47 protein-coding genes and 2 tRNA genes (1 of these 49 running past the window's edge) are annotated in these 57,671 nt (G+C 65.6%); 35 read left to right on the forward strand and 14 right to left on the reverse strand.

Annotated features, from left to right (window positions below):
• Nucleotides 1-220 precede the first annotated feature (220 nt).
• Nucleotides 221-1,360, forward strand: a complete 1,140-nt coding sequence (locus RhoFasB10_RS21390) for an XdhC/CoxI family protein (RefSeq protein WP_068423815.1) — start codon at nucleotides 221-223, stop codon at nucleotides 1,358-1,360.
• Nucleotides 1,361-1,431: 71 nt separating this feature from the next.
• Nucleotides 1,432-3,462: a cytochrome c oxidase assembly protein gene (locus RhoFasB10_RS21395; protein ID WP_167678472.1), complete on the forward strand. Its 2,031-nt coding sequence runs from the start codon at nucleotides 1,432-1,434 to the stop codon at nucleotides 3,460-3,462.
• A 1-nt stretch (nucleotide 3,463) separates the two neighbouring features.
• On the opposite strand, the gene RhoFasB10_RS21400 is transcribed toward RhoFasB10_RS21395, so the two are convergent.
• Nucleotides 3,464-3,889 carry a MarR family transcriptional regulator gene (locus tag RhoFasB10_RS21400; RefSeq protein ID WP_114331514.1) on the reverse strand — a complete coding sequence of 142 codons (426 nt, stop codon included), beginning with the start codon at nucleotides 3,887-3,889 and terminating at the stop codon, nucleotides 3,464-3,466.
• An 84-nt stretch (nucleotides 3,890-3,973) separates the two neighbouring features.
• Here RhoFasB10_RS21400 and RhoFasB10_RS21405 point away from each other — a divergent pair, with 84 nt between their 5' ends.
• From RhoFasB10_RS21405 to RhoFasB10_RS26500, 8 genes are all read left to right on the forward strand, one after another.
• Nucleotides 3,974-5,803 carry an ABC transporter ATP-binding protein gene (locus tag RhoFasB10_RS21405; RefSeq protein WP_167678474.1) on the forward strand — a complete coding sequence of 610 codons (1,830 nt, stop codon included), beginning with the start codon at nucleotides 3,974-3,976 and terminating at the stop codon, nucleotides 5,801-5,803.
• A gap of 37 nt (nucleotides 5,804-5,840) precedes the next feature.
• On the forward strand, nucleotides 5,841-6,461 hold the full coding sequence (locus tag RhoFasB10_RS21410) for a YigZ family protein (protein WP_346764454.1): 621 nt from the start codon (nucleotides 5,841-5,843) through the stop codon (nucleotides 6,459-6,461).
• Nucleotides 6,462-6,655: 194 nt separating this feature from the next.
• Nucleotides 6,656-7,162, forward strand: coding sequence for a single-stranded DNA-binding protein (locus RhoFasB10_RS21415; protein ID WP_167678478.1), 507 nt, complete (start codon nucleotides 6,656-6,658; stop codon nucleotides 7,160-7,162).
• A gap of 124 nt (nucleotides 7,163-7,286) precedes the next feature.
• Nucleotides 7,287-8,966, forward strand: a complete 1,680-nt coding sequence (gene ettA / locus RhoFasB10_RS21420; protein WP_068423855.1) for an energy-dependent translational throttle protein EttA — start codon at nucleotides 7,287-7,289, stop codon at nucleotides 8,964-8,966.
• Nucleotides 8,967-8,971: 5 nt separating this feature from the next.
• Entirely contained in the window at nucleotides 8,972-9,397 is a 426-nt protein-coding gene (locus RhoFasB10_RS21425) for a thioesterase family protein (RefSeq protein ID WP_084423646.1), read from the forward strand.
• Between the two features lie 97 nt (nucleotides 9,398-9,494).
• Nucleotides 9,495-14,324: an NAD-glutamate dehydrogenase gene (locus RhoFasB10_RS21430; protein WP_068423808.1), complete on the forward strand. Its 4,830-nt coding sequence runs from the start codon at nucleotides 9,495-9,497 to the stop codon at nucleotides 14,322-14,324.
• 40 nt (nucleotides 14,325-14,364) lie between these two features.
• Nucleotides 14,365-14,829: a thioesterase family protein gene (locus RhoFasB10_RS21435; protein WP_068423806.1), complete on the forward strand. Its 465-nt coding sequence runs from the start codon at nucleotides 14,365-14,367 to the stop codon at nucleotides 14,827-14,829.
• Nucleotides 14,822-15,508: a hypothetical protein gene (locus tag RhoFasB10_RS26500; protein WP_068423801.1), complete on the forward strand. Its 687-nt coding sequence runs from the start codon at nucleotides 14,822-14,824 to the stop codon at nucleotides 15,506-15,508. Before RhoFasB10_RS21435 ends, RhoFasB10_RS26500 begins: the two co-directional genes overlap by 8 nt.
• Here RhoFasB10_RS26500 and RhoFasB10_RS21450 read toward each other — a convergent pair.
• The 4 genes from RhoFasB10_RS21450 to RhoFasB10_RS21465 all read right to left on the reverse strand — a co-directional run bounded on the left by RhoFasB10_RS21450 (nucleotide 15,481) and on the right by RhoFasB10_RS21465 (nucleotide 19,427).
• Nucleotides 15,481-16,407, reverse strand: a complete 927-nt coding sequence (locus RhoFasB10_RS21450; protein ID WP_068423797.1) for an EamA family transporter — start codon at nucleotides 16,405-16,407, stop codon at nucleotides 15,481-15,483. The genes RhoFasB10_RS26500 and RhoFasB10_RS21450 overlap by 28 nt on opposite strands.
• Nucleotides 16,395-17,981, reverse strand: a complete 1,587-nt coding sequence (locus tag RhoFasB10_RS21455; RefSeq protein WP_068423793.1) for a glycoside hydrolase family 13 protein — start codon at nucleotides 17,979-17,981, stop codon at nucleotides 16,395-16,397. The genes RhoFasB10_RS21450 and RhoFasB10_RS21455 overlap by 13 nt, the downstream gene beginning before the upstream one ends.
• A gap of 66 nt (nucleotides 17,982-18,047) precedes the next feature.
• Nucleotides 18,048-18,443, reverse strand: a complete 396-nt coding sequence (locus tag RhoFasB10_RS21460; RefSeq protein ID WP_068423791.1) for a globin — start codon at nucleotides 18,441-18,443, stop codon at nucleotides 18,048-18,050.
• Between the two features lie 51 nt (nucleotides 18,444-18,494).
• Nucleotides 18,495-19,427 carry a mechanosensitive ion channel family protein gene (locus RhoFasB10_RS21465; protein ID WP_157105267.1) on the reverse strand — a complete coding sequence of 311 codons (933 nt, stop codon included), beginning with the start codon at nucleotides 19,425-19,427 and terminating at the stop codon, nucleotides 18,495-18,497.
• A 234-nt stretch (nucleotides 19,428-19,661) separates the two neighbouring features.
• Here RhoFasB10_RS21465 and RhoFasB10_RS21470 point away from each other — a divergent pair, with 234 nt between their 5' ends.
• From RhoFasB10_RS21470 to RhoFasB10_RS21480, 3 genes are read left to right on the forward strand one after another with little or no spacing between them, the layout of a single operon-like run.
• Nucleotides 19,662-20,333, forward strand: coding sequence for an HNH endonuclease (locus RhoFasB10_RS21470; RefSeq protein WP_174551382.1), 672 nt, complete (start codon nucleotides 19,662-19,664; stop codon nucleotides 20,331-20,333).
• A gap of 50 nt (nucleotides 20,334-20,383) precedes the next feature.
• Complete coding sequence (locus RhoFasB10_RS21475) at nucleotides 20,384-20,635, forward strand: hypothetical protein (RefSeq protein WP_068423786.1); 252 nt, start codon at nucleotides 20,384-20,386, stop codon at nucleotides 20,633-20,635.
• Nucleotides 20,622-21,098, forward strand: a complete 477-nt coding sequence (locus tag RhoFasB10_RS21480) for a DUF5130 domain-containing protein (protein ID WP_068423784.1) — start codon at nucleotides 20,622-20,624, stop codon at nucleotides 21,096-21,098. The genes RhoFasB10_RS21475 and RhoFasB10_RS21480 overlap by 14 nt, the downstream gene beginning before the upstream one ends.
• 72 nt (nucleotides 21,099-21,170) lie before the next feature.
• On the opposite strand, the gene pepN is transcribed toward RhoFasB10_RS21480, so the two are convergent.
• The gene (gene pepN, locus RhoFasB10_RS21485) at nucleotides 21,171-23,744 is read right to left on the reverse strand and encodes an aminopeptidase N (protein ID WP_157105260.1); all 2,574 of its coding nucleotides are present in this window, start codon (nucleotides 23,742-23,744) and stop codon (nucleotides 21,171-21,173) included.
• A 155-nt stretch (nucleotides 23,745-23,899) separates the two neighbouring features.
• Here pepN and RhoFasB10_RS21490 point away from each other — a divergent pair, with 155 nt between their 5' ends.
• Nucleotides 23,900-24,523, forward strand: coding sequence for a DsbA family protein (locus tag RhoFasB10_RS21490; RefSeq protein WP_068423780.1), 624 nt, complete (start codon nucleotides 23,900-23,902; stop codon nucleotides 24,521-24,523).
• Nucleotides 24,524-24,586: 63 nt separating this feature from the next.
• Here the strand turns inward: RhoFasB10_RS21490 and RhoFasB10_RS21495 are convergent, their stop codons facing one another.
• Nucleotides 24,587-25,264 (reverse strand): DUF429 domain-containing protein, encoded by a 678-nt coding sequence (locus RhoFasB10_RS21495; RefSeq protein ID WP_254303463.1) that lies wholly within the window; start codon nucleotides 25,262-25,264, stop codon nucleotides 24,587-24,589.
• Nucleotides 25,265-25,280: 16 nt separating this feature from the next.
• On the opposite strand from RhoFasB10_RS21495, the gene RhoFasB10_RS21500 reads away from it, so the two are divergent.
• Nucleotides 25,281-25,784: a ribose-5-phosphate isomerase gene (locus RhoFasB10_RS21500; RefSeq protein WP_068423778.1), complete on the forward strand. Its 504-nt coding sequence runs from the start codon at nucleotides 25,281-25,283 to the stop codon at nucleotides 25,782-25,784.
• A 2-nt stretch (nucleotides 25,785-25,786) separates the two neighbouring features.
• Nucleotides 25,787-26,584: a DNA-formamidopyrimidine glycosylase family protein gene (locus RhoFasB10_RS21505; protein WP_068423776.1), complete on the forward strand. Its 798-nt coding sequence runs from the start codon at nucleotides 25,787-25,789 to the stop codon at nucleotides 26,582-26,584.
• A gap of 35 nt (nucleotides 26,585-26,619) precedes the next feature.
• On the opposite strand, the gene RhoFasB10_RS21510 is transcribed toward RhoFasB10_RS21505, so the two are convergent.
• Nucleotides 26,620-27,348, reverse strand: coding sequence for a hypothetical protein (locus tag RhoFasB10_RS21510; RefSeq protein WP_068423853.1), 729 nt, complete (start codon nucleotides 27,346-27,348; stop codon nucleotides 26,620-26,622).
• Between the two features lie 183 nt (nucleotides 27,349-27,531).
• Here RhoFasB10_RS21510 and RhoFasB10_RS21515 point away from each other — a divergent pair, with 183 nt between their 5' ends.
• Nucleotides 27,532-28,284 (forward strand): maleylpyruvate isomerase N-terminal domain-containing protein, encoded by a 753-nt coding sequence (locus RhoFasB10_RS21515; RefSeq protein WP_068423774.1) that lies wholly within the window; start codon nucleotides 27,532-27,534, stop codon nucleotides 28,282-28,284.
• A 118-nt stretch (nucleotides 28,285-28,402) separates the two neighbouring features.
• Here RhoFasB10_RS21515 and RhoFasB10_RS21520 read toward each other — a convergent pair.
• Nucleotides 28,403-28,473, reverse strand: a tRNA-Gly gene (locus RhoFasB10_RS21520).
• 229 nt (nucleotides 28,474-28,702) lie between these two features.
• Here RhoFasB10_RS21520 and RhoFasB10_RS21525 point away from each other — a divergent pair.
• The 5 genes from RhoFasB10_RS21525 to clpX all read left to right on the forward strand — a co-directional run bounded on the left by RhoFasB10_RS21525 (nucleotide 28,703) and on the right by clpX (nucleotide 33,327).
• Nucleotides 28,703-28,776: transfer RNA gene (locus RhoFasB10_RS21525), tRNA-Pro, on the forward strand.
• A 110-nt stretch (nucleotides 28,777-28,886) separates the two neighbouring features.
• On the forward strand, nucleotides 28,887-30,263 hold the full coding sequence (gene tig, locus RhoFasB10_RS21530; protein WP_167678480.1) for a trigger factor: 1,377 nt from the start codon (nucleotides 28,887-28,889) through the stop codon (nucleotides 30,261-30,263).
• Nucleotides 30,264-30,344: 81 nt separating this feature from the next.
• Complete coding sequence (locus RhoFasB10_RS21535; protein ID WP_084423645.1) at nucleotides 30,345-30,995, forward strand: ATP-dependent Clp protease proteolytic subunit; 651 nt, start codon at nucleotides 30,345-30,347, stop codon at nucleotides 30,993-30,995.
• Between the two features lie 46 nt (nucleotides 30,996-31,041).
• Entirely contained in the window at nucleotides 31,042-31,683 is a 642-nt protein-coding gene (locus RhoFasB10_RS21540; RefSeq protein ID WP_068423770.1) for an ATP-dependent Clp protease proteolytic subunit, read from the forward strand.
• Between the two features lie 366 nt (nucleotides 31,684-32,049).
• The gene (gene clpX / locus RhoFasB10_RS21545) at nucleotides 32,050-33,327 is read left to right on the forward strand and encodes an ATP-dependent Clp protease ATP-binding subunit ClpX (RefSeq protein ID WP_068423769.1); all 1,278 of its coding nucleotides are present in this window, start codon (nucleotides 32,050-32,052) and stop codon (nucleotides 33,325-33,327) included.
• Nucleotides 33,328-33,381: 54 nt separating this feature from the next.
• Here the strand turns inward: clpX and fdhD are convergent, their stop codons facing one another.
• On the reverse strand, nucleotides 33,382-34,206 hold the full coding sequence (gene fdhD, locus RhoFasB10_RS21550; protein ID WP_068423767.1) for a formate dehydrogenase accessory sulfurtransferase FdhD: 825 nt from the start codon (nucleotides 34,204-34,206) through the stop codon (nucleotides 33,382-33,384).
• 58 nt (nucleotides 34,207-34,264) lie between these two features.
• Nucleotides 34,265-36,400 (reverse strand): 4-alpha-glucanotransferase, encoded by a 2,136-nt coding sequence (gene malQ, locus RhoFasB10_RS21555; protein ID WP_167678482.1) that lies wholly within the window; start codon nucleotides 36,398-36,400, stop codon nucleotides 34,265-34,267.
• Nucleotides 36,401-36,754: 354 nt separating this feature from the next.
• On the opposite strand from malQ, the gene RhoFasB10_RS21560 reads away from it, so the two are divergent.
• The 13 genes from RhoFasB10_RS21560 (at nucleotide 36,755) to RhoFasB10_RS21620 (ending at nucleotide 54,453) form a co-directional block, all read left to right on the forward strand.
• The gene (locus RhoFasB10_RS21560) at nucleotides 36,755-37,177 is read left to right on the forward strand and encodes an anti-sigma factor (protein ID WP_068423765.1); all 423 of its coding nucleotides are present in this window, start codon (nucleotides 36,755-36,757) and stop codon (nucleotides 37,175-37,177) included.
• Nucleotides 37,177-37,962, forward strand: a complete 786-nt coding sequence (locus tag RhoFasB10_RS21565; RefSeq protein ID WP_068423763.1) for a SigB/SigF/SigG family RNA polymerase sigma factor — start codon at nucleotides 37,177-37,179, stop codon at nucleotides 37,960-37,962. The genes RhoFasB10_RS21560 and RhoFasB10_RS21565 overlap by 1 nt, the downstream gene beginning before the upstream one ends.
• A 90-nt stretch (nucleotides 37,963-38,052) precedes the next feature.
• Nucleotides 38,053-40,029, forward strand: a complete 1,977-nt coding sequence (locus RhoFasB10_RS21570; protein WP_068423761.1) for an alpha/beta fold hydrolase — start codon at nucleotides 38,053-38,055, stop codon at nucleotides 40,027-40,029.
• A gap of 43 nt (nucleotides 40,030-40,072) precedes the next feature.
• On the forward strand, nucleotides 40,073-42,742 hold the full coding sequence (locus RhoFasB10_RS21575) for a valine--tRNA ligase (protein ID WP_068423759.1): 2,670 nt from the start codon (nucleotides 40,073-40,075) through the stop codon (nucleotides 42,740-42,742).
• A 60-nt stretch (nucleotides 42,743-42,802) separates the two neighbouring features.
• Complete coding sequence (locus RhoFasB10_RS21580; protein ID WP_167678496.1) at nucleotides 42,803-44,182, forward strand: folylpolyglutamate synthase/dihydrofolate synthase family protein; 1,380 nt, start codon at nucleotides 42,803-42,805, stop codon at nucleotides 44,180-44,182.
• On the forward strand, nucleotides 44,179-44,580 hold the full coding sequence (locus tag RhoFasB10_RS21585; protein WP_114332703.1) for a DUF4233 domain-containing protein: 402 nt from the start codon (nucleotides 44,179-44,181) through the stop codon (nucleotides 44,578-44,580). The genes RhoFasB10_RS21580 and RhoFasB10_RS21585 overlap by 4 nt, the downstream gene beginning before the upstream one ends.
• 39 nt (nucleotides 44,581-44,619) lie before the next feature.
• Nucleotides 44,620-45,033 (forward strand): nucleoside-diphosphate kinase, encoded by a 414-nt coding sequence (gene ndk / locus RhoFasB10_RS21590; RefSeq protein WP_167678484.1) that lies wholly within the window; start codon nucleotides 44,620-44,622, stop codon nucleotides 45,031-45,033.
• 520 nt (nucleotides 45,034-45,553) lie between these two features.
• Nucleotides 45,554-48,997 carry a translation initiation factor IF-2 N-terminal domain-containing protein gene (locus tag RhoFasB10_RS21595; RefSeq protein WP_167678486.1) on the forward strand — a complete coding sequence of 1,148 codons (3,444 nt, stop codon included), beginning with the start codon at nucleotides 45,554-45,556 and terminating at the stop codon, nucleotides 48,995-48,997.
• A gap of 235 nt (nucleotides 48,998-49,232) precedes the next feature.
• A complete protein-coding gene (gene rplU, locus RhoFasB10_RS21600; protein ID WP_068423745.1) occupies nucleotides 49,233-49,544 on the forward strand; it encodes a 50S ribosomal protein L21 in 312 nt (103 codons plus the stop codon).
• 73 nt (nucleotides 49,545-49,617) lie between these two features.
• Nucleotides 49,618-49,881: a 50S ribosomal protein L27 gene (gene rpmA / locus RhoFasB10_RS21605; protein WP_068423743.1), complete on the forward strand. Its 264-nt coding sequence runs from the start codon at nucleotides 49,618-49,620 to the stop codon at nucleotides 49,879-49,881.
• Nucleotides 49,882-50,047: 166 nt separating this feature from the next.
• A complete protein-coding gene (obgE, locus tag RhoFasB10_RS21610; RefSeq protein WP_068423849.1) occupies nucleotides 50,048-51,496 on the forward strand; it encodes a GTPase ObgE in 1,449 nt (482 codons plus the stop codon).
• Nucleotides 51,497-51,526: 30 nt separating this feature from the next.
• Nucleotides 51,527-52,633, forward strand: coding sequence for a glutamate 5-kinase (gene proB / locus RhoFasB10_RS21615; protein WP_346764457.1), 1,107 nt, complete (start codon nucleotides 51,527-51,529; stop codon nucleotides 52,631-52,633).
• A 95-nt stretch (nucleotides 52,634-52,728) separates the two neighbouring features.
• Nucleotides 52,729-54,453, forward strand: coding sequence for an MFS transporter (locus RhoFasB10_RS21620; RefSeq protein ID WP_167678490.1), 1,725 nt, complete (start codon nucleotides 52,729-52,731; stop codon nucleotides 54,451-54,453).
• A 6-nt stretch (nucleotides 54,454-54,459) separates the two neighbouring features.
• Here the strand turns inward: RhoFasB10_RS21620 and RhoFasB10_RS21625 are convergent, their stop codons facing one another.
• The 3 genes from RhoFasB10_RS21625 to ectB all read right to left on the reverse strand — a co-directional run.
• Entirely contained in the window at nucleotides 54,460-55,320 is an 861-nt protein-coding gene (locus RhoFasB10_RS21625; protein WP_346764455.1) for a Sir2 family NAD-dependent protein deacetylase, read from the reverse strand.
• Nucleotides 55,321-55,446: 126 nt separating this feature from the next.
• Nucleotides 55,447-55,845 carry an ectoine synthase gene (locus RhoFasB10_RS21630; RefSeq protein ID WP_068423739.1) on the reverse strand — a complete coding sequence of 133 codons (399 nt, stop codon included), beginning with the start codon at nucleotides 55,843-55,845 and terminating at the stop codon, nucleotides 55,447-55,449.
• Nucleotides 55,846-55,891: 46 nt separating this feature from the next.
• A protein-coding gene (ectB, locus tag RhoFasB10_RS21635) for a diaminobutyrate--2-oxoglutarate transaminase (RefSeq protein ID WP_346764456.1) crosses the window boundary here: on the reverse strand, nucleotides 55,892-57,671 show its 3' portion. Its footprint extends 80 nt past the window's final position; the window shows 1,780 of its 1,860 coding nt (coding positions 81-1,860); the start codon falls outside the window, past its right edge; it ends in the stop codon at nucleotides 55,892-55,894.

The following is a 57,671-nucleotide window of genomic DNA, read 5'->3' on the forward strand; positions in this document are numbered from 1 at the left end:
AGCTGGTTCGAAGAGCTGTACTGACCAGCAGAAACAGTGAAAATTGGGGATCTGCTCGGACCTGGCTGGACCCCGTCGAATGGACTTCTAATCCCTTGGTCGCAGGTTCGAATCCTGCCGGGGGCACTTCAACTACACGCATTCTCCGTTTCGACTGCGCTCCGGGTGGGCATCAGTGTCGAGTTCGACAGTGCGACGACGTAGTCCGGAAGGGTGGCCGATGCGGGACGTCCTGGACGACTTGATCGCGATCTGGCGCGGTGGTGGGACCGCGGGGGTCGGCACCGTCGTGCGGACGTTCGAATCCGCTCCGCGTCCGGCGGGCGCCTCGATGGTCGTCGCACCCGACGGTTCCGTTCTGGGATCGGTGTCCGGCGGCTGCGTCGAAGGTGCGGTGTACGAGGTGGCGACGACGGCCACGACCACCGGTTCGCCCTCGTTGGAACGTTACGGGGTCAGCGACGACGATGCTTTCGCCGTCGGTCTCACGTGCGGGGGAGTGCTCGACGTGTTCGTCGAACCGGTCTCGCGCACAACGTTTCCCGAACTCGGTACGGTCGCGAACGCCGTCGCCGCGGATCAGCCGGTCGCTGTCGCCACGATCATCGCGCATCCCGACCCGGACCGAGTAGGCATGCACCTCGTCGTGCGCGAGGCCCACGCGAACGGATCGCTCGGGTCCGAGAGGACGAACAACGCCGTCGTGGACGACGCTCGGGGACTGCTCGCGACGGGTGCCTCGGCCGTGCTGAGTTACGGGCCCGACGGTGAACGCCTCGGCGACGGGATGGACGTCTTCGTGGCGAGTTACGCGCCGCGCCCGCGCATGCTCGTGTTCGGCGCGATCGACTTCGCGGCCGCCGTCGCCGAACAGGGCGCGTTCCTCGGTTACCGCGTCACGGTCTGCGATGCGCGCGCGGTGTTCGCGACGCGCGCACGCTTCCCCTCCGCGGAGGAGGTGGTGGTCGATTGGCCGCATCGCTATCTCGACGCGCAGATCTCGACAGGCGCGGTGGATCGGCGAACCGTCGTGTGCGTGCTGACTCACGACCCGAAGTTCGACATCCCGTTGCTCGCTCGTGCTCTGCGGCACCGAGAGTTCGCCTACGTCGGGGCGATGGGTTCGCGTCGTACCCACGACGACCGCGTGGCGCGACTGAGGGACGAGGGGGTGACGGACGCGCAGCTGGCCGGACTGTCGAGCCCGATCGGACTCGATCTCGGCGCGCGTACCCCGCAGGAAACGGCGGTGTCGATCGCCGCGGAGATCGTCGCACGTCGGTGGGGCGGGTCCGGCGAGCCACTCGCGACGCGGCACGGCCGGATCCACCACGATTCGGCCGTGGCGCACGACACATGAACTACGACAGTGCGTAGCAGATCCGGGCGCTGGCTATCGACGCACTTCAGGGACGTCTTACTCTGGACTGCATGGCAGCACCCGAAGTAGCACCCGCCGAACCGTCGTCGACCCCGAAAGCACAGTCGTCGACGTCCGTGTTCGCGACGGCAGGTGCGATCGCTGCCGTGGTGGCCGCGCTCGTCGTCACGTTGTCGGCGTCCGACGCGTTGGTGTTGCTCGGCATCCCGGATCCGGGTCCTGCCACGATCTACGGACTTCCGGCCGTGCGCGCTGCGGGAGAGATCGCCGCGTCGATCGCGATCGGGTCGTTCCTACTCGCGGCCTTCCTCGTGCCCCCACAGAAGAACGGTGTGCTCGACGTCGGCGGTTACCGGGCCGTGCGTACGGGCTCGATCGCTGCGATCGTGTGGGCGGCATGCGCAGTCGTGCTGGTGCCACTGACGCTGTCGGACACTTCCGGTCAGCCGTTCCTCGTCGCACTGCAACCCGACAATCTGTGGGTTGCGCTCGATCAGGTCGAGATCGCCAGTGCGTGGCGATGGACGGCGATCCTGGCCGTCCTGCTCGCGATCGCGTCGAGGGCGGTACTGCGCTGGTCGTGGACCCCGCTGCTGCTGGTGTTCGCGCTCGGCACGGTGATGCCCATCGCGGTGACGGGTCACTCGTCGTCGGGTGGGTCGCACGACGTCGCCACGAACAGCTTGATTCTGCATCTCGTCGCCGCGACGTTGTGGGCGGGTGGATTGTTCGCGGTACTGGCGCATGCCCGACGCGCGGGTGCACATACCGACGTCGCCGCCCGCAGGTTCTCCGCGGTCGCCACGGTCTGCTTCGTCGTCATGGGCGTCAGCGGTGTCATCAACGCGCTGGTCCGAGTTTCGGTCTCGGACCTGTTCACCACCACGTACGGACTGCTCGTGGTCGGCAAGATCGTCGCGCTGATCGTCCTCGGATTCTTCGGGTGGATTCAGCGTCGACGCTCACTGCCCGCCCTCGTCGCGGACCCGCAGTCGCGCGGCGCACTGGTCCGCTTCGCCGGAGGCGAGGTCCTGATCTTCGCGGCGACGATCGGACTCGCCGTCGGACTTGGTCGGACACCTCCGCCGGCGAACATCGACCCGAATCTGTCGTTGACGGAGGCCGCACTGGGATACGACCTGGACGGGCCCCCGACGTTCGCTCGTCTCGCCCTCGACTGGCGCTTCGATCTGATCTTCGGCACGGCGTCGATCGTGTTGGCCGTCGTCTACCTGCTGGGCGTCCGACGCCTTCGCCGACGCGGCGACACGTGGCCGATGGGCCGCACGGCCGCATTCCTGCTCGGCTGTCTGACGATGCTGATCGGCACGTCGTCGGGCGTCGGTAAGTATTCGCCCGCGGTGTTCAGCGTGCACATGGGCGGACACATGGCGCTGTCGATGTTGGCTCCGGTGTTGCTCGCCCTCGGTGGTGCGTTGACGCTCGCGCTGCGCGCGCTGCCGGCAGCAGGCAAGGACGGTATCCCTGGTCCGCGCGAATGGCTGCTGCAGGCACTGCACAGCCCGGTCTCGCGGTTCCTGACGCATCCCATCGTCGCGGCAGCGCTGTTCGTCGGCGGCTTCTACGCGCTGTACCTCGGCGGAATCTTCGACGCGATTCTGGACAACCACTCGGCGCATCTGCTGATGAACGCCCACTTCATCCTCAGTGGCTATCTCTTCTACTGGGTCGTGATCGGTGTCGATCCGTCGCCGCGCCGCATCGAGCCCATAACCAAGTTGGCCATGGTGTTCGGGTCGCTGCCGTTCCACGCGTTCTTCGGTGTGGCACTCATGAGCATGAACACCGTGCTGGGCGGCTGGTACTACCGAACACTGGGGCTGGACTGGAACGGCGACCTGATCGGCGACCAGCGACTCGGGGGAGGAATCGCCTGGGCCACCGGCGAAATCCCACTCGTCCTCGTCATGCTGGCGTTGCTCATCCAGTGGTCGCGGAGCGACGATCGCAACGCCAAACGCGTCGACCGCGCCGCCGAGCGGGACCACGACGCGGACCTTGCCGCGCACAACGCCATGTTCGCCGAGTTGGCGCGTCGGGACCGCGAAGCAGGACTCTGAGTCACGCAGACGCGGTGACTTTCGCAAGCAACCGCGCGAGTTCGACGCGTTCGGCGGGTTCGAGCCCGTCGAACACCAGGGCCGCGACGTCGCGACGCGCGGCGTCGATCGCCTGAAGGCGCCTGCGTCCGTCGTCGGTGAGCTCGACCAGCACTGCGCGCCGATCCGCGGGGTCGGGCGCACGGACGACGAGTTCGGCCTGTTCCAGCGAGTCGACGATGTCGGTGGCCGACCGCGCGACGATGCGCAACCGGTCGGCGAGTGCGCGCAGCCGGACCGGCTTCTCTTCGCGGGCGAGAACGTGCAGCGCGCGACTCTGCGACGGGTTCAGACCGAACGGCTCCAGCGCGTTCATGTGTGTATGGCGGATGCGCCGGGCAACGGCCATGAACGAGTCCGCGAGATTCGGTGTCTCCTCCGGGTGCATGTCCGACAGCATAGCGAGCGTTGCCTGCAACCTCTTATTGAGGTAACCTCTCCAATATGTTGCTCGATCATCAGGGAGGTCTACTTGGTAAGCCCACAAACACATTCGACGTCCGCCGCCCCTGATCGCGGCTCATCCGACACGGCCCCGGTCGGACGAGTCCTCGGCCTATTCCGCCCCTATCGGTTCCGCATCGCGGTCGTCTCCGCAATCATCGTCTTCAGCGCAGTCGTCGCCCTGGCGTCGCCGCTACTGCTCCGCGAACTGCTCGATCACGCCATTCCCGATCGCGACGTCACACTCGTCACGCTGATCGCAGCAGGCATGATCGCGGTCGCAGTCGTCACCAATGTTCTCGGCGTCGCACAGACCTGGATGTCCAACGGCGTCGGACAGAAACTCATGCACGACCTCCGCGTGGCGGTCTACGGCCATCTGCAGAAGCAGTCCCTCGGGTTCTTCGCGAGAACTCGCACCGGGGAGGTGCAGTCGCGTATCGCCAACGACATCGGCGGCATGCAATCGGTCGTCACCAACACCGCGACGTCGATAGCGCAGAACGCGACGACGGTCGTGGCCACGGTCGTCGCCCTGTTCCTGCTGGATTGGCGCCTCGCGCTGTTCTCGCTCATGATCCTGCCCGTCTTCGTGCGCATCGCCCGGCGCATCGGCAACGAGCGTCGAAAGATCTCGGGAACACGTCAGAAGTTGTTGAGCGAGTTGACAGTGCAGATCGAGGAATCACTGTCGGTCAGCGGGATTCTGCTCGGCAAGACCACCGGCTCCGGCGCAGTGTTGACCGAGCAGTTCGCAGACCGATCCGGCAAGGTCGCCGATATCGAACTCTCGGCGATGATGGCAGGCAAATGGCGGATGGCCAGCATACAGATCAGCTTCGCGGTCATGCCGGCGCTCGTCTACTGGTTCGCCGGACTCACGATCGGGCACGGCAGCACGCTGAGCGTCGGCACGCTCGTCGCATTCACGACGCTGCAGACTCAACTCTTCCGTCCGACCATGCAACTGCTGAGCACCGGCGTCGACGTACAGTCCTCGCTCGCGCTGTTCGGTCGCGTCTTCGAGTACCTCGACCTGCCGATCGACATCGACGAGCCACAGACTCCGAAAGTGCTCGACAAGAACGAGATTCAAGGCGACGTGGCGTTCGACCACGTCCACTTCTCCTACGCCGGTGCGACGCGGCCGACGCTCGTCGACATCGACCTGGACGTCCCGGCCGGCTCCACTCTGGCGCTGGTCGGAGCGACCGGATCCGGGAAGACGACGCTCGGCTATCTGACCGCACGTCTGCACGATCCCGACGCCGGTGCCATCACGATCGACGGCGTCGACCTGCGTGACATGAGCACTGCGACGGTCGCCGAGCTGGTGGGAGTGGTGTCGCAGGAGACGTACCTGTTCCACGCCACGATTCGCGAGAACCTGCGGTTCGCGAAGCCCGATGCGACCGACGACGAGATCGAACAGGCAGCCAGGATCGCGCAGATCCACGAATTCATCGAGGGCCTGGACGACGGGTACGACACGGTCGTCGGCGAACGGGGTTACCGCTTCTCGGGAGGTGAGAAGCAACGACTGTCCATCGCGCGCACGGTTCTTCGCAACCCGCCGATCCTGATTCTCGACGAGGCCACCAGTGCGCTGGACAACTCGACCGAACGTGCGCTGCAAGACGCATTGGAAAGTCTGATGACCGGACGCACCACGATTCTGATCGCCCACCGCCTGTCGACCGTGCGCACGGCCGACCGTATCGCCGTGCTCGATCACGGCCGCGTACTCGAATCCGGAACGCACGCCGAACTCCTCGCCGCGCGCGGGCCCTACTTCGAGCTGGCTCGGACGTCCGATGCCGCGATCGACCGCGAATTCGACGACGAACAGGCCGCGTAGAGTTCTCTGTTCTACAGTGAGAAGGAACGGAGTGGTCGTGGTGCGCACGGTGGCGTCGGCGGTGCGTGCCGAAGTGGAGATCAAGAAGTCGCGGTTCATCGCGATCGTCGCCCGTGCGGCCTCCGAAACGGAAGCGCGCGCGGTGATCGCGTCGAGGCGAAGCGCCGAACCTGCTGCGCGACATCATTGTTCGGCGTTCGTGTACGGAGACGTGCACCGAGTCGAGAGGTCGAGCGACGACGGTGAACCGGGCGGAACCGCGGGCACTCCGATGCTCGACGTTCTGCGCGGACACGACCTGACCAACGTCGTTGCCGTCGTGACGCGGTACTTCGGGGGAACGAAGCTGGGCACCGGTGGCCTGACGCGGGCGTACGGGGGAGCGGTCGCGGAGGCTCTCGGCGGTGCGTCGTTCCTGTACCGACACCGGCGAACGCTGATGCGCATCGAACTGCCGCATACCGATGCGGGGCGCGTCGAATCCGAGCTGAGGCGTCGCGACGTGGATGTCGTGTCCGTCGAGTACGGCGCTTCGGCCCTGCTGACCGTGGCCGTCGCCGATACCGCGGAATTCGACGCGACCCTGGCGGATCTGACGGCGGGGACCGTGACGTCCGAACGGCTCGGAGAAACGTACGTCGAAACGTCCGCTCCGTAGCAGCGGACACCGACACGTTCGTCGCCGGTGAGCCCGAGACGGCCTCGTTCGTCCACAACGCGCGCTTTATCCCCAGGGTTGTTCGTTCGCCCAGCTCGAACCCACGATTCGACGTCACCCGTGCCGCACAGTGTTCCCATCGGCCCGGCGATGCCGACCGAGACCAGCGAATCCGATTCCAAGGGGGACAGTCGATGTACGAAGCACAGTGCGCGGTGGTGGGAACCGTCATCACACATCCGGTCAAGCGACAGACCGCGAGCGGGGAGCAGGTTCTGAGCTTCCGGATGGCGAGCAATGCCAGGCGGCAGAACCGCACCACAGGGGAGTGGACGGACGGGGGCACGTTGTACTTGACGGTCACATGCTGGCGCAGGCTGGTCACGGGCGTCGGTGCGTCGCTGATGAATGGTGACCCGGTGGTCGCCTACGGCCAGCTCCGAACCAACGAGTACACGACGAGAGAAGGCGTCGAACGCGCGGATCTCGAGATGACCGCGAGCGCAGTCGGGCCCGATCTCTCGCGCTGCGTCGTCGAGGTCGATCGGAGGCGAGCCGCGGCGAAACTCGTCGAGCAGGATGGTTCCGAGGACGCCGTCGAGCCGGATCGAGGCGACGAGGACGAGTACGACGAGCAGGATCCGACCGATCCGGGAACGGAGTTCTCCGACACGCACGACGCCGTCACCGCGGCAGTCTGACCGATGCGTCCGGGCATGCGCCTCGGGGCCGTCGCGCAGCGCATGTCCGGTGCGTCGCACCGTTCCCGACGACGGAGAACGGTCGATGGTGTTCGACGGCCGTTCCACCGATAAGCTGGCGCACATGGCGGAATTCATCTACACCATGAAGAAGGTGCGCAAGGCGCACGGCGACAAGGTCATCCTCGACGACGTCACGATGAGTTTCTACCCGGGAGCGAAGATCGGCGTCGTCGGCCCCAACGGCGCCGGTAAGTCAAGCATCCTCAAGATCATGGCCGGTATCGATCAGCCCGGCAACGGCGAGGCGTTCCTCGCGCCCGGCGCTTCGGTCGGCATCCTGATGCAGGAACCGGAACTCGACGACGCCAAGACCGTTCGCGAGAACGTCGAAGACGGCCTCGGCGACACGATGGTGCAGCTCAAGCGGTACAACGAGATCGCCGAGCTGATGGCCACCGACTACTCGGACGAGCTCATGGAAGAGATGGGCGAACTGCAGGAGAAGCTCGACCACGCCGACGCGTGGGAAATCGACTCCCAGCTCGAGCAGGCGATGGACGCGCTGCGCTGCCCGCCGCCGGAGTCTCCCGTCACCAACCTCTCCGGTGGTGAGAAGCGACGTGTCGCGCTGTGCAAGCTGCTACTGAGCAAGCCAGACCTGCTCCTTCTCGACGAACCGACCAACCACCTCGACGCGGAATCCGTTCTGTGGCTCGAGCAGCACCTGGCGGCGTACCAGGGTGCCATTCTCGCCGTCACCCACGACCGGTACTTCCTCGATCACGTCGCACAGTGGATCGCCGAGGTCGACCGTGGACACCTGTACCCGTACGAGGGCAACTACTCGACCTACCTCGAGAAGAAAGCCGAACGTCTCGAGGTCGCGGGCAAGAAGGACCAGAAGCTGCAGAAGCGCCTCAAGGACGAACTCGCATGGGTTCGTTCCGGTGCGAAGGCTCGGCAGGCGAAGAACAAGGCTCGTCTCGACCGATACGACGAGATGGTCGCCGAGGCGGAGAAGACCAGGAAGTTGGACTTCGACGAGATCCAGATCCCCGCGCCTCCGCGCCTGGGTGACGTGGTCGTCGAGGTCTCGCACCTCGACAAGGGCTTCGACGGCCGTGTCCTGATCAAGGACCTGTCGTTCACGCTGCCGCGCAACGGCATCGTCGGCGTCATCGGCCCCAACGGTGTCGGTAAGACCACGCTGTTCAAGACCATCGTCGGGCTCGAGGAGCCGGACGGCGGCGAGGTCAAGGTCGGTCAGACGGTCAAGCTCAGCTACGTCGACCAGAACCGTGCGGGTATCGACCCGAAGAAGACCGTATGGGAGACGGTGTCCGACGGCCTCGACTTCATCACCGTCGGAAACCAGGAGTTCCCGTCGCGCGCCTACATCAGTTCGTTCGGTTTCAAGGGGCACGACCAGCAGAAGCCGTCGGGCGTGCTGTCCGGTGGTGAGCGCAACCGCCTGAACCTGGCGATGACGCTGAAGCAGGGCGGAAACCTGATCCTGCTCGACGAGCCGACCAACGACCTCGACGTCGAGACGCTCGGTTCGCTCGAGAACGCGCTGCAGGAGTTCCCGGGTTGTGCCGTGGTCATCTCCCACGACCGCTGGTTCCTGGACCGGACGTGCACGCACATCCTTGCCTGGGAGGGTGGTTTCGGTGACAACGAGGCAGCCTGGTACTGGTACGAAGGCAACTTCGAGGGCTACGAGGCGAACAAGATCGAGCGCCTCGGACCCGACGCGGCCCGTCCGCACCGCGTCACGCACCGCAAGCTGACCAGGGACTGACGCTCTTGTCGAAGACATTCGAGTATTCACTGCAGGTTCGGTGGAGCGACTCGGATCGACTCGGGCACGTCAACAACACGCGGTTCGTCGAATATCTGCAGGAAGCTCGGGCGCACTTCATCACCGAACTCCTGACGGAGACAGTGGGGAGCAGGGGGACGACGGTCGTGCGCAGGCTGGCCGTCGACTTCCTGCGTCCCCTCTTCGACGACTCGGGGCCGCTGTCGATCGAGGTGACGATTTCGAGTATCGGCACGACGTCCTTCGGCGTCCGGCATCTGGTCCGGGACGCCGAGGGCGCGCTGTGCGCCGAGGCGGAAGCACTCATGGTGATGTTCGACCTGTCGTCGCAGTCGTCTCGGCCGATCACCGACTTGGAAAGAGCCGCGTTCACCGAGTACCTGCTCGACGTCCCGGCCACCTCGACGTAGTCCGCGTACCCCGTGAGAGACGTCGATCCCCGATAGGGTCATGTGAGGCGACGACGCGGTCGCCGGAGATTCCTGTTCGAGGGAGTGGTTGAAACAGATGCCGAACTCGGCTGACACGACGGACACGGACCGACCGACCGGACTACCCGAGAAGTTGGTGACCACACTGCCGGAGGTGGAGGCCGCGTATCTCGCGCACGTCGACACCGACGACTCGACTGGGACGGTCGTCCGGTCGAATCGGCAGATGGTGCTGGCCCACCTTCGATCGGCAGCACACCGATCCTCCGGGATCGCGGTCGTGCAGTTGAATCGGCCCGATGCCGGCGCCGAGGACGGCGGTGGCTTCTATCTGCAGATCGTCACCGACGACATGCCCTTGCTCGTCGAATCGGTCGTGTCGCAGCTCGGTCGGCTCGGTGTCGACGTCCTCGAGGTCGTGCATCCTATTCTGTCGGTGACGCGGGACGACGACGGCAACTTGCTGACGGTCGGTCAAGGCAACGGCACCGCGCCCTCCGGAACTATTCGCGAGTCGTGGATGCACCTGCAGCTGGGCCCGTCTGTCGACGACGAGACGCTCGACAGTCTGGAGTCGGCTGTCGCGGAAGTGCTGTCCGATGTGCGTGAGGTCGTCGAGGACACCGACGACATGCGTCTCGCACAGAGCTCGGTCGCGAGCGCACTCGACGAACTCGCGGACCGGGAGAGCCGGCCCGACGGCGGTCAGCTCCGCGACGCGGCGAATCTGCTTCGATGGCTCGCCGACGGCCACTACACGTTGCTCGGATACCGCCGTTACCGCGCGGGCGAAGCGTCGACGAACGAGCTCGGTCTCGGAGTGCTTCGGTCGGACAACGCGCTCGGATCGGATCTGCCTCCCGAGGCGGGTCGAAACGAGTTGCTGACGCTGACACAGGGGTCGAGACCGGCAACGGTGCATCGCGCGGTATACCCGTACTTCGTGACCGTGTTCGACAGGGCCACACCGGAACTCGGCGAACACCGGTTCGTCGGCGTCTTCACGGTGACGGCATTGCACGAGAACGTCCTCGACATCCCGGTGATCGAACGTCGGGTGCGGTCGGTGATCGACCGTGCCGGATACGATCTCGGCTCGTTCTCCGGCCAAGCCATGCTCGAAGTGATGCAGTCCATGCCGCGTTCGGAGCTGTTCGCGACGAGTGAGGACGTGCTCTTCGACACCGCGTCTGCCGTCATGGCGATCGGCAGGCGTCGTCGCGTCAAGGTGTTTCTGCGTGAGGACTCGGACGGTGCATTCGTGTCCGCGCTCGTCTATCTGCCCCGCGACCGGTACACGACGCGTGTGCGTCTGGCGATCCAGGATTGCCTGCTGCGTGAACTCGGCGGCTCCAGCATCGACTACACCGCTCGTGTCACCGAATCCGCCCTTGCTCTGCTGCACGTGACGGTGCGTCGCGCTTCCGGGGAATCGGTCCACGCCGACCTGTCACCGGACAACATCGCCCACATCGAATCGCTCCTCACCCGAACCATCCGGACGTGGGAAGACGGCCTCGCCGAGGCAGTGACGCGGGACGGTGCCGTGGACCCTGTACTCGCAACGCGGTACGCCGACGCGTTGCCGGAGGCGTACAAGCAGGATTTCGGTCCCGAGCGGGCGGTGTCCGATATTGCTCGCCTCGGTGCGCTCGCCGACGGCGGCATCGACATGCAGCTGTATCGGGATGCCGATTCCGACGTGGGATCGTGGCGTTTCAGCCTGTACATCGGTGGGCGTGGAGTCTCGCTGAGTCAGGTCCTGCCGATTCTGCAGAGTCTCGGCGTCGAGGTCGACGACGAGCGGCCGTACCCGGTCGTTCGCCCGGATGGAATCCAGTGCTGGATATACGATTTCGGTGTGTCGGCGTCGCGCGAGATGCTGTCCGGCGCCATCGATGGCGACCTCGACGCCGAACTGCACACCGCGGGTGATCCCCAGACCGAAAGCCGTGTGCAGATTCGTTTCACCGACGCGTTCAGCGCCGTGTGGCACGGACGAGCCGAAGCGGACCGGTTCAACGAGCTCGTCATGCGGGCGGGACTGACGTGGCGTCAAGCGGTCATACTTCGCGCATACGCGAAGTACCTGCGACAGGCCAACTTCCCGTACAGCCAGTACGCCATCGAGGGCGTTCTGCTCGCACACCCGCGGACGGCGGGACTGTTGGTGGCACTGTTCGAATCGCAGTTCGATCCCGATGTCGCACAACGTCGCTCCGACGAGTTGATCACCGAGCTTCGTTCCCTGATCGACCAGGTCATCAGCCTCGACGCGGACCGAGTTCTTCGGTCGATCTTCGAGTTGATACGTGCCACGCTGCGGACGAATTTCTACGTGCTCGACGACGCGGGCGATGCGCGAGAATTCTTGTCGCTCAAGTTCGATCCGCAGGAGATCGCCGAACTGCCGAAGCCCCGGCCGAAGTTCGAGATCTTCGTCTACTCGCCGCGGGTCGAGGGTGTGCACCTGCGATTCGGCGAGGTGGCGCGAGGAGGGCTGCGGTGGTCCGATCGCCGCGAGGATTTCCGTACCGAGATACTCGGGCTGGCCAAGGCGCAGATGGTCAAGAACGCCGTCATTGTCCCGGTGGGCGCGAAAGGCGGGTTCGTCGTGAAGCGGCCGCCCACGCCGTCGGGTGACGCTGCGGCGGATCGCAAGGCGACCGCCGACGAGGGCCAGGCATGCTATCGCGTGTTCGTCGCGGGACTGCTGGACGTGACCGACAATCTCGACCGCGCCAGCGGCGCGGTCGTGCCACCCGACCGGGTCGTGCGTCGCGACGGCGACGACACCTATCTCGTCGTCGCCGCCGACAAGGGAACCGCGACGTTCTCCGATTTCGCCAACGAGGTTGCGGCCGAATACGATTTCTGGCTCGGCGACGCGTTCGCGTCCGGTGGGTCGGCCGGCTACGACCACAAGGCCATGGGTATCACCGCCAAGGGTGCGTGGGAGAGCGTCAAACGTCATTTCCGTGAGCTCGGGATCGACACGCAGACACAGGATTTCACGGTCGTCGGCGTCGGCGACATGAGTGGCGACGTGTTCGGGAACGGCATGTTGCTCAGCCGACACATCGGACTGCTCGCCGCGTTCGACCACCGCCACATCTTCCTCGACCCGAATCCCGACCGTGCGGCGTCGTTCGCCGAGCGCGAGCGGCTGTTCGCGTTGCCCAGGTCGTCGTGGGCGGACTACGACAAATCGCTGATCTCGGAGGGCGGTGGGGTGTACGAGCGGACGGTCAAATCGATCCCGATCAGTGAGCCCGTCCGCGAGGCGCTCGGGCTCGACGACGATACGACGGCCTTGTCGCCGCCCGATCTGATGCGCGCGATCCTCACCGCGCCTGCGGACCTGCTGTGGAACGGCGGAATCGGCACCTACATCAAGGCGTCGAGCGAGTCGAACGCGGACGTGGGGGACAAGTCGAACGACGCGGTGCGCGTCAACGGTCGCGACCTGCGGGCCACGGTCGTCGGCGAGGGAGGAAACCTCGGCGCCACCGCGCTCGGCCGCATCGAATACGACATGGCGGGTGGGCGAATCAACACCGACGCCGTCGACAACTCGGCCGGTGTGGACTGTTCGGACCACGAGGTCAACATCAAGATCCTGCTCGAATCGGCAATCGCCGACGGCAAGCTTGCGCGCGAGGACCGCGATGAGCTGCTCGCGTCGATGACCGACGAAGTCGGCCGACTCGTGTTGTGGGACAACATCATGCAGAACGAGCTACTCGGTACCTCGCGGGCCGATGCGCCCGCGCTGTTGTCCGTGCACCGACGCGTCATCGAAGATCTGGAGGAGCGACGGGGCCTCGACCGCGAGTTGGAGGCGTTGCCGAGCGAAGCAGACTTCCGTCGTCGGAAGCAGGACGGCCGCGGACTGACGTCTCCCGAGCTCGCGACGCTCATGGCTCACGTCAAGCTCACACTCGAAAGCGATCTGCTCGCAAGCGAACTCGTGGACAGCGACGTCTTCGCATCGAAGCTGCCCGCGTACTTCCCGGCACCGCTGCGCGAGCCGTACGCGAGCGAGATCACCTCGCACCCTCTGCGGCGGCAATTGGTGGCGACCATGTTGACGAACGAGACCGTGGACCGAGGCGGTATCACGTTCGTCTACCGCCTCGCCGAGGATGCCGGTGCGTCCGGCACGGATGCCGTGCGCGCCTATGCCGCGGCCACCGAAATCTTCGATCTCGAGACTCTGTGGCAGGACATTCGCAACGCGCCGATTTCCACCGCGACCGCCGACGAGCTGATGCTCGAGTCGCGGCGGGTGCTCGACCGGGTGGCACGCTGGCTGTTGGCGAACCGCCCGCAACCGCTCGCCGTCGGAGCCGAGATCAGCAGGTACGCAGGCACGGTCGCGCGGCTACGCGATTCGATCGGGCGGTGGATCGACGGCCACCGGGCCGGTGAACTCGCCGGTCGGGTCGAGGAATCGGTGAAGAGCGGCGCACCGAGGGAGTTGGCGGTCCCGGTCTACCGACTCCTCGACATCTACTGCCTGCTGGACATCGCCGACGTAGCCGACATCACCGAGAACGAGCCCGAAGAGGTCGCCGAACTGTACTTCGCGCTCGACGCGCACATCGGCATCAACTGGTTGCTGACGTCGGTGTCCGGTCTGGCGCGAGGCGATCGCTGGCATTCGTTGGCGCGCTTGGCCCTTCGCGACGACTTGTACTCGTCGTTGCGCGCGATCACGAAAGAGGTTCTGCTGGGCGGTGAACCGCACGAGAGCCCTGCCGAGAAGATCGCCGAGTGGGAGGCGACCAATTCGTCGCGTCTGACGAGGGCGCGGACCGCGCTCGGTGAGATCGCCGACTCGGGAACACTCGATCTCGCGACGCTGTCGGTGGCGGCACGACAGGTACGCAGTATGGTGCCGTGACCGGATTCGAGCAGAACTACCAGCAAAGGACGGCCCGAGAGTGAGTGTGCCCGACGCCCATCTGTCCGAGGAGTTGCAGCCGAGCGAACGCATCGGTTTCCACACCACCGTCGAGGTGCGGTGGTCGGACATGGATGTCTACCAACACATCAACCACGCACGCATGGTGACGTTGCTCGAAGAGGCGCGCATTCCGTGGCTGCTGGTGGACGGCAGGCCCACCGCGAATCTTCGGCACGGAGCCGTCATCGCGGACCTGCACGTGAAGTATCGCGGGCAGTTGCGGCACGAGGACGGGCCGCTCGACGTGTTCATGTGGGTCGACAAGGTCAGAGCGGTCGATTTCGTCGTCGGCTACGAGGTCCGCGCGAGGGGCAAGTCCCTCGACACTCCCGCGTCGATCGTCGCGTCGACGCAGATCGCCGCGTTCGACATCGACACGCAACGCCTGCGGCGGCTGACCGGACCCGAGCGTGCCTACCTGGAGAGCTGGCGACGTGTTTGAGCGACGGCTCACGGTGCCGGACGTCGTCGAACGCGAGAACTTGACGGCGTTTCTCGGAAAGGCCGTTCGGCTCGACGAGGCTGCGGTGGTTCGGCTACGGATGCGCGCCGACGGTCGACTGTCGGTCTGGGCGACAACAGGTTTCGACGCGCTGGCGGTTCGGGTCGTCGACGGGACCATCGTGCCGGACGACACGTCGGCCGGTGCCGACGGCCTGCTCACCGCGCTGGCGTCCGCGACGTCGGGAGAAATCGACCCGGGGTTCTCGATGGACTCGGCCTGGCGTGGTGCCCTGCCGCCCGACCACGGTTTCGAGCACGTCGACGACGTGCCCGCGCGCGTGTTGATCGATCTCGCACAGCGCGGCGCCGCGTTGGCGAAACAACACGGCAGCAGCCACGGTCCGCCGGTGTCGCTCCTGGACCAGGACGTGCTGCACGTCGAAGGGCCTACAGGAGACGTGTCGATCGCGATGCGCACCGTGTTCGCGCTCACCGCCATGGGCTTCGTGCCTGCCACCGGGCAAGACCCGATGACCGCCGACATCGATCTGTCCCGGATCGCGTCCGACGAACGCGTGCGGGTGCGCGCGACCGCGGTGTGGCTACGCCTCGACGCGCGGTTCGGGTCGGTGTTCAGCCGACGCGGTAATCAGTTGTCGCTCAGCGTCGAACGCTGAGACTGCCGCCGCACGTCGACGGCCAGCAGGATCAGAGCGGACGCGACCACTGCCATGCCGATCCCGGCGAGTACCGTCGGCGATTCTCCGAGGACGACGATGCCGAGCAACGCGGCGACGACGGGTTCCGCCAACGTGAGTGTGGCCACGGTGGCGGGCGGCAGCGCGCTCAATCCGATGCCGAACAGCAGATAAGCCACGACCGTCGGAATCAGCGCCAGGTACAGCACCACCGCGAGCCCAGGCGCCGAATCCAGCCCGCCGGGCCAGCGCAGGACGAGCACGGGCAGCAGTACGACGGCTCCCACGGCGAACATCTGCGCCATGGCCGCGTCGGGTCGCGTCCCCGAGGCGATGATCCTCGACCCGGCGACCGTGTAGATCGCGTAGCCGACACCCGCGGACAGTGCCGCGAGCGCGCCGAACACCATGTGGGATGCGTCGTCGGGGTCGGAACCGGTGACGAGGAGCATCATCCCGGCCACGGCCAGCGTCGTCGACGCGAACCAGACCGGTCCCGGTCGGGTTCGGTCGACGAGGGACTGCAGGACGCCGGTGAATGCCGGACCCGATCCGAGCGCGATCATGGTGCCCGCGGCGACACCCGCCATCTGTACGCCCGAAAAGAATCCGACCTGATAGACGGCGACCCCGACGCCGCCGATCAGGACGCGTCGCACGCCGGCGGACGACGTTGCTCCGAAGCCGCCGCGCAGCCACGCCAACGGCACCAGCACGAGGCCCGCGAGAGCGATGCGCGCGCTTCCGACCGCGAGAGGATCGAGGTCGACGCCGGCCGAGGAGGAGCCGAGCGCCTGGGCGGTCCCGGTGGTCCCGAACAGGGCAGCCGCGGCGAGGACGGCCGACAGGCCTGCAACGCCTGGCGTCAGACGAGCCACGCCGCCGCGTCGGCTGGGAGCTGACCGTCGACGAGGGGTGCGCTCGACATCAGCAGCTCGCCCGGAGGCAGCGGGATGGGTGCGTTCGTGGCGTTCAACGCGCAGATGAGCCCGCCTCGTCGCCGGAACGCGATGCACCCGGACGGGCTCCCGTACCAGTCCACCTCCGAACCGGTGAATTCGGGACGCAGTCCGCGCAGTTCGATCGCCGCGCGGTAGAGGCTGAGCATCGAGTCGACGTCCTCCAGCTGTGCCTCGACGGTCGACGACGCCCACTCCGGTGGCATCGGAAGCCAGGTCTCGGCGGATGTGCTGAAGCCGAACGGCGGTGCGGTTCCTTCCCAGGGGACCGGAACGCGGCACCCGTCGCGTCCGCGCTCGGCGTGGCCGGATCGCTCCCACACGGGGTCCTGCAGAACCTCGTCGGGGAGATCGACGTTCGGCAATCCGAGCTCTGCGCCGTTGTAGACGAACACGGCTCCAGGCAGTGCGAGCTCGAGAAGGATCATCGCCCGTGCGCGTCTCGTGCCGCGCTCGCCACCGCCGTAGCGAGTGACCTCACGCGCGATGTCGTGGTTGGACAACGCCCAGGTGGGGGTACCGTCGACCCGATCGACCGCGTCGATGGAATTCGTGACCGCGTCGCGAATGTCGGCTGCGTCGAAACGCGCCTCGGCCAGACGGAAATTGAAGCCGAGATGCAGTTCGTCGGGCCGAATGTAGTCGCCGAAGCGGACGTTGTCCTGCACCCAGATCTCGCCGATCGTCGTCGTACCCGGATACTCGTCCATCACCTTGCGAATGCCGCGGTGGATCTCGTGGACCGCGTCGTTGTCGAACCGAGGATCGTCGTCGTCGTTCCGCATCAACGCGTTGCCCTCGAGGTTCATGTCGAGGAGCTCGTCCGGCTTGGCCATTCCGTGCGCGACGTCGATGCGGAATCCGTCGATGCCGCGATCGAGCCAGAACCGCAGTGTCGTGGACAGATCTTCGACGACCTCCGGGTTGTTCCAGTTCAGGTCCGGCTGTTCCTTCGCGAAAATGTGCAGATACCACTGGCCCGGCGAACCGTCGGGATTCTCGACGCGAGTCCACGCGGGCCCGCCGAAGATGGACGGCCAGTTGTTCGGTGGCTGGGAGCCGCCCGGACCCGACCCGTCTCGGAAGATGTACCGCGCCCGCTCGGGACTGCCGGGCGCCGACTCGAGCGCGTTCACGAACCATGGATGCTGCTCACTCGTGTGGTTGGGGACCAGGTCCATCGTGACCTTGATGTCGCGGCTGTGCGCTTCCGCGATCAGCGCATCCATGACGTCCAGGTCGCCGAACAGCGGATCGATCGCGCGAGGGTCGGAGACGTCGTACCCGTGATCTGCCATCGGGGAGCGCATGACCGGGCTGAGCCAGATGGCGTCGACACCCAGCAGCTCGAGGTACCCCAGACGGTCGCGGACGCCGCCGAGATCACCTACACCGTCGCCGTTCGAATCGGAGAACGAACGAGGATAGATCTGATAGAAGATCGCGTTCTTCCACCATGTGGTGTCGGTCGCGTGTTCGTTCGGGTCGGTCACGACTGTCAAGTCTGCCAAATGGGACACGGTCACTCGACTCAGGGACGGCGCGCCGCACGAGTGGTGTCAGATCGGCGAATTCACCATCGAGTTGGCGGCCATGTCCATGTAATCGACGAGCTGAGCGCGGTGTGCGTCGTCCAGCACCGAACGGTCGATGGAGTCGATCGCGACGTACATGCACCGCAGCCACGCGTCGCGCTCCATCGGGCCGATACGGAACGGAGAGTGCCTCATGCGCAGTCGGGGGTGGCCGCGCTCGTCGGAGTACGTGCGCGGCCCGCCCCAATACTGTTCGAGGAACATTCGCATGCGTCGTTCGGCGGGTCCGAGATCTTCTTCCGGGTACAACGGGCGAACGATCTCGTCCTTCGCCACTTCCTCGTAGAACTTGGCGGTCAGCTTGTGAAAGGTGTCCGCACCGCCGACCGCGTCGTAGAACGTCTGCTGCGGTTCGGTCATGTCAGTGCTTCTCTCCGTGTTCGGTGGGACGTGCATTCGGGTCCAGTATCGCTACTTCGACAGGTCGGGGACGAATCCGCCCGCTCGACCTTCCGGATACGGCGCCCGGACGCCCGCGTTCTCGAACGCCTGGAGGATTTCTCGGTGCATTCCGCGCTGCACGGCCCACTGACGTCCCGGACGCGTCTTGACGGTGATGCGAATGGTCACGGTGTCGGCGCTGACGGCGTTGACACCCAGCATCTCGGGTGCGCCGAGCAGGTCTTCTTCGAAGACGTTCGACTCCACGACGTCCAGTGCTGCCTTCTCCGCGACCTCGCACGCCTCGTCGACGTTGGCAGTGTGCGCGACCGGTAGATCGAGAACGGCGACGGCGAAGCCCTGGCTCATGTTGCCGACGCGCAGCACTTCTCCGTTTCGGCAGTACCAGACGGTGCCGTTGACGTCACGAACCGTCGTCACGCGTAGACCGACGCTCTCGACAGTGCCGATCGCTTCGCCGAGGTCGACGACGTCACCCACGCCGTACTGGTCTTCGAGGAGCATGAAGATGCCCGACAGGAAGTCACGAACGAGGTTCTGGGCACCGAAACCGAGGGCGACGCCGACGATGCCCGCGGAGGCGATGAAGGGTGCGACGTTCACTCCGACGACGTCGAGCACCGACAGGACGAACCAGGTGAGGATCACGACGGACACGCCGGACTTCATCACCGACCCGATGGTCGTGGCTCGTTGCCTGCGCCGTTCGGACAGGATGGTTCCCTGCAGCGACGTCGCCGCACGCTCACGCAGCGGGCGAAGCAGCAGTGGCGGCTTGGAGGAGTCGCTCGAGCTCCGACGCGTGAAGCGGTCGATGAGCTTGTGCAATACGAGTCGAAGGACGATCGCGAGAGCTACGTAGCCCGCGATTTGCAAAGGCCTGTCCACCAGCCAGTCCCGACCGGTTTCCGTCAATTCGAATGCTCGCGAGTCCAATGACAAGGCGGTGATGGATGAACGTGGATTCGGATCGATTGGAGACACCTGGAGAGTCTACGGACGGCGCGAGATCTCGCCACCCGCGTCGGCGACGGCTCCTCGTTCGCCCGGAATTCACCGATCCGCAATCGTTCGATCCGCAAAAAGAGGTGTGCGCGCAGGTCGGATTCGTGTTCCACTGTTCCTCGTGTTCCGCGCAAGCCATGCGCGGGCGCCGACTGCTCTGGGAGACCACCCATGAAGAAGAAGCAACACCACCGACAACTTCCGCCCACTGATGCCTACGAGACCGCAGACCAGCGGCTACGGACATCAGGGGCGAATGCTCTACACGTAGTCCCTCCCGACGGTTCCGCCGGGCATTCCCATATGGCGGAGGACGTCGTGCCCGCCTGGGTCAAACGACGGGTTCTGCTTCTCAACGCCACGTTCGAGCCTCTCACCGCGCTTCCGATGCGCCGAGCCGTCGTGCTCCTGGTGTGTGACAAGGCCGACGTCATTCATGACGATCCCGAAGGGCCGTTCATCCGATCCGCGGATTTCTCGGTCCAGGTTCCGTCCGTCATTCGTCTCCGGACGTTCGTCAGGGTTCCGTATCGCGCCCGGGTTCCGATGACCCGAGCCGCGCTCATGCATCGCGATCGCTTCCGGTGTGCGTATTGCGGCGGGAAGGCCGAGACGGTCGATCACGTCGTACCCCGTAGTCGCGGGGGAGGCCATTCGTGGGAGAACTGCGTCGCATGCTGTGCCCCGTGCAATCACCGCAAAGCGGACAAATTGCTCAGTGAGCTGGGATGGACGTTACGCGCACAGCTCGTGCCTCCGAAGGGCCCACACTGGCGGCTGCTCGCCAGCACCAAGGAACTCGATCCCTCGTGGCTTGCTTATCTGGGTGAAGGCGCAGCCTGACGGCCACCCGCCGTCGCTCTGCCGGGAAAAATGGACTAACGTCACACCCCGTGAGCATTCTCGAGACCTTGCTGATATTCGGGGTGATCCCGCTTGCGATCGTCGGGATCATCGGCGCGTTGTCCTACGTTGCAGCCAAGCAGCCGGGCCTGGACATCACGCCCTACCGGTTGACCGACAAGTGGACACGTGGCCCTGTGCTGTGGAGCGCGACCGACGAGGTGACCCCGCACGGCGGTGGCCACGGATCGCACGCGTCCGCAGTCGATTCGATCGGAGGTTCGGCAAGTGGCAAGTGGTGAACTGACACGCACTCATGTCGACGAGAGCGACCTGCCCTACGGCGCAGCGCTGACGTCGAGCGGCCGCATCTCGGCGGTGCACGAATTCGGAAAGCCGAACCCCGAGCACCTGCCGTTCGCGACGCAGGACCTCGTGGCCCTCGACGACGCCCTCACCGAAGCGACGCGTGCAACGCAGATTCGCTTCAACGTCTTCGTCGGAGACCTCGGCGCCAACCCCGCACTCGGAGCGAACGAGGTGTTCCCCGGAACCCCCGACGCCATCCGATCGGTGCTCGTCGCAGTCGACCCCGACAACAAGGCCATCGAGATCCGGACCGGCCGGCGCGTGTCCGACCGCGCGACGGACCGCGTCGCCCAGCTCGGCATCACGGCAGCGATCGGGCCGTTCCGCGACGGCAACCTGATCGACGGGCTCGTCAGCTCGATCCGCGTCATGGCTGCGGCGATCGTCAGCCCGTAACAACCTCTGCTCGCTACGACAGCGCCCCCGGGATATCCCGGGGGCGCTGTCTGCGTCGATGGACCCCGAGGGTCAGCTCGCGTCGAAGCGACGCGCCTTCAGCGACCGCACGATTCCGGCGCGTCCCTCGATGACGAGGCGACGCAACGCAGGCGGCAGATCACCGTCCAGGAATCGGTCCGCGGCCGCCACCGACTCGTCGCTGATCGACCACGACGGGTACAGGCCCACGACGACGGTCTGCGCGACCTCGCTCGACCGACGTGCCCAGACACCCGAGATGGCCTCGAAGTAGCGATCGACGAACGGCTCGAGCAGTGCGGACTGTCCCGGTCCGGCGAACCCGCCGATGATCGAGCGCGCAGTGATGTTCGGAACCGAATCGTCGTCGACGACAGTCGCCCATACCTGGTTCTTGACCTCGGCATCGGGACGAGCCGCGCGAGCGGCCGCAGCCGAACGGGCGCCTGCGGCGGTGTTGTCGCGGGCTGCTTCGGCGTCGATGACGGGTGACGCCGAGCCGCCGGAGTCGATCGCGCCCGCTCCGGCCAGAGCGGTGACGATTCTCCACCGCAGATCGGTGTCGACGTCGAGTCCGGCCAGACCCTGACCGGCGGCGTCGCCGTCGAGCAGGTCCTTCAGCACGTCGACGTGGCGGTCGGCCAGCACCGAACCGGTGAGTGAGTTGACGAACGCCAGCTGATGATCGGATCCGGCGTCTGCCGCGCGAGCCAGTTCGAGCAACGCGTCGGCGAACTCGGGCTGCCCGGTGGTCTCGGCCCAGTGCGGATCGGCGTAGCTGTTGATCGCCGTCTGTGCCTGCAGCAACAGACGCTGCACGACGCCGACCTCGGTCTCCGCGGCGATGCCACGCTGGACGAGCGCGACGAAATCGCGTGCCTTCATCTCGGCCTGACGCGTCATCTCCCAGGCGGCCGACCACGCGAGCGTCCGGGGGAGCGGATCGACGATGTCACCGATGCGCGTGATCAGAGTGTCGAGCGACTCCGAATCGAGACGCACCGAGCAGTACGTCAGGTCGTCGTCGTTGACGAGAACCAGTTTGCCGCGCGAGACGCCGACCAACTCGGCGATCTCGGTGCTCTCGGCCGCGTCGAGATCGAGTTCGACGCGCTTCGTGCGGACGAGCTTTCCGCCCTCGTCGTCGTAGATTCCGACGGCGATACGGTGCACGCGTCGCTCACCGGCGCCCGGTTCCGCACCGCCCTGTACGACGGCGAAGCGCGTGAAGTTGCCGGCGTCGTCGACGTCGAAGTCGGGGCTCAAGGTGTTGAGGCCGGTCGTGCGGAGCCACTGGTTGCCCCAGTCGGACAGATCGCGTCCCGACGACTTCTCCAGCGCCGACAGCAGGTCCGAGAACGTCGCGTTTCCGAAGGCGTGATCGACGAAGTACGCACGGAGGCCGGCCAGGAAATCGTCCTTGCCGACGTACGCGACGAGCTGCTTGAGAACGCTGGCGCCCTTGGCGTACGTGATGCCGTCGAAGTTGACCTCGACTGCGGCGAGGTCGGGGATGTCCGCGGCGATGGGGTGTGTGGACGGCAGCTGATCCTGCCGGTACGCCCATGACTTCTCGACGTTGGCGAACGTCGTCCACGCGTTGGTGTACTCGGTGGCCTCCGCCTGGCACAGCACGGACGCGAACGTCGCGAAGGACTCGTTGAGCCACAGGTCGTCCCACCACCGCATGGTCACGAGGTCGCCGAACCACATGTGGGCCATCTCGTGCAGCACCGTTTCGGCGCGCCGTTCGTACGAGTAGCGCGTCACCTTGGACCTGAAGACGTAGTCCTCGAGGAAGGTCACCGCCCCTGCGTTCTCCATCGCACCGGCATTGAATTCCGGGACGAACAGCTGGTCGTACTTGCCGAAGGCGTACGGGGTGCCGAAGTTGGCGTGGTAGAAGCCGAATCCCTGCTTGGTCTCGGTGAACAGTCGCTCGGCATCCATGTGCTCGGCGAGCGAGGCGCGGCAGTAGATGCCGAGGGGGATGGTGCCGTGGTCGTCGCTGTAGGAGTCGGTCCACTCCGCGTACGGACCTGCGATCAGCGCGACGAGGTAGGTGCTCATGAGCGGCGTCGTGTCGAAGACGTGTTCACCCGCGGCCGGTTCGGCGGCGTGCGCGGAGTTCGAGATGATCTTCCAGCTCTCGGGCGCGGTGACCTTCAGATCGAAGGTGGCCTTCAGGTCCGGCTGATCGAAGCACGCGAACATCCGTTTGGCGTCGGCCGTCTCGAACTGGGTGTACAGGTACACCGAGCAGTCGGAGGGGTCGACGAACCGATGCAGTCCCTCACCGGTGTTCGAATAGACGCACTCGGCATCGACTATCAGCTCGTTCTTCTCGGCGAGGTCGGTCAGCGCGATACCGGTCTCTTCGTCGTAGGACGAGATGTCGAGGTCGACGCCGTTGAGCGTGGCGGAGCGGATGCTGTCGGCGACGATGTCGACGAAGCTCGACGAGCCGGGCGTCGCGGAGAACTGGATCGTCGTCGTCGACAGGAACGTCTTCTCGCTGGGGTTGCCTGCGCCGTCGGTGAGATCGAGAACTATCGAATAGGTGGGGTCGCCGAGGACGGACGCGCGCGTCGCGGCCTGGTCGCGAGTCAGGTTGGGAGCAACCACGTTGTGTAGGCACCTTCTCGAGTAGGGAAACGATGGATGCCACCATCCCATCACGTTCCTGTTGCGGCATGCTGGTCAAGGGAGGGCATGGAATTGTTCGGCGCCGTCCGCAGTTGCGTGTTCTCGTAGTGGCTACGAACCCTTGGACGAAGGAGATGGACGTGACCGACAGTGCACAGAAGGACACCGCCGACTTTTGGTTCGACCCGCTGTGCCCCTGGTGCTGGATCACCTCGCGATGGATTCTCGAGGTCCAGCAGGTTCGCGACATCGACGTGAACTTCCATGTCATGTCGCTCGCAGTGCTGAACGAGGGACGTGACCTACCCGAGCAGTACGCGGACCTGATGAAGAAGGGCTGGGGACCCGTCCGCGTCGCGATCGCAGCCGCGCAGGAGAAGGGCGACGAGATCCTCCCGGCCCTGTACACGGCAATGGGCACTCGGATCCACAACGAAGGCAACAAGGACTTCACCGAGGTCGTCGAACAGTCGCTCGCCGAGGTCGGTTTGCCTGCCGAGCTCGCCGAGGCTGCCGACAGCACCGACTACGACGAGGCCCTCCGCACGAGTCACCATGCCGGCATGGACAAGGTGGGCGACGACGTCGGAACGCCGACGATCCACGTCAACGGAGTCGCGTTCTTCGGGCCGGTTCTGTCGCGTATTCCGCGCGGCGAAGAGGCAGGCAAATTGTGGGACGCGTCGGTGATCTTCGCGTCGTACCCGCACTTCTTCGAGCTCAAGCGCACGCGCCACGAGGATCCCGAGTTCGATTAGGCGGCTTCGCCGCTCGTGCGTGCGAATGTATACCCCGCTATACATTCGCACGCACGAGTTCCATCAGGCGACGATGCGATCCGTCGCAACGACGGTTCCGAACACCCGGTGCTCGCCGCGGCTGAACCGCCACGCCGACCACGCGGCCGCCGCTGCGTCCACGGCGTCGTCGACGACGGGACCGACGGGCAACTGCGCGAGACCGGCGGCCAGTTCTCGGAGATCGAGCCAGGTTCCGAGGGCGGCCAGTCTCTGTCCCGCTCCGCGTGCCGACTTCTTCGACACGAACACCGTGTCCGGCGCCATCATCCGAAACGCGCACTCGGGATGCACCTCGACGACGCGTTCGACGTCGAAAGTCGCTGCATTCCACGCCCGCACCCCGGCCATCAGGTACCACGTCTGCTTGCTGATCGCCTTGCCTGTGAGGGACCGAGAGATTGCGCACGCGTTCTCGTACGAATCGGTGTCGAGGACGGCGCGCACCGGCGTGTGAAAGATCGACGAACGCGCCGGCCCGAGGAATGCTCTTGCCTCGGATTCGCTTACGCGGACGCCCTTCTCGGGCATCGACAACGGCATGTCCACACCCACGGCCGAACAGTCTTCCGTCGCGCGCAGAACCTCGTCCACGTCGGCGGCCACGGACCACTCGACGCGTCGCCCGTCGTACCGGGCGACCACCCACTCACCCTTGGCGCCGTCCACTCCGGCGACCGCGTTCCCCGCGCGCACATCCACCTGTCAGACTCTAGGCATGCGCGTATACCTGGGTGCCGACCATGCCGGACTCGAGTTCAAGAACCAGATCATCGAACACCTGACGAAGACCGGGCACGAGCCCGTCGATTGTGGTGCTTTCGAATACGACCCCGTCGACGACTACCCGGCGTTCTGCATCGACGCAGCCCGCCGCGTGGTGGCCGATCCCGGCAGCCGCGGCTTGGTGCTCGGTGGTTCCGGCAACGGCGAGCAGATCGCCGCGAACAAGGTTCCCGGCGCTCGCTGCGCGCTGGCGTGGAGCGTCGAGACGGCCACACTCGCCCGCGAGCACAACGACGCCCAGCTGATCGGCATCGGCGGACGCATGCACACGTTGCCGGAGGCCCTCGCGATCGTCGACGCGTTCCTCGGTACTCCGTTCTCCGGCGAGGAGCGTCACCAACGACGCATCGACATCCTGTCCGAGTACGAGCGCTCGGGTGACGCTCCCGACGTGCCCGGCGGCCAGAAGTTCGACGGTTCGTCGACGCCTGCGTAACTGTGCCGGAAGGGCATACCCTGCACCGCCTGGCGCGGTTGCACGGGCGACGGTTCGGCGGGGCACCGGTCGCGGTGAGCAGTCCTCAGGGACGGTTCACCTCCGGTGCCGCGCTCGTCGACGGACTCGTGCTCGAGAAGGCCGAGGCCTGGGGCAAGCATCTGCTGCACCACTACGAGTCCGATCTGATCGTGCACATCCACCTCGGCTTGTACGGCAAGTTCACCGAACATGCTGTGCCGCTTGCCGATCCGGTCGGTGCAGTCCGAATGCGGATGGTGGGCGACGAGTACGGAACCGACCTCCGTGGTCCGACGGCCTGCGAGATCTACACCGAGCAGCAGGTCGAGAACCTGAAAGCTCGACTCGGGCCCGACCCGATCAGGAAGGATGCCGATCCCGACAAGGCGTGGGCTCGAATTTCCAAGTCCCGCACCGCCATCGGCGGCTTGTTGATGGATCAGAAGGTCCTCGCAGGCGTCGGAAACGTCTACCGGGCCGAGATCCTGTTCCGTCACGAGATCAACCCGATGCGGCCGGGGAAGGACGTCGACCGGTCCGAATGGGACGCGCTCTGGATCGACCTCGTCGACTTGATGAAAATCGGTGTGCGACGCGGAAAGATCATCACGATCCGTCCCGAGGACGATCACGGGGAAGCGGGCTACGGACCGAAACGGCCCCGCACCTACGTGTATCGCAGGGCGGGGCGTCCGTGTCGAATCTGTGGAACCGAAATTCTGCATTCGGTTATGCAGGGGCGAAACTTGTTCTGGTGTCCGGTCTGTCAAGCCAACTAGCTGTAGTGCCGAGTCGCTGCGCAGACTCCGCTTCGTCAGAAGCCGCCGAAGTCGCCTCCACCGAAGTCGCCTCCACCGAAGTCCCCGCCGCCGAAATCACCACCGCCGTCACCGAAGTCGCCTCCGCCGTCGCCGTAGTCACCGCCGAAGTCTCCGCCGCCTTCGGACCCGTCGCCGGCTCCGCTCGCGAAATCCTGTTCGCCGTATCCGACTCCGGCCATGCCCGAGAACATCGCGGAGAAAAGGAACATCGAACCGACGCCCCAGGCGCCTGCGACGAGCGCGGGCTTCCACCAGGGCTCGGAGTACCAGCCCGCCGGTACCGGGCGACCCGCGACTTTGCCGCCGGGGTAGTAGTTCGGTGTCCGGTCGGACGGGTTCGGTGACGCCTCGACCTGCCTGCCTTCGAAGTCGACCTTGCGATCCTCGGTGACCTGGCCTGCGGAGCGCTGACCGTCGATGCCTTGAATTTCGGGTCCGGGGTCCATGCCCATCGCGAGCCGTGCCGCACGGATGTAGTACAGGCCTTCGAGTGCGGTCTGCTTCGCCAGACGAGCCTGTTCGACGGTCTTCGCCTGATCGATCTGAGATCCTGCGGCGATGTTGCGTTCCGACGCGTCGGCCAGAGCCTGCTTCGACGCGGTGTCGGTGCCGGTGAGGTTGTAGATCTGGCCGCCGAGACGTTCGATCGACTGTCGCGCATCCGCCTTCGCGTCTTCCAGCGTGCTCGCCGTCCGGGCTGCGGAGTTCTTCTGGCTGCGCATGACCAGATAGACGACTGCCGCGACGACGATGACGACGAGTAACAATGCTTCCACTGTGACCCCTTCCGGGGATTCTTCCGGGGGCGGACGATCACCGCGACCCCGTCGGACAAATCGGACACTATCGAGTTTACGCGGCGGATATCCTCGCTCCGGTGACGTGACAGTGCCAGGATCGCCGGTATGACACCTGATCAACAGTTGGATCTACTTGCCGCCGAATGCACCCGCATGGGGTCACTGTCCTTGGACGACGCGAGCGCACCGGTCCCGTCGATGCCGGATTGGACGGTCGAGAAACTGGTCAGGCATGTGACCTTCGTCCACCGGATGGCGCGCGCGGCACTGTCCGCGCCTGCGGCCGACGGCATGGCGAAAGTCGTTGCAGCAGTAGACAAACCAGAACGTGGTCCCGCGGTGCTCGACGACTACGCCGAGGCTGCCGCGGCGATGCTCGACGACTTCCGACGCGTCGACTTGCAGCAGCCGGTGGCGACGTGGGCAGGCGAGGGGACGGCCGATTACTGGATTCGTCGGCAGCTGCACGAGGTGACCGTCCACCGCTTCGACGCGCAGGACGCCGTGCACGCACGCGGGGGAGCGGAGCCCGACGCAGCCGACCCTGCCGGGGCCGCCGACGGCGTTGCGGAATGGGCCGAGGCGTTCCTGACGCGTGTGCCGTTGGAGCGTGTGCCGGACCTGCGCGGGCGCACGATTCATCTGCACACCGACGACGGAACGGACATGGAGCTGTTCGTCGACTTCACCGGGGACGCCGTTGCCGTCACTCGTGAGCATCGCAAAGGGGATGTGGCACTGCGTGGATCGGCGCAGGACCTGTTGCTGACGGTGTGGCGCCGCCGGCCGTTCGAGACTCTGGACGTCGTCGGCGACGAGGCGGTGGGGCGGGCGCTGTACGACGGCGTCCGAATCTAGGCCTGGCCCGGCATCGATGGCACGCCACAGCCGCTGGGCGGCATGGATGGTGCTTCGATGCCGGCAGGAGGGCAACGAAAAAGGCCCGGTCCGCAGGTGCGGACCGGGCCTTTCGATGAGCCGATGACGAGAATCGAACTCGCGTAGCCTGTTTGGAAGACAGGGGCTCTACCATTGAGCTACATCGGCGTGCGAGCAGTCGGTGGATCGGTGATCCCCGTTGCTTGCGATTCGAAACTCTACATAATGCGGCTTCGAGATTACAAACCGCCTGCATGTAGAGTCTGTCGAGACGGAAACGGTGGCCCTGTGTGGGGTACCGCCGACGTCTGCTGTTCAATGGTGCCTGTAGGTTGGACGGTGTTCGCACGAGGTTTCCGTTGTCGTGCGGGAAGCCGCAGCGTGCGGAGCAGTACGACGGGGTGTGGCGCAGCTTGGTAGCGCATCCGCTTTGGGAGCGGAGGGTCGCAGGTTCAATTCCTGTCACCCCGACAGAAGGCCGCGGGGTCCGAACGGATCCAGCGGCGTCCGCGTGAACGGTTCGCCGTCGACGGTGAGCCGGTCCGACAGCAGAGGCAAGACCACCAGAAGGAGCATGTCCCGTGAAGAGCACCGTCGAGCAGCTCAGCCCGACGCGAGTCCGTATCAACGTTGAGGTGCCCTTCGAGGAGCTCAAGCCTGATTTCGACCGCGCATACAAGGCACTCGCGCAGCAGATCCGTCTCCCCGGATTCCGCCCGGGCAAGGCTCCGGCGAAGCTCCTCGAAGCACGCGTCGGCCGTGGCGCCGTGCTCGAGCAGGTCGTCAACGACGCTCTCCCGGCTCGCTACTCGGAGGCCGTGACGGCCGAGGAGATCAAGGTCATCGGCCAGCCCGAGATCGAGATCACCAAGATCGAGGACGGCGAAGAACTCACGTTCACCGCCGAGGTCGACATCCGCCCCGAGATCACGCTTCCGGACTACTCGACCATCAGCGTCACCGTCGACCCGCTGGAGATCACCGACGAGGCCGTCGACGAGCAGCTGCAGTCGCTGCGTCAGCGCTTCGGCACCCTGACGGGCGTCGAGCGTGCGGTCCAGACCGGTGACTTCGTGTCGATCGACCTGTCGGCCACCGTCGACGGTGAGACCGTCGAAGAGGCGTCGGCCGAGGGCCTGTCCCACGAGGTCGGCTCGGGTCAGCTGATCGAGGGCCTCGACGACGCCATCGTCGGTGTCGCAGCCGGCGAGTCCAAGGACTTCACGTCGACCCTCGTCGCAGGCGATTACGCAGGCAAGGAAGCCGTCGTCACCGTCAAGGTCGTGTCGGTCAAGGAGCGCGAGCTCCCCGAGGCCGACGACGAGTTCGCTCAGCTCGCCAGCGAGTTCGACACGCTCGACGAGCTCCTCGCCGACCTGAAGACGCGCGTCGAGCGCGTGAAGAAGGTCGAGCAAGCCGGTCAGATCCGCGACAAGGTGCTCGAGACGCTGCTCGAGACCGTCGAGGTTCCGGTGCCCGAGGCCGTCGTCAAGGCCGAGGTCGACAACCAGGTCCACGAGGCCATCCACGGTCTGGACCACGACGAGGCCAAGCTCGCCGAGCTGCTCGAGTCGCAGGGATCGAGCCGTGAAGAGTTCGACGAGGACGTCAAGGAGACGGCCGAGAAGTCGGTCCGCACCCAGCTGCTGCTCGACGCCATCGCCGAAGCCGAGAAGACCGAGGTCGGCCAGGACGAGCTCACCGAGCGGATCATCTTCCAGGCGCAGCGCTACGGCATGTCGCCCGAGCAGTTCATCCAGCAGGTGCAGCAGGCCAACCAGCTGGGCGCAGTCTTCGCGGACGTGCGTCGCGGCAAGGCCCTCGCGTCGGTCGTCGACCGCGTCAAGGTGACCGACACCGCCGGTGCGGACATCGACACCTCCGAGCTCTTCGGAAGCCCCGCGGAAGCCGAAGAGCCTGCAACAGGCGATTCTTCCGAGGGTGAACAAGAGAAGTAACGCTGACAGCGAACGACGGCGGTTCCGGGACTCCGGGGCCGCCGTCTTTCGTTAGTGTCTGTATCAGGAACCAACGATCGTATGGAAAAGGCAGGTACCGTGACTGTTCAGAATCCGGCGGCTTCGCACCAGCAGAGTCCCGTCATGACTTCGGCCTCTTCCGGCCTGAATCTCAGTGACTCCGTGTACGAGCGTCTGCTTCGCGAGCGCATCATCTTCCTCGGTACTCAGGTCGACGATGACATCGCCAACAAGCTCTGCGCACAGATCCTTCTTCTGTCGGCCGAAGATCCCACCCGCGACATCTCGCTCTACATCAACTCTCCCGGTGGTTCGGTCACCGCGGGTATGGCCATCTTCGACACGATGGAATTCGCCGAATGCGACGTTGCCACCTACGGCATGGGACTCGCGGCCTCGATGGGCCAGTTCCTGTTGTCGGCAGGTACGAAGGGAAAGCGCTACGCCCTTCCGCACGCCCGCATCATGATGCACCAGCCGTCGGCGGGCATCGGTGGTAGCGCCAGTGACATCGCCATCATGGCGGAGCAGTTCGCTCACACGAAGCGGGAAATGGCCGAGCTGATCGCTCAGCACACCGGACAGACCGTCGAGCAGATCACCGCGGACTCCGATCGTGACCGCTGGTTCACCGCAGAAGCGGCCAAGGAGTACGGCTTCGTGGACCACGTCATCTCGCGCGCGCGGCAGGCAGGCGGCACCGGCTCCTGATCAGGAGCCGCTCGTCCCTCACGATCACTCACTTCATGGAGAAACGATGACAAACTTGTTCGACCCGAATCAGATGCCGTCCTCGCGGTACATCCTGCCGTCCTTCGTCGAGCACTCCAGCTACGGCGTCAAGGAGTCCAACCCGTACAACAAGCTGTTCGAGGAGCGCATCATCTTCCTCGGGGTCCAGGTCGACGACGCGTCGGCCAACGACATCATGGCGCAGCTGCTCGTGCTCGAGGGGCTCGACCCCGACCGCGACATCACGATGTACATCAACTCGCCGGGTGGATCGTTCACGTCGCTGATGGCGATCTACGACACCATGCAGTACGTCCGAGCAGACGTCGCGACGGTGTGCCTCGGTCAGGCGGCGTCGGCTGCGGCAGTTCTGCTGGCAGCGGGAACGCCGGGCAAGCGTGCCGCACTGCCCAACGCCCGCGTGCTGATTCACCAGCCCGCCAGTGGTGGAATCCAGGGTCAGGTCTCGGACCTCGAGATCCAGGCCGCCGAGATCGAGCGCATGCGTCGCTTGATGGAGACGACGCTCGGCCGCCACACCGGTAAGGATCCCGACGTCATCCGCAAGGACACCGATCGCGACAAGATCCTCACCGCCGAGCAGGCGAAGGAATACGGAATCATCGACACCGTGTTCGATTACCGCAAGTTGTCGGCACAGAAGTAGTACCGAACAGGTATCTTCGCGAAGACCGTTGCGGGTGCCGAGTGGACCGGAGCTCGTTCCACTCGGCACCGCACCCATCGCAGGCCGGGTCGACGTAACAGTCGGGGGCCTGCGATTCGATGGTCGGTATGGCAGTGAATGAGGTGGGGTCGTTCGAATCGAGTACTTCTCGGATTCGTCGGCGAATCACCGGAAACAACTCGCCCATGTTCGACGAACACGGGTACGGTCGCATCAGGGCTCGAAAGCTATGGCTCATCGTGTCATCGCTCGAACGCTGTGGATCGAGAAGTTGCACACGGCCGGCGCAGTACCCGGTAGGGGTGTTCGCCGGTCGAACGCGGACAAGGAAGTAGGAACCTCCGAATGGCACGCATCGGTGACGGTGGCGATCTGCTGAAATGCTCTTTCTGCGGTAAGAGCCAGAAGCAGGTGAAGAAGCTCATTGCGGGGCCGGGTGTGTACATCTGCGACGAGTGCATCGACCTGTGCAACGAGATCATCGAGGAGGAGCTCGCGGAATCGAGCGAGGTCAAGCTCGACGACCTGCCGAAGCCCTCCGAGATTCGGGATTTTCTCGAGAACTACGTGATCGGCCAGGACACCGCCAAGCGCACGCTGGCCGTGGCCGTCTACAACCACTACAAGCGCATCCAGGCCGGCGACAAGGCTCGTGACACGCGCGGCGAGAGCGTCGAACTGGCCAAGTCCAACATTCTGATGCTCGGCCCGACGGGCTGCGGCAAGACGTATCTGGCGCAGACGCTCGCCAAGATGCTCAACGTGCCGTTCGCGATCGCCGACGCCACCGCGCTCACCGAGGCGGGTTACGTCGGTGAGGACGTCGAGAACATCCTGTTGAAGCTGATCCAGGCTGCCGATTACGACGTCAAGCGCGCCGAGACCGGCATCATCTACATCGACGAGGTCGACAAGATCGCCCGCAAGAGCGAGAACCCGTCGATCACGCGTGATGTCTCCGGCGAGGGCGTGCAGCAGGCGCTGCTGAAGATCCTCGAAGGTACGCAGGCCAGCGTTCCGCCTCAGGGTGGACGCAAGCACCCGCACCAGGAGTTCATCCAGATCGACACGACCAACGTCCTCTTCATCGTGGCCGGAGCGTTCGCCGGCCTCGAGAAGATCGTGTCGGACCGCGTCGGAAAGCGCGGCCTCGGCTTCGGTGCCGAGGTCCGATCCAAGGCCGAGATCGACACGCAGGATCACTTCGCCGAGGTCATGCCCGAGGATCTGATCAAGTTCGGTCTGATTCCGGAGTTCATCGGCCGTCTGCCGGTGGTCGCGTCGGTCACCAATCTCGACAAGAACTCGTTGGTCACGATCCTGTCGGAGCCGAAGAACGCGCTCGTGAAGCAGTACAGCCGGTTGTTCGAGATGGACAACGTCGAGCTGGAGTTCACCAAGGATGCGTTGGAAGCGATCGCCGACCAGGCGATCCTCCGCGGCACCGGCGCTCGTGGCCTGCGGGCGATCCTCGAAGAGGTGCTCAACCCGGTGATGTTCGACATCCCGAGCCGTGACGATGTCGCGAAGGTCGTCGTCACGTCGGAGACCGTCAACGACAACGTCCTCCCGACGATCGTTCCGCGCAAGCCGGAGCGCGAGCGTCGCGACAAGTCGGCGTAGTCACCTACACCCCGAGACCCGGTCGTCCACGGACGGCCGGGTCTCGTCGTATGTTCAGCGTTCGATGCGGTCGGCGCGCGAGTAGATGTTCATGTTCTCGCCGCGGAGGAACCCCACGACGGTGAGTCCGGATTCCTCGGCCAGGTCGACGGCGAGCGACGAGGGCGCCGACACCGCAGCGAGCACGGGTATCCCGGCCATGACGGCCTTCTGTGCGAGTTCGAAGGATGCTCGTCCGCTGACCATCAGAACCGTTCCTCGAAGCGGCACTCGGCCTTCGCCGACCGCCCAGCCGACCACCTTGTCGACGGCGTTGTGCCTGCCGACGTCCTCGCGGACCACCAGCATCCGGCCGTCGCGGTCGAACAGCGCTGCAGCGTGCAATCCGCCCGTCGATTCGAACACCTTCTGGGCGTCACGCAGCGTCGTCGGCATGGTTGTCAGCACCGACGCCTTGACCCGCACGTCGTCGGACGCGGGGGAGTGAACCGATTTCAGCCGAACGGCATCCAGCGATGCCTTGCCACACACGCCGCACGACGACGTCGTGTAGAAGTTGCGTTCGACGCCCGGCTGGGGTGGTGCGACCCCGTCGGCGAGCGTGATGTCGAGAACGTTGTAGGTGTTCTGCCCCTCGTCGTCGACGCCGTCGCAGTACCGGGCTATCGCGATGTCGTCGCGGCTGCCGATGATGCCCTCGGTGAGCAGAAACCCGTGAGCGAGTTCGACATCGTGGCCCGGCGTGCGCATCGTGACGGCCAACGGGTTGCCGTCGACGCGGATCTCGAGGGGTTCTTCGACGACAAGCGTGTCGGGACGGCTGGTCTCGTGTATCCCGCGGATGCGTACTACTGGCCGTCGCGTCGTGATGCGTCCCATCGTTCGAGTATGCCGCTACGCGACCCGTGCGCGGATAGTTGGCCCAGGGTCCGACGATTCACGCACGGGTGCGAAGCGCCTCGACTAGCGACACCAACCTCGGATGATCGACGAGGTCGTCGACCCAGACGGCCTTCTTCTTGTCGTCGGCGAGAGGGACCTTCCAGTTCTCGTACTGGGTTTCGTCCGTTCCCGGTTGATTCTGAATGCGGTTCTCGCCGACGGCGTCCACGAGTGCGACACCGATCAGCACCGACGGACTGAGCCGGACGAGACGGTGCAACGCCTCGATTGTCTCCTGCTCGGACGCGTCGTCGGCGAGCAGTCCTCGATGTCGCGCGAGGTCGAGGACGGCCTCGCGAGCCGCGGTGTCCCGTGCGGTCTCCTCGTCGAGGTCGCGTTCGAGAAGCCCCAGCCGTGATCTGAGCGCGATGTGTTCGCCGCGCAGGTATCCGGCCGTCGGCGGCAGGTCGTGGGTGGTGACCGACGTCAAGCACAGGCGTCGGTAATCCTCCGGCGGAATGGGCGTTCCTTCGTCGTTCTCGAACCACAGGATCGACGTGCCGAACAGACCGCGGCCACCGAGGTACTCCTGCACCAGCGGTTCGAAGACCCCGAGATCCTCACCCACCACGACGGCACCGGCACGTTCCGCTTCCAGGATCAGGATCCCGATGAGTGCCTCGTGGTCGTAGGTGACGTACGCGCCGTCGGCAGCCGACGTCGCCCCCTCGGGAATCCACCACAGGCGGAACAGACCGAGAATGTGGTCGACGCGAACGCCTCCTGCATGCCGGAGCACGGTGCGCAGCATGTCTCGATACGGCGCATATCCGAGTTCGCGCAACCGATCCGGGTTCCACGGAGGCTGATTCCAGTTCTGGCCCTGCTGATTGAAGTTGTCCGGCGGCGCTCCCACGGTGACCCCGGACGTCAAGGCGTCACCGAGCGTCCAGGCGTCGGCTCCGTGTCGATGCACGCCGACGGCCAAGTCGTGGACGACGCCGATATCCATGCCCGAGTCGAGCGCGGCGCGCTGCGCGCGGCTCAGCTGTTCGTCGCAAATCCATTGCAGCCACATGTGAAAGTGGATCCGGTCGGCCAGTTTCGTGCGCTGGGCCGTCGCGTGATCGGTCCGCGGGTGGGCTGCACTGTCACGCCAGACTTTGCTGTTCGGACCGTGTTTCTCCGCGAGGGCACACCAGAGCGCGAAGTCTTCGAGTCCGGACCCCTCGCGCTCGCAGAACGACTCGAATGCCGCCTGACGTGACGCCGACCGCTCGACACGATGAACACGTTCGAGCGCACCGAGTTTCGCTCGGAACGACGGGTCGCGGTCGATGCGTCGAATTCGCTTGTTCGCCTTGGTGAATTCCGACGCCGACCTCCGGACCTTGGCGTACTTCTCGGGCGACAGATACGCGGTCTCCTCGATGTCCTCGACCCTGATGTACATGGGGTCGAAGAACCGTCGCGTGGACGGCAGGTACGGCGACGCCTCGACGGGCGGATTCGGACGCCCCGCATGCAGTGGGTTGACGAGGAGGTAATCGAACCCGTGGATTCGCCCCGCGATCGAAGCGGTGTCGGCCAGGTCGGCATAGTCGCCGACTCCCCACGAGCGGTTCGATCGCAGCGAATACAGCTGCGCGAGAAGGCCGTACCGCTGACGGTCGGTGATCGCGTCGTTCGCCGTGGAGCGCTCGGGTGTCACGGCGAGCGGACACTGCGACGTCGTCACCTCGCCGTTTCCCGGGTCGCTCGCAGCCGTGACCGTGTGCCAACCGGCTGGGATGTCTGCGGGGATCTCGAACGTGGCCCGGCCGACGAGTGTGCCGTCGACCTCACGTGGGTCGACCCATACTCCGAGTTGTTCGAGCTCGACACGGACCCCCGTCTCGGTGACGAGGTGCACCGACAGCGGATCCCCGTGCGGCACATGAACTTCGACGCGAGCCGTCGTTCCCGCGATCGTGACGAGAACGGGTGGCAACATGCGACGCCACGGTGCGGTGTCGAGATCGTCCAGCGAGCGCGCGACGTCGTCCTCGTCGGTCGCCGCGATGCCCCTGGCCTCGAGGATCGCGCGGAGTGTCGCGTCGGATACCGAATGTTCGACGTCGTCCCATCCTCGGTAGGACGCTCCGATGCCGCATCGCCCCGCCAGTTCCCGCAATCGCTCCGTGTAGTCCACCTCTCGATCGTGCCAGTACGGGAGCCCGCCGTCACCTCGTACGGCCGCGTGCCGTCCGGTCGACAAGAGTTTCGTTATCGAATCGGGTTCGTCCGCCCCTGGGGGCAGGACTACTCTGGGGCACCAGCGTCCGCGTACCTGCCCCGGGTCACGGTCGCGGATGTCCCCGTCCACGCCTCCCCCCGGTTGGGACGGGGACGTTTTGCGCCTGTTCGCCCGCTTCTGCCGTCGTCGCGCGAGCGGACCGCAGAGCCGCGCGGGATTGAACTGCGAATGCCTGGGTATCCTTGGTCCGGTCGAAATGGAGTTCGACCTCGGTCTGAGTACATGCGAAACAACTGATAGGGAGCGCGGATGACTGGCGTCGGCAAGATCGAAGAGCTGGAACGAGATTCCGGCGCACCGGTCGAATTGCGGGTGATCGCCGACGCCGCGCAGCTTCCCGTCGTTCGTGCCGTTGCCGAAACCCTTGCGGTTCTGTCGGACTTCACGCTCGACGACATCGCCGACATCAAGCTGGTCGTCGACGAGGTCTGCTCGGAACTGATCGCCGGTGCGGTGCCCGGGGCAGAGCTGTCGTGTTCGTTCGTCGTCGGTGACAGCGGCATCCGTATCGCCACGACGTCGACCGTGCAGACCGGCAAGCTACCGAAGCAGGACAGCTTCGGCTGGCACGTCCTGCAGACTCTGACGGATTCCATCGCGCTGACCGTCGACGATGTCGACGGAGGACACGTCGTCGCCGTCGACGTGATCAAGCGGAGGAGCACCATCTAGTGCCTGCGCCGTACGAGAAGTCCGGTCGGCGTCAGTCGGACGACTACAAAGAAGTCGTGCCCCTCATCCAGGAGATGCAGGCGCTCGACAAGGATTCACCGCAGCGACAGGTGCTGCGGGATCGCATCATTACCCGGTGTCTACCTCTGGCCGAACACATCGCCCGTCGATTCGGCGGACGCGGGGAGGCGCACGAGGATCTTCTGCAGGTCGCACGGCTCGGCTTGGTCAACGCCGTCGATCGATTCGACATCGAACGCGGTTCGGACTTCGTGTCGTTCGCCGTCCCGACGATCATGGGCGAGGCTCGTCGCTATTTTCGCGACGCGGGATGGTCGGTGCGTGTTCCGCGCCGCATGAAAGAGCTGAACTCGATGATTTCCGGCGCGGTGGGAACGCTCTCCCAGAAACTGGGACGTGCCCCGACGGCGAGTGAAATCGCGGCCGAGCTGGGCATCGACGTCAAGGAGGCCTCGCAGGCTCTGTTGGCGCGCAGTGCGTACCAGACGGTCTCGGTGGATTCGGTCGTCAGCGACGATCGGCTTCCGCTGATGGACACGCTCGGCGAGGATGATCCCGAGCTGGAGAAGATGGAAAGTTACCTCACCGTCCGACCGGCACTCGAGAAGCTTCCCGAGCGTGAGCGTCAGATCGTGATCCTCCGGTTCTTCGGGTCCATGACGCAGACGCAGATCGCCGAGCGCATGGGTATCTCGCAGATGCACGTGTCCCGCATCCTGGCTCGGACGTTGACTCAGTTGCGTGAGGAGCTCGGTCCCAGCTGAGCGGCGGCTCCTGAAGGCGCCGGCTGTCACAGGCTCGTCGTAGGATCGGTTCGGCCGTAATCCAGTTCGACCCTTCAGGAGCGCGTACCAGTGTCAGACGGCATCTTCGACGATCTCGCCCAGTACGTGGCTGCGCCGCGCGTGACCGACTTGGCGGTGACGGAGGACGGATCGCGCGTCGTCGTCGCAGTGTCCCAACTCGACTCTGCGGCAGCGTGTTACGTCGGTGCGCTGTGGGACGTCGACCCGTCCGGGCAGTCCGAGGCGCGCCGGTTGACGTTCGGCGAGGCAGGCGAGAGCGGCCCGGTATTCGGCGAGTCGGGCGATCTCTTCTTCCTGCGTCACGCGTCCAAGGACGAGAAGTCCTCGGCGATCTGGTCCCTGCCCGCACGCGGTGGTGAGGCACAGGTCGTCGCCGAGCGCGGCGCAGGCTTCTCCGGGTTGCGTCTGGCGGCCGGACGGATCGTGGCGTCGTCGAACGTGCTTCCGTCGGCGACCACCGACGACGAGGACGAGCGTCTACGCACTCTGCGCAAGGACGGCAAAGTCGACGCGATCCTGCATTCGGGCTATCCCGTGCGGTACTGGGACCACGATCTCGGCCCGGCCACCCCGCATCTGTTCGCCGGCCCGGTGGAGGGCGAGATGCGCCGCATCACCGCGAACGCCGGTCACGCTCTGCAGGAGGCGTCGTACGACGTCAGTCCCGACGGCACCTTCGTGGTGACGACGTGGACGGTGCCCGGCGCGCTCGCGGTGGCACGCACCGTCCTCGTCCGGATCGACGTGGCGTCGGGGGAGCGCACCGTCCTCGTCGACGACGCGGACGCCGATGTCGGCTCGCCCGCGATCTCCCCGGACGGGTCGAGTGTCGTGTTCGTGCGCGAGACGGTGACGACTCCCGAGGAAGCACCGCGAACGACGCTGCAGCAGTACGACTTCGACGGCGGAGTGATCTCGGATCTCGCGCCCGGGTGGGATCGGTGGCCGCGAGATCCGGTGTGGCTGCGCGACGGTAGCGGTGTACTCGTCGTCGCCGACGACGACGGCCGAGCCCCGATCTTCGTGGTCCGGGACGGATCGGTGACCAGGCTGACCGACACCGACTCCGCATACACGCACGTGCAGACGACCACCGGCGGGTCGGTGTTCGCGCTCGAGGCGTCGTACACGCAGCCGCCGCATCCCGTCCGGATAACTCTGTCGACCGGGGAGCTACGGCCTTTGCAGGCGGTGTCGCTGCCCGACGTGCCCGGCACGCTGACCGAGATCGAGACGCGTACGGAGGACGGCACACGGGTGCGTGCGTGGCTGGCGCTGCCGCCCGACGCGTCGGACCGTGCGAAGGCGCCGCTGCTGCTCTGGATCCACGGTGGACCGCTCGGATCGTGGAACACCTGGTCGTGGCGCTGGAACCCGTGGCTGCTGGTCGCCAAGGGATACGCCGTGCTGCTACCCGACCCGGCGCTCTCGACGGGCTACGGTCAGGACTTCGTCCAGCGAGGGTGGGGACGCTGGGGCCGCGAACCGTTCACCGACCTGATGGCCGTCACCGACGCCGCTGTCGCGCGCTCGGACATCGACGAGACTCGCACAGCCGCGATGGGCGGCTCGTTCGGCGGTTACATGGCCAACTGGATCGCGGGCCACACCGATCGTTTCGACGGCATCGTCACGCATGCGAGCTTGTGGGCGCTCGATCAGTTCGGACCGACCACCGACGTCGCGTACTACTGGCAGCGCGAGATGTCGCCGGAGATGGCGGTGGAGAACTCGCCGCATCTGTACGTCGCGGACATCTCGACTCCGATGTTGGTCATCCACGGTGACAAGGACTATCGCGTACCGATCGGCGAGGGGTTGCGGCTCTGGTACGAGCTGCTCAGCGAATCGGGACTGCCTGCCGACGACGAGGGCAGGACGGACCACCGGTTGCTGTACTTCCCGTCGGAGAATCACTGGGTGCTCGCACCCCAGCACGCCACGATCTGGTACCAGGTGGTCTTCTCGTTCCTCGCCGAGCATGTGCTGGGAGAGACGGTGGCGTTGCCCGAATCGTTGGGATGAAGGGCGAGCGGGAGGCGCTCGGCGCGACTACTAGAATCGTCGGGTGACCAGTTCAGCATCAGAGCGCCCCGAGTCTCCCGCCGACAACCTGCCCAAGAGCTGGGATCCCAGCGCGGTAGAGGCGGATCTGTACCAGGGCTGGGTGGATGCCGGCTACTTCGCGGCCGACCCGACCAGTGGGAAGCCGCCGTACTCGATCGTGCTGCCGCCGCCCAATGTCACCGGCAGCCTGCACATGGGCCACGCGCTGGACCACACACTGATGGACGCGCTGAGCCGTCGCAAGCGAATGCTGGGCTTCGAGGTGCTGTGGCTGCCGGGCATGGACCACGCGGGCATCGCGACGCAGACCGTCGTCGAGAAGCAACTGGCCGCCGACGGCAAGACCAAGGAAGACTTCGGCCGCGAACTCTTCGTCGACAAGGTGTGGGACTGGAAGCGTGAGTCCGGCGGCACCATCGGCGGGCAGATGCGCCGAATCGGCGACGGCGTCGACTGGAGTCGCGAACGCTTCACGATGGACGACGGGTTGTCGCGCGCGGTCCAGACGATCTTCAAGCGCATGTACGACGACGGTCTCATCTACCGCGCCGAGCGTCTCGTCAACTGGTCTCCAGTGCTGCAGACGGCGATCTCCGATATCGAGGTCAAGTTCGAGGACGTCGAAGGCGAGCTGGTCTCGCTGCGGTACGGCTCGCTGAACGACGACGAGCCCCACGTGATCGTCGCGACCACCCGTGTCGAGACGATGCTGGGTGACACCGCCGTCGCCGTCCATCCGGACGACGAGCGCTACCAGCACCTCATCGGCACCACGCTCGAGCACCCGTTCACCGGTCGGCAGATCCCGATCATCGCCGACGACTACGTCGATCCCGAATTCGGTACCGGCGCAGTCAAGATCACGCCTGCGCACGACCCCAACGACTTCGAGATGGGTCTGCGACACGACCTGCCGATGCCGACCATCATGGACAAGGCGGGCCGAATCGCCGACACCGGAACGGAATTCGACGGTCTCGACCGCTTCGAGGCTCGTGTCAAGGTTCGCGAGGCGCTCGCCGCGCAGGGACGCGTCGTCGCGGAGAAGCGGCCGTATCTGCACAGCGTCGGTCACTCCGAACGCAGTGGCGAATCGATCGAACCGCGGCTGTCGCTGCAGTGGTGGGTCAAGGTCGACGGACTGGCCAAGGCTGCCGGTGACGCAGTGCGCAACGGGGACACCGTGATTCACCCGGCAAGCCAGGAGCCTCGCTGGTTCGCGTGGATCGACAACATGCACGACTGGTGCATCTCGCGCCAGCTGTGGTGGGGTCACCGCATCCCGATCTGGTACGGCCCGAACGGTGAGACCGTCTGCCTCGGCCCCGACGAGACGGCCCCCGAGGGGTGGGAGCAGGATCCCGACGTTCTCGACACCTGGTTCTCGTCCGGCCTGTGGCCGTTCTCGACGATGGGCTGGCCCGATGCGACCGACGACCTCGCGACGTTCTACCCGACGTCGGTGCTGGTCACCGGCTACGACATCCTGTTCTTCTGGGTCGCGCGCATGATGATGTTCGGCACCTACGTGTCGCAGGACGCGTCGGTGACCGCAGGTCCGAACGGCGGCACGGTGCCGTTCCAGGACATCTTCCTGCACGGCCTCGTGCGAGATCAGTTCGGCAAGAAGATGTCCAAGTCCCGTGGCAACGGTATCGATCCGCTCGACTGGGTCGATCGCTTCGGCGCAGACGCGCTGCGGTTCACCCTCGCTCGCGGCGCCAATCCCGGCGCGGACCTGTCGGTCGGCGAGGATCACGCGCAGTCCTCGCGCAACTTCGCGAACAAACTGTTCAACGCGACCAAGTTCGCATTGATGAACGGTGCTGCGCCCGCGGCACTTCCGGACCGCTCCGAGCTCACCGATGCCGACCGCTGGATCCTCGACCGGCTCGAACAGGTTCGTGCCGAGGTCGACGCAGCGTTCGAGCGCTACGAGTTCAGCAAGGCGTGCGAGGCGCTCTATCACTTCGCGTGGGACGAGGTCTGCGACTGGTACCTCGAGATCGCCAAGGTCCAGTTCGGCGACGACAGCCACGGCGAACACACCCGCGCAGTGCTCGGCAACGTCCTCGACGCGCTGCTGCGTCTGCTGCACCCGGTGATCCCGTTCGTCACGGAGACGCTGTGGAAGGTGCTGACCGGCGGCGAGTCCGTCGTCGTCGCGTCGTGGCCGGAGGCCACCGGCGTCGCCGTGGACGAGATTGCGGCACAGCGCATCTCGGACATGCAGAAGCTCATCACCGAAGTGCGACGGTTCCGCAGCGACCAGGGGTTGAAGCCGTCGCAGAAGGTTGCCGCGAAACTCGTCGGCATCGACGAGGCTGACCTGATCGATCAGGTGGCGGCCACCCGTGCACAAGCGAAACTCACCGAGCCGGACGCGGAGTTCACCGCCACGGCATCGGTCGAGGTGCGCCTGTCGAAGGCGACGGTCGTCGTCGAACTCGACACGTCGGGCACCGTCGACCTCGTCGCCGAGCGTGCTCGGTTGGTCAAGGATCTGGCGGCCGCGGAGAAGGAACTGGCCCAGACGACGGCCAAACTCGGAAACGAGGCCTTCCTGGCCAAGGCGCCCGACGCCGTCGTCGACAAGATTCGTACGCGTCAGCAGATCGCCACCGAGGAGATCGCACGAATCAACACCCGCCTCGAAGCGATGGGAAGCTAAGTGAGCGAATCCGGCTCGCCGCGAGACGATTCCAGGCGAGGGGAGCCCAGCCCGGTCGACATGGCCGAGCTGGCCCTCGTGGAGGCCGAGCTCGACAAGCGGTGGCCCGAGACGAAGATCGAGCCCAGCACCGCTCGCATCGCGGCGTTGATGGATCTTCTCGGCTCGCCGCAGAAGGCGTACCCGTCGATCCACGTCGCCGGAACCAACGGCAAGACGTCGGTGACTCGCATGATCGACGCGTTGCTGACGCACTTTCACCGTCGCACCGGCCGGACCACGAGCCCGCACCTGCAGCTCGCGACGGAGCGGATCAGCATCGACGGCAAGCCGATCTCGCCGCGGCTGTACGTCGACACGTACAACGAGATCGCGCCGTTCGTCGAGATGATCGACACCCAGTCCCAGGCTGCGGGCGGGCCACGGATGAGCAAGTTCGAGGTGACGACGGCCATGGCGTTCGCGGCGTTCGCCGAAGCCCCCGTCGAGGTCGGTGTGATCGAGGTCGGACTCGGAGGTCGGTGGGACGCGACCAACGTCGTCGACGGAGAGATCGCCGTCATCACGCCCATCGATATCGATCACGTCGAATTTCTGGGCAGCGATCTCGCCGGAATCGCGCGAGAGAAGGCCGGGATCATCAAGAAGGCTCCCGAGCGGCTGGTACCACGCGACACCGTCGCGGTCATCGCCGAGCAGAAGCCGGAGGTGGCCGACGTGCTGTTACGTGCTGCCGTCGAGGCCGACGCGGCTGTGGCGAGGGCAGGGAGCGAGTTCCGTGTGCTCGGCCGACGTATCGCGATCGGCGGTCAGCAGCTCGAACTGCAGGGGCTCGGCGGGGTCTACACCGACGTATTCCTCCCGCTGCACGGCGAGCATCAGGCGCACAACGCGTCGCTCGCGCTCGCCGCGGTCGAGGCGTTCTTCGGGGCCGGTGCGGATCGTCAACTCGACGAGGACATCGTCCGCGCTGCGTTCGCGTCGATCGTCAATCCCGGCCGGCTGGAACGAGTCAGGAACGCGCCGACGGTCTTTCTCGACGCCGCACACAACCCGCACGGGGCACGCGCCCTCGTGCAGGCGCTGTCCGCGGAATTCGACTTCCGCAAGTTGGTCGGCGTCGTCAGCGTGATGGGGGACAAGGACGTCGAGCAGATGCTGACGGTGCTCGAGCCCGTCTTCGACGAGATCGTCGTGACCCACAACGGATCCCCGCGGGCGATGGACGTCGACGACCTCGCGAACATCGCCGTCGCGAAATTCGGTGACGAGCGCGTCGTCGTCGCGCCCACGCTGCCCGACGCGTTGGAGACCGCGATCGGTCTCGCCGAGGAGGTGGCCGACCCGGGTGAATCCGTGTCCGGTGCCGGTGTGGTGGTGACCGGCTCGGTCGTGACCGCGGGGGCGGCCAGGACATTGTTCGGAAAGGAACCGATATGAGCGACGGCACGGAACCTGCACAGTTCAAGCCGCCGGCGAACGACCCGTGGAAGGGATTCCGCGGTGTGTGCTCGGGCACGCTGATCCTCGAAGCCATCGTCGTGCTGCTGGCGCTGCCCGTCGTCGCGACGGTCGGCGGCGGGCTGAGCTGGTTCTCGACGACGTACATAGTCGGGGTCGCGATTCTGTTGATGCTTGCGCCAGGAGTGCAGGGGCGTCCGCAGGCGATGCAGATCAACCTGATCCTTCAGGCGCTCGTCCTGGCCGGGGTGTTCATCCACCTGTCGATCGGCATCGTCGGTGTCGTCTTCGGTGCGGTCTGGGCTTACCTGATCTACCTCCGCCGCGACATCACCCGTCGGATCGAACGCGGCATGCTCTACGGACAGAGGGACTGACCGAATCGGCCACGCTTTCGTCCACTACTGTCGTCAGTCGTGACCGAACGCACCCTTGTACTGATCAAGCCCGACGGAGTCGCCCGCCGCTACGTAGGGGAAATTCTCGGCCGCGTGGAGAAGAAGGGACTGAGCATCGCAGCACTCGAGCTCAAGCCTGTGACGCTCGAGCTGGCCAGTGCCCACTATGCCGAGCACGAGGGCAAGCCGTTCTTCCCGGCGCTCCTCGACTTCATCACATCCGGACCGGTCGTCGCGGCTGTGCTCGAAGGTCCGCGGGCCATCGCTGCGTTCCGCCAGATCGCAGGCGGTACCGATCCGGTCGAGAAGGCGGTTCCCGGAACCATTCGTGGCGACCTCGCTCTCGACGGCCAGCAGAATCTCGTGCACGGATCCGACTCGGTGGAGTCGGCCGAACGCGAGATCGCGCTGTGGTTCCCCGAGCTTCCCTGACCGAGTCGCACCGACGATCGAGTCGTCGTACCAGCGCGCCCGCCACGCCGCCGATCCAGTGATCGGAGCGGCGTGGCGGGTTCACTTCGTTCGGTATGGGATACTCGTGATGGTTGCTTTCACAACACAGGCTTCACGAAGACACATCTACACCGCACCAACACGCTTTACGCTCGACCCAGGGCGGCACGGCAGTGGACGACACTGCAGTGGCGCTCGCGTGGTAGCAACCGGATGACACCTGGGGTTCGATGCCCGTCATCGCTGCGCGACGCGTGAATTCTTCTCACGCCGACCGCATGCTTGATGATCCGGCGCTCGGGCTCGCAGGCGCCAGAGCCAACCAGCCAGGCCCCGCGCCCGGCGCACCGGTCACCGACGGTGACAGCGCACCAGACGCGGAGCGAGACCGAACAACCGACGCCACGCCCGGCGTCGGTACACATGGATTGCCCCCGCGTGGCCGCGTCACACCCACCAGTAACGCAGGTGGACGCGCCCGGGGGCCCGAGGAGATTACGTGGCCGATCAAGCCCCGCCCGAAGATGTACAGAACTCGAACTCGGGAAGTTCAGCAGGTGACGCGTCGTCGTCGGCCGGCGAAACCCCGACCTTCCCGGATCGGCTGCGCGTTCACGCTCTGGCCAAGATCATCGGCGTCACCAGCAAGCAGGTGCTCGCGAAGCTGGGCGAACTCGGTATCGAGGCCCGTAGCGCGCAGTCGAGTCTCGGCCGCGATGCAGCGACGACGGTGCACACCGCGTTCACGGCACCGGAAGTTGCACCTGTGGAGCAGGCTGCCGCAGAACCCATCGCAGCGGAACCCAGCGTCACCGAACCGCTGACCGGTGAACCCGCCCCCGTCGAGGTGGAACCGGTCGTCGAGGAGCCGCAGCTCGGCACCGAGCCTGCAACCACCGAGCCCGCTACCGACGAGCCCGCTACCGACGAGCCTGCAACCACCGAGCCCGCAGCCGACGAGCCTGCGGCCGAGGAGTCTGCGGGCGACGTCTTCGGTGCCGCGACGCGGCCCGAGGTTGCGCCCGCGTCACGTCCGCAGTTCTCGACCCCGCTGTTCCTGCAGCCCGAGGCGCCCGTCGAGGCGCCGCCGAAGCGCCGTCGCAGCCGTAAGGCGGCCGGACCCGCCGAGGACTCGACGTCGACGCCGGAGACCGACATCCCCGAGACCGCCGAGGCGACGACCCGGGTCGAGGACCCCTCTGTTCCCGCCGAGGCCGACGCTGCAGCCGACACGGACACCGAGTCTTCTCGAACCGACACCGACACCGACCGCAGCGAGGACGACGACGAGCAGTCGCAGCCGCGTCGCAGGCGGCGCGGACGTCGCGGTCGCGGCCGTGGCCGCGGGGAACAGTCCGACAGCACGGGTGACGAGTCGGATTCGCAATCCGACGACGAGTCGGGGTCCGGCACCGACAGCAGCGCGGAAGACAAGTCCGCCGACGATCGGTCGGACGTCGACGAGGCCGCGTCGGACGAGACCGAGGGCGAGGACAAGCAGGCAGGAGAGCGTCGCACGCGTCGTCGTCGCTCGCGTTCGGGAGACAAGAGCGAGACGTCCGAGCAGGACGAGTCGACCGAGTCCGACGACACGGACGAGGAGTCGGACTCCGCGGAGGAGTCGTCGGAGCACGACGAGGACGAGTCCTCGGACGGATCGAGCCGTCGCCGTCGCCGGCGGCGTCGTCGCCGCAGTTCCGGGGAGTCGTCCGAGCCGACGTCGGCCGACGACGATCCGCCGAACACCGTCGTGCACGAGCGTGAGCCGCGCAACAAGTCGCGCAGCAAGGACGAAGTCCAGGGCATCACCGGGTCGACGCGTCTCGAAGCCAAGCGTCAGCGTCGTCGCGACGGTCGCGACGCGGGTCGCCGCAGGCCGCCGATCCTGACGGAGTCGGAGTTCCTCGCTCGTCGTGAGTCGGTCGACCGCGTCATGGTCGTTCGGGAGAAGGCGTTCCCCGACCACGGCGTCACCACCCAGGTCGCGGTGCTCGAGGACGGCGTCCTCGTGGAGCACTTCGTGACCAGCAGCGCGTCGGCCTCGATGGTCGGCAACGTCTACCTGGGCCGCGTTCAGAACGTGCTTCCGAGCATGGAGGCCGCGTTCATCGACATCGGCCGTGGCCGCAACGGTGTTCTGTACGCCGGTGAGGTCAACTGGGATGCAGCAGGTCTCGGTGGCAATTCGCGCAAGATCGAACAGGCGCTGAAGCCGGGCGATCAGGTGCTCGTCCAGGTCAGCAAGGACCCGGTCGGACACAAGGGTGCGCGTCTGACGACGCAGTTGTCGTTGGCCGGCCGCTACCTGGTGTACGTGCCGGGTGGCAGTTCCACCGGAATCAGCCGCAAGCTGCCCGACACCGAGCGCAAGCGTCTCAAGGAGATTCTCCGCGAGATCGTGCCGCCCGAGGCAGGCGTCATCATCCGTACTGCCGCCGAGGGCGTCAGCGAAGAAGAACTGGCACGCGACGTGACGCGTCTACAGGCCCAGTGGACCAGCATCGAAGAGGCGTCTAAGAAGGCCGAGTCGAGCAAGGGGACGCAGCCGCAGACTCTCTACGAAGAGCCCGATCTGCTCGTCAAGGTCATCCGTGACCTGTTCAACGAGGATTTCGTCAAGCTCGTCATCGAGGGTGACAAGGCGTGGCAGACGACGTCGTCGTACATCGAGACCGTGGCCGCCGACATGTTGCCGAAGCTTCAGCGGCACGTCGCCGAACCCGGTCAGCCGGACGTGTTCGAGGCACACCGCATCGACGAACAGCTTGCCAAGGCACTCGATCGCAAGGTGTGGCTGCCGTCGGGCGGAACGCTCGTCATCGACCGCACCGAGGCGATGACCGTCGTCGACGTCAACACCGGCAAGTTCACCGGTGCCGGGGGCAACCTCGAAGAGACGGTGACCAGGAACAACCTGGAGGCTGCCGAAGAGGTCGTCCGCCAGATGCGTCTGCGCGACATCGGCGGCATGATCGTCGTCGACTTCATCGACATGGTTCTCGAATCGAACCGTGATCTCGTGCTCCGGCGTCTCACCGAGGCACTCGGACGCGACCGGACACGGCATCAGGTGTCCGAGGTGACGTCGCTCGGCCTCGTTCAGATGACGCGCAAGAAGCTCGGAACGGGCCTGGTCGAGGCATTCTCGACGACGTGTGAGCACTGCCAGGGACGCGGCATCGTCGTGCACCCGTTCCCGGTCGAGGCCAAGGCCACCGAGAACGACTCGCGTTCCAACTCGTCGCGCGGCGAAGGCGGATCCGGCCGTAAGCGTCGTGGTCGGGACAAGTCCGACAACAACCAGGCGCAGAACACGCCGGAGCAACCCCAGCACGAGCACACCGTCGACCCGTCGGTGAAGCGTGCGCACCCGGTCGCGTTGGCCATGGCCGCGCATCACGACGAGGTCGTCGCCGACGTGACGCCTGCCGACGTGGTCGACAAGGCGCAGGACGCGTCGGACGCCGCGCCCGAGATCATCGACGCGACCGATGTCGCTGCGGTGCAGGGAAAATCGGTCGAGACGACTCCCGCCGAGGTCGAGGTCACGGAAAAGTCCGAGGTAGCCGAGCAGCCCGAGATCACGGAGACGAGCGACGGCGTCGCGGAGACCGGATCGGACGGACAGGCAGCAGCCGAGGAGTCGGCCGTCGCACAGCCCGTGGTCGAGGAACCTGTCGAAGAACAGGCGATCGTCACGCCGCGCCGGGCCAGGAGAGTGGCCCGTAAGGCGGCTGCGCCGACGACAGAGGCACCCGACGCCGGAACCGTGTTCGTGATTCCCGCCACGCAGTCCCCGACGGACCTGGCGGCTCCCGAACCGGTGCACACGACATCGGGTCCGAGCACGGCGTCGAACTCGGATTCGGCTGCCGACCTGCCCGTACGGAAGCCTCGCCGACGAGCAGCAGCTCGCCCGGCAGGCCCGCCGGCCGACGAATAACGATGAGCCGTCGAGGTCGGCGGATGGGCGGTTTGACCATGACTGCCCATCTGCCGTAACCTTGATAAGTCGCTCCTGGTGACACTGTTCTGCTGTGCCTTGATCCCGGTTCTTTCGGAACGGGAATGGCCTGTGCGGGTAACCCAGGAAGCAGAAAAAACAAGCAAGACCCAGACCAGTCGTGTTGCCCTGCGGTAGCGCGAGCAAGTTCGAAGAAGCAAGGGGTAGCCCTCCGATGGCAACGTATGCGATCGTCAAGACCGGCGGAAAGCAGTACAAGGTCGCTGTTGGTGACCTCGTCAAGGTCGAGAAGATCGAGGGAGCGCCCGGCACTGCTGTCTCGCTTGCTCCGGTCCTCGTCGTCGACGGATCCGACCTGACCACCGACGCCGACAAGCTGGCCGAGATCTCGGTCACCGGTGAGGTCGTCGAGCACACCAAGGGCCCGAAGATCCGCATCCACAAGTTCAAGAACAAGACCGGTTACCACAAGCGTCAGGGACACAGGCAGAAGCTGACCGTCCTCAAGGTCACCGGCATCAAGTAGCCAGTTCTTCCGCGCTGGCATACTTGACAGTCGGCGTTCTTCACGAGCACATCACCCGAGGAGGGTATGCAACATGGCACATAAGAAGGGTGCATCCAGCTCCCGTAACGGTCGCGATTCGAATGCTCAGCGCCTCGGCGTCAAGCGTTTCGGCGGCCAGACGGTCAGCGCAGGCGAGATCCTGGTTCGTCAGCGCGGCACACACTTCCACCCCGGCGTCAACGTCGGCCGTGGCGGCGACGACACGCTGTTCGCTCTGGCTGCAGGCTCGGTCGAGTTCGGCGCCAAGCGTGGACGCAAGACCGTGAACATCGTTCCGGTTGCAGTCGAGGCCTGAGTCTCCGCTGCATCATCTGCGTCGGTAGCGCCCCTCGGGGCCGATCCGACGCGCCCAGCACTTCGATAAGGGCGGACCAGGGTCGAAAGAACCCGGTCCGCCCTTATCGTGTTTGTGGGCATCGAAAATTTCGGCCGACGAGGCCGGGGAAGGATCGAGGGCAGTCATGTCGCGATTCATCGACCGCGTGGTGCTCCACGTCACCGCCGGCAAAGGCGGCAACGGCTGTGCGTCCGTCCACCGTGAGAAGTTCAAGCCGCTCGGCGGCCCCGACGGCGGCAACGGCGGACGCGGCGGCAACGTCGTGTTCGTGGTCGATCGCGGTGTGCACACGCTGCTCGACTTCCATTTCCATTCGCATGCCAAAGCCACCAACGGAACCCAGGGCATGGGTGCCAACCGGCAGGGTTCCGACGGCGAAGACCTGATTCTGAAGGTGCCGGACGGCACCGTCGTCCTCGATCGCGACGGCAAGATCCTCGCCGACATGGTCGGTGAAGGAACGCGTTTCGACGCGGCCAGCGGCGGTCGCGGAGGTCTCGGCAACGCGGCTCTGGCGTCGAAGGCCCGCAAAGCACCTGGCTTCGCGCTCCTCGGTGAAGAGGGTGTCGAACGCGATCTCGTTCTCGAACTGAAGTCGGTCGCCGACGTCGGCCTCGTCGGATTCCCGTCGGCCGGTAAGTCGTCGCTCGTGTCGGTGCTGTCGGCGGCGAAGCCGAAGATCGCGGACTACCCGTTCACGACGCTCGTTCCGAACTTGGGCGTGGTCTCCAGTGGTGAGACGACCTTCACCGTCGCCGACGTTCCCGGTCTGATTCCCGGCGCCAGCGACGGTCGCGGCCTGGGTCTCGAATTTCTGCGGCACCTCGAACGGTGTGCCGTGCTCGCCCACGTCGTCGATTGCGCAACCCTCGATCCCGGCCGCGACCCGATCTCCGACGTCGACGCCCTCGAAGCCGAACTCGCGGCGTACAAGCCTGCGCTGTCCGGCGACGCGAGTCTGGGTGATCTCGCGGACAGGCCGCGCATCGTCGTGCTCAACAAGGCCGACGTACCCGAGGCTGCCGAACTCGCCGAGATGGTCACGCCCGAGTTCGAAGCCCGCGGTTGGCCCGTGTTCACCATCTCGGCCGTCAGCCGAGAAGGCTTGAAGCCGTTGATCTTCGCGCTCGCGAAGATGGTGGAGGAGTACCGCGTCGCGCACCCGCCTGCTGCACCGAGGCGCGCCGTCATCCGGCCTGTCGCGCGCGACGAAGAAGGCTTCCAGGTGGTCAAGGATCCCGACGTGCCCGGTGGCTTCATCGTGCTCGGCACGCGTCCCGAGCGATGGGTCGCACAGACGCAGTTCAGCAACGACGAAGCCGTCGGCTACCTCGCGGACCGGCTCGCTCGACTCGGTGTCGAGGACACGCTCATCAAGATGGGTGCCGAACCGGGAGCGTCGGTCACCATCGCCGACGTCAGCTTCGACTGGGAACCGCAGACCCCGGCAGGCGTCGACGTCACGAGAACCGGACGAGGCACGGATGCGCGTCTGGACCAGGTCGAACGTATCGGCGCCGACGAGCGCAAGCACGCACGTCGAGTCCGTCGCGGTCTCGACACCGACGAGTGAGGGCCTGTGACGGCTGAATCCGATTCCGAAGTGCTCACCTCGACCACGAGGGCACGCGTCGCGGACGCCAAGAGAATCGTCGTCAAGATCGGTTCGTCGGCACTGACGTCGCTCGTCGGTGGGTTGGACACGGGTCGACTGGATCGCCTCGCCGACGCCGTCGAAGCGCGCATGCGGGGCGGCACGGATGTCGTCGTCGTGTCGTCCGGTGCTATCGGTGCGGGCATCGCGCCGCTCGGATTGACCAAGCGCCCACAGGATCTCGCGACGAAGCAGGCAGCGGCGAGCGTCGGACAGCTTGCTCTCGCGCATGCGTGGGGCACGTCGTTCGCCCGATACGGACGCACCGTCGGACAGGTGCTGCTGACCGCCGAGGACATCGCGCGGCGGACCAATCACCGTAACGCGCAACGCACGCTGGATCGACTGCGTTCGCTCGGTGCGGTGGCGATCGTCAACGAGAACGACACGGTCGCGACGGCCGAGATTCGCTTCGGTGACAACGACCGGCTCGCTGCGCTGGTTGCGCATCTCGTGGGATCCGACGCTCTCGTTCTGCTGTCCGACGTTTCGGGTCTGTACGACGGCGACCCACGCAAAGGGCACGCGACGCTCATCCCCGAGGTGGAAAGCCCCGAAGACCTCGACGGCGTCGTCGCCGGATCCGGCGGTGCACTGGGGACCGGCGGAATGGCGTCGAAACTGTCCGCAGCGCGCCTCGCCGCCGACGCAGGCGTTCCGGTGTTGCTCGCGGCAGCGTCGGACGCCGAGGCAGCGCTGACCGATGCCAGTGTCGGAACGGCATTCGCGGCACGCCCGACGCGTCTGTCGGCGCGCCGGTTCTGGGTGCGACATGCCGCCGACGTCTCCGGTGACATCCATCTGGATGCCGGGGCGGTGCGCGCCGTCGTCGAGAAGCGTCGGTCGTTGCTGTCGGCGGGCATCACCGGCCTGTCGGGTCAGTTCTACGGTGGCGACGTCGTGTCGCTGCGTGGTCCCGACGGTCAACTCGTCGCCCGCGGGGTCGTGGCATTCGACGCGTCGGAGTTGACCGGGATGCTCGGCAAGTCGACGAGCGAGCTGTCGCCGGAGCTGCATCGTCCCGTCGTACATGCCGACGATCTGGTTCCTGCCTGAACCGGACAAAGCGGTCCGATCGGGGTCGCACGTGTTGCTTGCCGGCAATTTTCGCAGTTCGATGAACACACGCATCGACGGCGGGAGCGGACGGCATGGCTCGTACGGAAACGGATCGAGACGCATCGAGAGATTCCACGCGGGACGACGCCGTGTTCCGACGGCGGTGGCTGATTCTCGCCGTGATGGTCATCTGTCTGCTGGTGGTCATCCTCGACAACACGATCCTGAACGTCGCGCTGAAGACGATTCAAGCCGATCTCGACGCCTCACAGAGTGCGATGCAGTGGGCCGTCGACAGCTATGCCGTCGTGTTCGCGGGCCTGCTGATCCTGTGGGGTGTCACGGGTGATCGCATCGGACGCAAGCGCACGTTGATCGTCGGCATGGTGGCGTTCGGGGTGACGTCGGCCCTGTGTTCGACGGCGGATACGTCGACCGAACTGATCGTGTACCGGGCGCTGATGGGCATCGGTGCTGCCGCCGTCCAGCCGCAGACGCTGTCGATCATTCAGAACGTGTTCGAACCCGACGAGAGGCCGAAAGCGATCGGAATCTGGGCGGCCGCGTCGGGAATCGCAATTGCGTTGGGGCCCATCACCGGTGGAGCATTGCTCGAATTCTTCTGGTGGGGTTCGGTGTTCCTGATCAACGTCCCGATCGTGATCGTCGGTGTCGCACTGATCTTCGTGCTCGTACCGGAGTCGAAGGATCCACACCCCGGCAGGATCGATCCGTTCGGAGTCGTGCTGTCGATCGTCGCGCTCGTCGTGCTGGTGTTCGGCATCATCGAGGGCGGCAACACGAACGACTGGGTGCAGTGGCGTTCGCTCGGCGCGATCGTGCTGGGTGTCGCGTTGCTGGCGTTGTTCGTCGTGCTGGAGAAACGGAGTTCGCATCCGACCATCGACGTCACTCTGTTCCGCAACCGGCAGTTCTCGGCGGGCACGATATCGATTGCGCTGGTGTTCTTTTCGCTGATGGGTGCGACGTTCTACCTCGCCTACTACCTGCAGGCCATTCGCGGTTACACCCCGCTTGCGGCCGGCGTCGCGTTGATCGCGGTCGCGCTGGGTGTCATGATCTCGGCAAGCCAGGCAGCTCGGTTGTCCGACCGGTTCGGTGCCCGCTACGTGGCCGGGTGCGGACTGGTGCTGTTCTCGCTCGCGATGCTGTCCTACGCGCTGGTGGGGGAGACGACACCGCAGTGGATCGTCGAGGCACAGATGTTCGTTCTCGGTACGGGCATGGGTCTGACGATGACACCCGCCACGAACGCGATCATGGGTGCGGTGCCCCGTGAGAAAGCGGGCGCAGGGGCGGCCGTCAACAACACCGTCCGGCAGGTGGCCGGTGCGCTGGGCGTGGCGATACTCGGGTCGTTGCTGGCCGTCGCGTTTCGCGGCGACCTCGGAGCCGACGCTCCCGCGGTCCTCGCCACGAATCTCGATCGACCTGCGGCCGTGGTGTCGCAATTGCCGTCCGACGCGCAGGTGTCGCCGCTCGTGACGTCCGACGCCAGTGAATCCATCGGCGGCGCACTGGAATTCGCGGGTAGGGCAGCGTCGGCTCTGCAGATCCGTGGTTCTCTGCCCCAGGCGGCCCAGGTGCCGGAGAACGTCCGAGCAGAGCAGAAGCAGACGGCGGAAGTCGAGATCACCTCGTTCGTCGCGGAGTCCAAGTCGGCATTCGTCCACGGCATGCACGTGGCCTCGATCGCGGCCGCAGCAAGCGCGTTCCTCGGAGCCGTCGCCGCGTTCACGCTGTTGCCGGGGCGCATCGAGATCGACGACGACGAACCGGCGCCGCCCGTCGTCTGATGGCTGCTACGGCGACGGGAGCGCGTCGAGGAGCGCGGTAACTGTCTCCGAGGTTCCCGCATGTGAGGTGACGGTCGCGAACTCGTCGCCTCGTGTCGGCCCTCGGTTGACGATCACGATGGGAATTCCGGCCTTGGCGGCACGACGGACGAACCTGAGTCCCGACATGACCGTCAACGACGATCCGAGGACGAGGACCGCGTCGCTGCGATCGACCAGGTCGAAGGCCTCGGTCACCCTCGGCTTGGGCACGCTCTCGCCGAAGTAGACGATGTCGGGCTTGAGGACCCCGCCGCAGTACGCGCAGTCGACCATGCGGAAATGGGCCGTGCTGGTGAGGACGGCATCCGCGTCCGGGGCTATCTCGACGCCTGCCGCAGGCGCCACGCTCTCCAAAAATCCGGGGTTGAGGTCGTCGAGTCGCTGCGCGAGTGTGAATCGTGAGATGAGCCGTCCGCAGCTCAGGCACCGGACACGTGCGTAGACACCGTGGAGGTCGATGACGTGTCGGCTTCCCGCCTTGGTGTGCAGCATGTCGACGTTCTGCGTGATGACCCCCGACACCACGCCGCGACGCTCCAGCGCGGCGAGACTGCGGTGTCCGAGGTTCGGGCGTGCTGCGTCCATGTGACGCCAACCGACGTGGTTACGTGCCCAGTAGTGTCGGCGGAACTCGTCGTCGCCGATGAACTGCTGATACGTCATCGGATTCCGTGGAGGTGAGTCCGGTCCTCGGTAGTCGGGGATTCCCGAGTCGGTCGACATACCGGCGCCGGTGACGACGGCGATGGACTTGCCGGACAGTACATCGACGATCGCGTCGAAGTCCGTCCCGGCGACGAGGCTGTGAGTTCCAGGGGTCGACACCCCATCCAGGGTAGCGCCCGGCAGCCGCGCACCCGGTCGAGGCGCCGATACGCCGACGCCCCGTGCGACCGGCTCACGCGGTCGGACGGGGCGTCGGCGATGCCTCGGGCGAAGAATACCGCTGTCTTATGCAGGCACCTCGACGAGCGGGTACACACCGTTCTCGTCGTGCGTCTCGTTGCCGACGACGGGCGGGTTGAACACGCACATCATCCGCATCTGGGTCCGCGGCTCCACCGTGTGGCGCTCGTGGCCGTTGAGCAGGTACATCGAACCCGGGCCCAGCTCGTACGTCTCACCGGTTTCACGGTCGGTCAGAGTGCCCTCACCTTCGATGAGCCAGACGGCCTCGACATGGTTGGCGTAGTGAAAGTTGTTCACCGTCCCGGCTTTGATGGTGGTCTCGTGGAACGAGAATCCCACCTTGTCGCCGCCGAGGATGATGCGCTTGCTGACCCACTGGCCGTCTTCACTCTTGATTTCGCGATCGGTGCCGGTGATGTCCTGGGTAGTACGAACGATCATGGATGATCTCCCTTCGGTCGAGTGAGTGCGTTACGCGGAAAGTGGCTCAGGAGCACACTTTTGCGGTCGCGCTTTCGATGATGTCGAGTCCGCGATCCAGCTCTTCGAGGGTCGTGGTCAGCGGCGGAAGCAGCTTGACGACCTCGTCGGACGGACCTGCGGTCTCGACGAGAAGTCCCTCGTCGTAGCAGAGCTGGGCGACCTTGGTGGCCTGCTCCGGCTCCTCGAATGCGAGTGCCTGCACCATTCCGCGGCCACGAGTGGACACGCAGCTGAACTTCGCGCACAGCTTGATGAAGCGATCCTGGATGTGAGCGCCCTTGGCGAGAATTTCCTTCTCGAACGTGTCGTCGGACCAGTACGTCTCGATGGCGACCTTCGACGTGACGAACGAAGGATTGAATCCTCGGAACGTTCCGTTGTGCTCACCCGGCGCCCACACGTCGAGCTCCGGCTTGAACAGCGTGAGCGCCATCGGCATTCCGTATCCACCGACCGACTTCGACAGCGTGACGATGTCAGGAACGATGCCTGCTTCCTCGAACGAGAAGAACTGACCGGTGCGGCCACAACCCATCTGCACGTCGTCGACGATCAGCAGGATGTCGCGACGCGAGCACAGTTCGGCCAAGGCGCGCAACCACTCCGGACGGGCAACGTTGATGCCGCCCTCGCCCTGGATGGTCTCGACGATGACTGCGGCCGGGCGGTTGATTCCACTGCCCGAGTCGTCGAGCACGCGCTCGAACCACTGGAAGTCCTCGGTGACGCCGCCGAAGTAGTTGTCGTACGGCATAGGAGTCGTGTGCACCAGCGGAATTCCGGCGCCGGCTCGCTTCATCGAGTTGCCGGTGACCGACAGCGCGCCGAGTGTCATGCCATGGAAAGCGTTGGTGAAGTTGATGATTGCTTCGCGTCCGGTGACCTTGCGGGCGAGCTTGAGGGCTGCCTCGACCGTGTTGGCGCCTGTGGGACCGGGGAATTGCACCTTGTAGTCGAGGCCGCGCGGATCGAGGATGTTCTTCTTGAACGACTCGAGGAACTCACGCTTCGCGACGGTGGACATGTCGAGACCGTGGGTGATGCCGTCGCTCTGGATGTAGTCGACGAGTGCACCCTTGAGAATGTCGTTGTTGTGACCGTAGTTCAAAGCGCCTGCGCCGCCGAAGAAGTCGAGGTACTCACGGCCGTTCTCGTCCACGAGAGTCGAGTTCTTCGCAGTCTTGAACACAGCAGGCCACTGACGGCTGTAGCTCCGAACTCCGGACTCGACGGTCTCGAAGACGTCGGGCTTCTCGGTGATGGTCGACTCGGTCATGTTCTGCTTGTTCCTTTCGTGTGTGCGCACGGTGGCGGGGCCTACGGTGTAGAGCTCCTCGGCCTCGTGGCTATCAGGGAAATCGTTCGGCGCGAACAGGTCTGACTTGGTGATGTCCGTGCCCCGTGTTCGAGCGAGGGCGGTGAACAACGCGATCGACGCCTCGTTGTCGGGGCTGATCGTCGTTTCGAGATGAGTGATGCCCTGCGGCGCAAGACGATCGAGAAGTTCGTTCAGCATGCGGCCGGCAAGTCCCTTGCCCCGCTGATCCGCATCGACTGCCACCTGCCACACGAAAAACGTTGTGGGGGAGTCCTGTCGGATGTAACCGGTGACGAACCCTACGGCGCGACCATCGACGTCGGAAACGACGGATGTCGCAGCGAAATCTCTGCACCACAATACGTATGCGTAGCTCGAATTGAGGTCGAGTACGCGCGAATCTCTCGCGATTTCCCAGAGCCGGACTCCGTCGGAAACCTGTGGACTACGAAACGTCACTGCGTCC

It is taken from the genome of Rhodococcus sp. B10, from assembly GCF_011770055.1.
Taxonomy (GTDB): domain Bacteria; phylum Actinomycetota; class Actinomycetes; order Mycobacteriales; family Mycobacteriaceae; genus Rhodococcoides; species Rhodococcoides kyotonensis_B.

What these genes read in the sequence shown, in the direction of transcription:
- RhoFasB10_RS21390 (WP_068423815.1), top strand. Translation starts at nt 221, where the DNA reads ATGCGGGACGTCCTGGACGACTTGATCGCGATCTGGCGCGGTGGTGGG.
- RhoFasB10_RS21395 (WP_167678472.1), top strand. Translation starts at nt 1,432, where the DNA reads ATGGCAGCACCCGAAGTAGCACCCGCCGAACCGTCGTCGACCCCGAAA.
- RhoFasB10_RS21400 (WP_114331514.1), bottom strand. Translation starts at nt 3,889, where the DNA reads ATGCACCCGGAGGAGACACCGAATCTCGCGGACTCGTTCATGGCCGTT.
- RhoFasB10_RS21415 (WP_167678478.1), top strand. Translation starts at nt 6,656, where the DNA reads ATGTACGAAGCACAGTGCGCGGTGGTGGGAACCGTCATCACACATCCG.
- ettA (WP_068423855.1), top strand. Translation starts at nt 7,287, where the DNA reads ATGGCGGAATTCATCTACACCATGAAGAAGGTGCGCAAGGCGCACGGC.
- RhoFasB10_RS21430 (WP_068423808.1), top strand. Translation starts at nt 9,495, where the DNA reads ATGCCGAACTCGGCTGACACGACGGACACGGACCGACCGACCGGACTA.
- RhoFasB10_RS21460 (WP_068423791.1), bottom strand. Translation starts at nt 18,443, where the DNA reads ATGACCGAACCGCAGCAGACGTTCTACGACGCGGTCGGCGGTGCGGAC.
- RhoFasB10_RS21470 (WP_174551382.1), top strand. Translation starts at nt 19,662, where the DNA reads ATGAAGAAGAAGCAACACCACCGACAACTTCCGCCCACTGATGCCTAC.
- RhoFasB10_RS21490 (WP_068423780.1), top strand. Translation starts at nt 23,900, where the DNA reads ATGGACGTGACCGACAGTGCACAGAAGGACACCGCCGACTTTTGGTTC.
- RhoFasB10_RS21500 (WP_068423778.1), top strand. Translation starts at nt 25,281, where the DNA reads ATGCGCGTATACCTGGGTGCCGACCATGCCGGACTCGAGTTCAAGAAC.
- RhoFasB10_RS21510 (WP_068423853.1), bottom strand. Translation starts at nt 27,348, where the DNA reads ATGCGCAGCCAGAAGAACTCCGCAGCCCGGACGGCGAGCACGCTGGAA.
- RhoFasB10_RS21515 (WP_068423774.1), top strand. Translation starts at nt 27,532, where the DNA reads ATGACACCTGATCAACAGTTGGATCTACTTGCCGCCGAATGCACCCGC.
- RhoFasB10_RS21535 (WP_084423645.1), top strand. Translation starts at nt 30,345, where the DNA reads ATGGAAAAGGCAGGTACCGTGACTGTTCAGAATCCGGCGGCTTCGCAC.
- RhoFasB10_RS21540 (WP_068423770.1), top strand. Translation starts at nt 31,042, where the DNA reads ATGACAAACTTGTTCGACCCGAATCAGATGCCGTCCTCGCGGTACATC.
- clpX (WP_068423769.1), top strand. Translation starts at nt 32,050, where the DNA reads ATGGCACGCATCGGTGACGGTGGCGATCTGCTGAAATGCTCTTTCTGC.
- fdhD (WP_068423767.1), bottom strand. Translation starts at nt 34,206, where the DNA reads ATGGGACGCATCACGACGCGACGGCCAGTAGTACGCATCCGCGGGATA.
- RhoFasB10_RS21560 (WP_068423765.1), top strand. Translation starts at nt 36,755, where the DNA reads ATGACTGGCGTCGGCAAGATCGAAGAGCTGGAACGAGATTCCGGCGCA.
- RhoFasB10_RS21580 (WP_167678496.1), top strand. Translation starts at nt 42,803, where the DNA reads ATGGCCGAGCTGGCCCTCGTGGAGGCCGAGCTCGACAAGCGGTGGCCC.
- RhoFasB10_RS21585 (WP_114332703.1), top strand. Translation starts at nt 44,179, where the DNA reads ATGAGCGACGGCACGGAACCTGCACAGTTCAAGCCGCCGGCGAACGAC.
- rplU (WP_068423745.1), top strand. Translation starts at nt 49,233, where the DNA reads ATGGCAACGTATGCGATCGTCAAGACCGGCGGAAAGCAGTACAAGGTC.
- rpmA (WP_068423743.1), top strand. Translation starts at nt 49,618, where the DNA reads ATGGCACATAAGAAGGGTGCATCCAGCTCCCGTAACGGTCGCGATTCG.
- obgE (WP_068423849.1), top strand. Translation starts at nt 50,048, where the DNA reads ATGTCGCGATTCATCGACCGCGTGGTGCTCCACGTCACCGCCGGCAAA.
- RhoFasB10_RS21620 (WP_167678490.1), top strand. Translation starts at nt 52,729, where the DNA reads ATGGCTCGTACGGAAACGGATCGAGACGCATCGAGAGATTCCACGCGG.
- RhoFasB10_RS21630 (WP_068423739.1), bottom strand. Translation starts at nt 55,845, where the DNA reads ATGATCGTTCGTACTACCCAGGACATCACCGGCACCGATCGCGAAATC.